Below are 55,739 nucleotides of genomic sequence, written 5' to 3'. Positions count from 1 at the left end.
GGGCCGGGCTTCGGTGTCGGCGTCGGCGTCGCCGCCTTGCTCGCGTTGGGCGTGCTGTTCCGCCGGCGCTGACCGGCCGTTTCATTTCGGTCGGGATTCGATAGGTCGGTATGGACGACGCCGACGGCGGCTTGCGGTCGCTTCTCAGGCAGTTCTTCGCACTCGAAGGCGACGTGCTCGTCCTCTCCGTTGCGATGTTCGCGTTCAGCCTCGGCTTTCAGATGACGAGTCGGTACGTCCCGCGATACATGTCCGTCCTCGGGGCGGGTGCGGTCGCAATCGGCCTGTTCGGAACGTTCGGAAACCTCGTCTCGGCAGTGTACCCGTATCCGGGCGGGGCGCTCTCGGACCGTATCGGTTCGCGCCTCGCTCTGACGCTGTTCGGACTGGCCTCGACGGCCGGCTTTCTCGTGTGGCTGTTCGCCGAATCCTTCGGCACGCTCACCGTTCCGGCAGTCGGGACGACCGTCGACCTCGCCGGCTACCGAATCGTCGTCGGCTGGCTCGACCCCGCTGTCCTCCCGGTCGGCATCTTCCTCGGCCTCGTCTTCGCGCAGGCGTGGAAATCACTCGGCCTGGGCGCGACGTTCGCCATCGTCAAGCAGGCCGTCACTCCCGACCAGTTGGCGACGGGGTTTGCCAGCACCGAGACGTTCCGACGGCTGGCGTTTCTGCTCGGCCCGCTTCTGGCGGCGGGCGTCCTCACCGTCTTCGCCTTCGAGACCGGCTTTCGCGTCATCCTTGCGGTCGCCGCGGCGTTCGGACTGGCCGCGACGCTCCTCCAGTACGTCCTCTATGACGCTTCCGAGGACACGCTGGGGAAGTCCTTCGGCGGCGTCTCGACGGTCATCGAGGACCTCCGGTCGATGCCTGAGGAACTCCGGCCGCTTCTGGTCGGCGACACCCTCGTCCGCTTCGCCAACGGGATGGTGTACGTGTTCTTCGTCATCGTCGTCACGGAGTTCCTCGAAGTCGGCGCCACGGTGCCTCTCGTCGGCCACCTGTCGCCCGACGCCTACTTCGGCGTCCTGTTGGCCGTCGAGATGGCCGTCGCGTTGCTGGTGATGGTGCCCGTCTCGCGGCTCTCCCGGCGGGTCGGTCTCAAGCCCGTCGTCGCATTGGGCTTCGCCGTCTACGCCGTCTTCCCCGTCTTACTCATCTACGCGCCGCCGAACGCCGCGGTCCTCGCGGCGCTGTTCGCGTTCTCGGGGCTCCGATTCGCCGGCCTGCCGGCGCACAAGGCGCTCGTCGTCGGCCCCGCAGAGGCCGGCAGCGGCGGCCGCGTCACGGGAACGTACTACCTCCTCAGAAACGTCGTCGTCGTTCCCTCCGCGGCCATCGGCGGCGCTATCTACGCGTTCTCGCCGGAGGCGGCCTTCGGGACGGCGACCGCAGTCGGTCTCGTCGGCCTCGCCCTCTTTCTCGCCTTCGGCGAGGAGTTCGAGCAAGCGGTGGCCTAAGCGGTGCGGAACTCGCCGTGTTTGACGCCCAATCCGAATGCCAGCAGACCGAAGACGGCCATCGACGGCGCGACCATCATCAGCGTCGTCCGGAGCGGCATCATATCTCCGCCGACGAGGCCGGCGACGCCGACGACGATGACCGCGAGCAGTACGCCGAGGCTGACCGGAAGGCTGAATTCCATACCCGTCGGTACGGGTTTGGAAACAATAATACGCTCGAAGCCGGCGATTAACTCACCGAGAAGCCGCCGTCGACGACGAGTCCGTGACCCGTGACGAAGGAGGCCTCGTCGGACAGCAAGAAGGAGATGGCGTCGGCGACCTCCTCGGGCTCGCCCAGTCGCTTCAGCGGGTACTGCTGGGCGGCCTGCTGTTTGGCCGCCTCGGGGTCATCCTTCGAGTCGAAGTACTGGTTTCCGAGCGGCGTCTCGATGAAGCCCGGACAGACGGCGTTGGCGCGGACGCCCTTCGAACCTGCCTCGGCGGCGACCGCGCGGGTCAGGTTCAGCACCGCGCCCTTCGTCAGCGAGTAGACGGCCTGCTTCGGCAGGCCGAGGAAGGAGGCGAGGGAGCCGACGTTGACGATGGCACCCGACTCCTGTTCCTTGAAGTGCGGCAGGGCGGCCTGACAGCCGTGCCAGACGCCGCGCAGGTTCACGTCCATCACGTAGTCGAACATCGTGTCGGTGACGTCCTCGGTGTACGCCGGCGGGTGGCCGACGCCGGCGTTGTTGACCAGCGCGTCCAGTCCGTACTCCTCGACAGCCGTCTCGACGACGGCCTCGAACGCCTCGGCGTCGGTCACGTCGAGTTCGTGGAAGACGGCCTCACCGCCCGCCTCCTCGACTGCATCGACGGTCTGCTTGCCGCCGTCCTCGTTGATGTCCGTCGCCACGACGAACCCGCCCTCTTCGGCGACCGAAACCGCGGTCGCCCGACCGATTCCCGAACCGGCGCCAGTGATGAACACCGTATCGTTCTCGAAGCGCATACTCGTACGATGGTAGCACTCGACATAAACCCTCGCTAACGGCTGACCGTTCGCCGTCGGCGTACCTTCTTGTCGACGGCGGGTGACTACCGGATATGTCACCCGACCCGCGCGTCATCGCCCACCGGGGGTTCGGCGGGGCGTTTCCGGAGAACACCGTCGGTGCCGCCCTCGCGGCGGCGACACACCCGCGCTGTGATGGCGTCGAAATCGACCTCCACGCCACCGCCGACGGCGACCCCGTCGTCTTCCACGATACCCGCCTCGGACAGCGGAACGACGGGTCGCCGGGACTGACCGACGCCGAGGGCGTCGTCTGGGAGCTGCCCACCGAGACGGTCACGAGCGCCGAAGTCCTCGACAGCGGGTGGACCGTCCCGCCCTTCGAAGACGTACTCGCGGCGCTTCCCGACGGCACTTCCCTGACAGTCGAGTTGAAGAACCCCGGAACGCCGAACGTCCGGCCCGGCGCACACCTCACGCCGACGGAGCTAGATGCCGCCCGAGAACACTGGGTCCCGTTCGTCGAGCGCGTCACCGACTCGATTGCCGAGACGGACACCGACCTCGACGTGCGGTTGGCCTCCTTCTGTGAGGCCGCCGTCGCCGTCGCGTCCGAGTACGACCACGAGACGGCGCCCATCTGTGTCGCCGCCAACGCCGAGACGACCCTGGAGTTCGCCGTCGAACACGGCTGTGATGGGATTCACGCGGGCAGCGATGCCATCGTCGGTGAGTACCGGGGACCGACGCCCGCCTTCGACCTCGTGGCGGCGAGCCACGACGCCGGTCTCGAAATCGCCGGCTGGACCGCGGAGACGTGGCACGACGCCCAGCGGTTCGCCGAGGCGGGCGTCGACGCCATCACGGCCGACTACCCCTCGTTGCTGCTCGCCACCAGCACGGAGACGGCCTGACTACCGGCCGCGGTGTTCGACGGTCAGGGCCTCCGGGAGCGTGCCAGCGCGCTCGTAGGGGTCGACATCGAACGTCCGGAGCGTCGCGACGAGGCGGCCCTCCGAGACGGTCGCCCGCAGGACGACGCCGACCGACGTGACGACGACGTACGGCGGTTCGGCGACCGGCCGTGCTGGCAGTTCGTAGCCGGCGTGTGAGAGACTCTCCGCCCACGCGCCGACGAGCGCCTCAAGTGCGTCGGCCTCCCGCAAAACGGTTCGGAACGGCGGTACGACGCGCTCGCGCTCCGTCGTCGTGCCGCCGTCGAACGACGCCGCGACCGCGTCGGCGCAGTCGAACACCGTCCCGAGTGTCGGACGGTGGGCGTCGAGCAATCGGCGGCGAAGGCGCTCGGTCACCGCGCGGACTCGGCGTCGGCGTCCCACGCCGGCACCGTCGCCGGCGGGTCATCGGCCGGCTCTCGCGTCGAGAGGACCAGCGTCGAGAAGTCGGTCTCGGAGATGTTGCCGTTGTCGAGCGCTCGGAGCCACCCCGCACGGAGCTCCCACTCGCCGTGGAAGCCGCCGTCGGTGTCGAAGGCCCAGAAGTGGCAGTTCCGCGGTTCCCATCCCTCGCCGTGGGCGTCGACCACCTCGACACAGACGTTGCCGATGTCGTTCTGCACGAGGCCATCGGCGGCCGTTTCGTACTCGACGTGGACCGTGTCGTCTTCGCGGGCGCCCCGCTCGACGTAGACGCCGAGACTCATGAGGTTCTCCGCCAATCGGTCGACGATGTCGGGGGCCCCTGGCATACCAGTTCCTTCGTGCCGAGCGAAAAGAAGGTGCCGCCTACACCGGGTCCGGCGGGTCCTCTTGAAACGCGACGACGGCATCGCGGAACGCCTCGGGGACCCGCGTCGGCGCGCCCGACTCGTCGACGGCGACGTGGACGACGCTGCCTTCAGCCAACACCTCGCCGTCGCGGCGACATTCGTAGTCGAACTCGATGCTCGATTCCGTGATGGCGTCGACCCGAATCGCGTTCTGGAGGGTGTCGGCGAACTCCGCTGGCTTGCGGTAATCGAGGTCGACGTGGACGACGTGGACGTCCCAGTCTGCCGCTTCGAGTTCCTCGTAGGGGTACCCAACCGCCGAGAGGTACGCCGTCACCGTCTCGTCCTGGAAGGTGACGTAGTTGCCGTAGAAGACGATGCCCTGTGCGTCGGTCTCCTCGAATCGAACCGTGTTCTCGAACACCTCGTGCATGCGCCGAGAGGGGCGGGGTTCGGGCTTAAACCTGTCCCAGACGGGGACGACTGGCGCCGGCCGTTACTGCGGGACGACCGTGATTCGGTTGCCGCGGTCGATGGCCTCCTCCAGTTCCTCGGCGATGGCCGACCCGCGAGAGACCTGAATCTCGCCGCCCCGGGAGACCGTCGCGGTGAAGAGATACTCGCCGTCGGCACGGACCTCGACGGTTTCGCCCTGGTGGCTGCCGAGCGGGATGACGACGTGGCGGTTGGTCACCTCGGGGGTGACGACTTCGCCGGCGTGACCGGACCCGTCTCCGCCGCCCGTGCTGACGGACTTCCCGCCGGGTTTGTCCTCGAAGGTGCGCACGTCGATGTCGATGCCAAGGCGGTCTTCGATTTGGGAGATGCGACCGCCACCCTTGCCGATGACGTACGAGATGTCGTCGTCTTCGACCCAGACGATAGCCCCGCTCGAGCCGGTTACCTCCACTTCGACGTGGCCGCGGGCGACCGACCGAATCTCGCGTTCGATTTCCTGTTTGGCGACACGCTCGATACCGGATTCGGCCTCACCCTCCCCTGCACCGTCGAGGGGCACGGTGACGACCTGTCGGTTGAACGTGTAAATCTCGTAGGCGGGTTCGCCCGTCTCCCAGTCCTCGATGACGATGACGGGTCGGGCGAGGTCCTCCTCGACGAGGCCGTGGGGGACTTTCACCTCGGTCTTCACGTCGTAGACGGTGTGGACCTGTCCGGCCTCGATGTAGACGACAGTGTCGACGACCTGCGGAATCATCCCCAACTCGACGCGGCCGACGAGTCGCTGGAGGGCGTCGATGGCGCGCGTCGCGTGGACGACGCCTATCATGCCGACGCCGGCGAGTCGCATGTCGGCGAACGTCTCGAAGTCCGACGTTTTCCGCACCTCGTCGTAGATGGTGTAGTCCGGCCGGACCATCAGCAGCGAGTCGGCGGTGTTGGCCATCGACCCGCCCAACTCGGTGTACTGGGTGATTTCGGGGCCGACTTGGAGGTCCCGCGGTTTCTCCATCGTCTTGACGGCGAAGCCGGAGTCGTTGAGGAACTCCGCGACGGCCTGGGCGAACGTCGACTTCCCGGCGCCCGGTGCCCCGGAGATGAGGACGCCACGCTGGCGTTCGGTGAACCGCTCCCGGAGGTCGTCGGCCTTGTCGTAGTCGTCGAGGTCGGTCTTGACGATGGGACGGACCGCCGTCACCTCGATGGCATCGGAGAAGGGCGGTTGGGCCACCGCGATACGCATATCCCGGAACTGGACGATGTCCATTCCCGGATGGGACAACTCGATGAATCCATCCGAGGAGGCACGTGCGGACTCGATGACGTCGGCGGCGTACTCCCGCATCGTCGCCTCGTCCAACACCTCGTCGCCGATTTTCTCGTACACCATCTCGCCGATGGAGCCGCGTTTCGCCATCGGCCGAACGCCGGTCTTCAGGTGGACCGACATGGTCTTTTCGTCGAGGAACTGCTCGATAGCGAGGGTGTCGACGTCCCGCTCGCGCGGTTCGACGTACTCGACGGCCAGCCCCTTCGCCTTCGCGACCTCGCTTTGGACCACGTCGCTCGTCAACAGCGTCGCGTCGTGTTCGGCCGCCAAATCGCGAATGAGCGCGTCGATTTCGCCCTCGCCGGCTTCGCGTTTCTCGACGGCGTCGGGCCGGCGGCCGACGTACTCGACGGTAATCGCCCCCTCGTCGGCGAGGTCCGCGAGTCGCTGGAGCTCTTCGAGTCCCTCCCAGCCGCTGTCGCGGCCGTCGTTGGCCTGAGCCTCCAACTCGCCGACGACAGCCTCCGCGATGTAGACGGTGCCGTCGAAGCCGCCGTCGACGCGCTCCGACACGCGGCCGTCGATGACCGCGCTCGTGTCCGGCAGAATATCCATGTCGGAACTCCGTGACCGAGGCGTATAAACGCGGTGATGGCCGCTGAAACGGACGAAGCACTTACAATCGCCTCCACCAACAGGGGGCGTGGATGGGCATGGACGACGCAACGCAACGCGACCTGAAACGGCGGTGTCGGGAAACGTTCGGGAAGGAACTCCGTCTGGCGTTCTGGTACTCCCTCGGCGCGAGCGTCGACTACGGAATCGTCCGCTTCCGCCGGGACATCCGCCAGCGGTACGCCGACGCCGACGAGGCACGCGTCGTCGCCGCCAACGTCGTCACTGATATGCGGACGAGCGAACCGGAACTGTATCACGACCAACTCGGGAGGTCGGTGCGTTACAGTCGACGGTCCACGTCTTCGAGGAGGCCGTCGTCCTCCACGTCGGCCACGAACACACCGGCATCGTCGTCAGTTACGACGCCGACCAATCCGTCGACCTCGTCGATTTCATCCGATTCTGCAAACAGTGGCTCAGGGAGGCGGCCGAGGATACCACCCACCACTGAGAGATCGGTCTTCACTCCGGAGACTCGCCCCACGACCAGCAATAGCGTTGTGCTCCGAGACAACGCCTCCGGTTCGATGGTTCGATAAATATAAAAAATACAGATATAACAAATATATTTGTATTTGAAATACCTGAGTCCTCTAAGTTTAGATATATGGTATAAAGCAGCTCAATATATTTTCTTTTGCTATTAAAAAACAAAAACAAAAATATTTTAATAGGAAATAAGAGAATTCATCGAATTACTTTCTGGGCCCCGAATATTATGATGTGTGATATGTGTCTTAAACATACGAATTTTATCATATCTGCCGCCCCCGCTCCGGTGTCGATTGCCGGTACCTCAACCTTGGTTACAATCAACATGGTCGGTTGGGTATGCGGTATGTCAGATTTCGGGACCCAGCCGGTGCCGTACGCCGCGGGACGTGGACCGACACGGACGAGATTCGATTCGGCGGCGAGCGCTACACGCCCGACGAAGTAGACGTGTTGGCGCCCTCCGAGCCGTCGAAAATCGTCTGTGTCGGCCTCAACTACGCGGGCCACGCCGAGGAACTCGGGAAGGAACCCCCCGACCGTCCGCGGATGTTCTTCAAACCACCGAACACGGTGTCGAGCCACGGCGCTACGGTCACGCTGCCGGCCGACAAGGACCGAATCGAGTACGAGGCCGAACTCGGCGTCGTCATCGGCGAACAGTGCCGGAACGTCGACGAGAGCGAGGCGATGGACGTCGTCGAGGGGTACACCTGCATGAACGACCTCTCGAATCGCGACGATCAACACATCGAACAGAACTACGTCCGAGGGAAGGGGTTCGACGGCGCCGCCCCCCTCGGTCCGGTCGTCGTTGAGCCCGAAGCAGTCCCCGACGACGCCTTCGTCCGAACGCGGGTCAACGGTGAGCAAAAGCAGGACGGTTCGCTGTCGGAACTCATCTTCTCCGTGCCGGAACTCATCGCCGAGATTACGGCCTACATCACCCTCGAAGCCGGCGACGTGGTGTCGACGGGAACACCGAAGGGCGTCGGGCCGCTCGCCGACGGCGACGAGGTCGAAATAGAAATCGAGGGTATCGGAACGCTACAGCACGCCGTCCGGATTCCGTAGCCTACTCCTCGTTTGGCGTCCAGCCGACGAACTCGCCCTCAAGCGGGATATCGAGCGCATCGAGGAACCGCGCCGTCGCGAGGTAGTGCGTCGCGAGCTGTGTCGCCCCGACGATAGTCGCGTCGTCGACGTGTTCGGCCAGCTGGGCGTGGGTCGCGTCGTCGACATCGCCTTCGGCGACGGCCCGAACGTACCGGATGAGCGCCGCCCGACGGTCGTCGAAGTGGTCGAAGTCCTCCGCCGCAATCGCTTCGATGTCCTCGTCGGGGACGCCGAGGTTCCGGGCGATTGGGACGTGTTGGTTCCACTCGTATTCGGCGTCGAGACCGCGGGCGACCGAGAGGATACACCGTTCGAGGTCGTCGCCGTCGAGGCCGCCGTCCTGCCACAGCGTCGTCCCGTAGCGCATGTACGACTGGAGCACGTCGGGGTTGTTCGCCATCGCACAGAGGAGGTTGATTTCCCCCATCGCGTCCTCGCTGAGGAGGTACTGATAGTCGTCCGGCAACTCCGCCTGTTCGAGCAGTGGCACGCGAGCCATACCGAACCGAGACGCCCACACCTAAAGAAGCCCCCGACGACGGCAGTCTACGCCAATACTTATCACGACTCACCCGAACGACGGCGTATGGTCACTGTCGGCGAGCAGGCACCCCAGTTCACGGTCCCGAAAGCCGGCGGGGCGACGTACGACGATATCGGACCGCTGTCGCTCTCGGAGGCACTCGAAGCGGGCCCCGTCGTGTTGGCGTTCTACCCCGCGGCGTTCACGAGCGGCTGTACCGAGGAGATGTGCACCTTCCGAGACCACTACGATGACTTCGCGGCGCTCGACGCGACGGTGTACGGCGTCAGCGTCGACCTCCCCTTTGCCCAGAACGTCTGGATTCGAGAACACGACCTCGGCTTTCCGATGCTGTCGGATTGGGACCACGAACTCGTCGACAGCTACGACGTGGCTCTCGAGAGCGGCCACGGGATGGAACTCGCCGAGCGGAGCGTGTTCGTCGTCGACGAGTCCGGCACGGTCGTCTACCGGTGGGTCCGCGACGGCGAGAATCCCGACTTCGAGACCCTCGTCGCCGACGTTCGGGCCGCGGTAGAGACCGAAACGTAGCACAGCCTCCAGTAGAACTAAGCCCGAGTGCGGTCCACTTTCGGGGTAATGACGCAACGAGAAGCGTTACCGCTCTCCGATGTCTCGGTCGTCGAGTTGGGGAACATCGTCTCCGCGCCGTTCGCCAGCCTGCTGCTCGCCGATTTGGGCGCCGACGTGGTGAAAGTCGAACGCCCCGGTTCCGGCGACATCATGCGCAACGCGGGCGAAAGCGGCGAAGCCGTCGTCAACGCCTTCAACCGGAACAAACGCTCGATTGCGCTGGATTTACAGAGCGACCGCGGCCGGGCGGCCTACCACGACCTCGCGGAGGCGGCCGACGTGGTCATCGAGAACCTCGGCCCCGGCGTCGCAGACCGCCTCGGCATCGGCTACGACGACCTCAGCGAACTGAATGCTGGCCTCGTCTACCTCTCCATCAAGGGGTTCCAGCCCGGCCCCTACGGCGACCGCCCCGGAATGGACATGGTCGCCGAAGCGATGTCCGGCCTCGCCGCCATGACCGGCCGACCCGGCGACGGCCCCGTCCGCGTCGGCACCTCAATCGCGGACATCGGGTCGGCGCTGTACGGCGTCATCGGCGTCCTCACTGCCCTCCGCGAACGGGAGCGAACCGGCGAGGGCCAGTTCGTCGACGCCACACTGTTCGAGTCCGCCGCCCAGTGGATGGGCTACTGGGCGACGTACGCCGACATGACCGGCCACGACCACCCGCCGCTCGGCTCTTCACACCCCGCCTTCTCGCTGTACGACGTCTTCGAGACCGACGAATCGGACCGCTGGGTCTTCGTCGGCGTCACCACTGACCGCCACTGGCCGGCGTTCTGTGAGGCCGTCGACCGACCGGACCTGCTGGCCGACGAGCGCTTCGAGACGCCCGCCTCCCGACTGGACCACAAATCGGAACTCACCGAGGCGGCCGCCGAGGAACTCGCCGACTGGAACCGCGAGGAACTCGTCGACGCGCTGCTGGAGGCGGGTGTTCCGGCAGCCCCAGTCAATGAGCCTTCCGAGTTACTGGAGGACGACCACCTCAGAGAAACCGGCATGCTCGTCGACTTCGAGGGCGACCACGGCGGCGAGCGAAAGCGTCTCCGGACGGTGAAGACGCCGCTATCCGGCGACCGTATCGAAACCGAACAGCGCCTCGACGCGCCGCGACTCGGCGAACACAGCCGCGAGGTGTTGGCCGACTCCGGCTACGACGACGCCGACATCGATTCGCTCATCGAAGACGGCGTCATCGAACTGCCGGACGAACGCTAACGCGGCACGTAGCTTCAAGTGGGTGTCTCACCCGGTATGGGTATGGACGTCCTCGTCGTCGGTGGCGGAGGGACCATCGGGTCTACCGTCGCCTACACGCTGTCCGTACAGGACCCCGAAACGACCGTCACGCTCGTCGATTCGGACGCTGAGACCGCGGAGGGCCACGCTATCGACGTTCGCCACTCGACGCGTCACGTCGCCCACGGCCTCGGCCGCCCCGACTTCGGCCCCGAGGAACCCGGCACCGTCCGCGCCGCCGCCGCCTCGCCGTCGCTCGCCGAGGCGGCCGACTGCGTCGTCGTCACCGCCAGCGCGCCGCGACCCGAGGGCGGCGATGCCCGCGGTGGCAGACTAACCTTCCTCGAACGAAACCTCGAAATCGCCGACGAAATCGCGGGATGGCTCGGTGAGGCCGCCCCGACGCCCGTCGTCGTCGTTTCGAATCCCGTCGACCGCATCACCCATCGCCTGTACCGTCGGACGGGGTGGCCCCGGCGGCACTTCCTCGGCTACTCGCTGTCGGAGACGGCCCGCATCGCCGACGAAATTGCCCGTCGAACCGACAGCGCGCCGCGAGAGGTGTACTGCCCAATCGTCGGCGAACACGGCGAACACGTCGTTCCCCTGTTCTCGCGGGCGACCGTCGGCGGCGACCCCGTCGAGTTCTCGGAAGCCGAACGCGAAGCTATCGTCGAGTACGTCCGGGACGTGCCCTACGACGTGTTGAAACTGCGGGGCGCGCGGGACTCCTCGCGGTGGGTCACCGCTCGCGGCGTCGCGGCTATCGTCCGCCGACTCGACGATGGCCGCGCCGAGACGCCGGCGTGTCTCTCGACGCCGCTGGACGGCGAGTACGGCTTCGAAGACGTCTCGCTGAGCGTGCCGGTCGAACTCGGCGACGACGGCGTCGGCGAGATACTCGAGTGGGACCTGGCCGACGAGGAGCGGGCGGCCTTCGAGGCGGCGTACCGGGCGGTCAAGACCGACCCTTAGGGCGTCACGACCAGTTTACCGACGAAACTGTCCTCCAAAATCGCGCGGTGCATCTCGGCGGCCTCCTCGAGTTCGTAGCGGTGGTGAATTCGCGGGTCGAGGTCGCCGCGGGCGACGAGCTTCAGCACCGACGACAGCGGCTCGGCAATCCGCGGCGTATCGGGCCGCGAAGCGAGATTTGACATGTTCATCATGTGCAACGCGAGGTTCTTCCCGCGGCCTTCGCGTACCCCCTCGAAAGGGCCGTCCTCGCCGGCGTACTGGACGATGCGGCCGCCGAAGGCCGCGATGTCGATGTCGAAGCCGAGGTACTCGCCGATGCGGTGGTCGAGAACGACGTCTGCCGGCCGGTCCACCGCGTCCCGGAGGTCGGGGTCGTCGTATCTGAGGACGGTGTCGGCGCCGAATGCCGTGGCGGCGCGTTCGGCGTCCTCGGAGCCGACCGTCGTCATCGTGTCGGCGCCGAGCGCCGCCGACAACTGCACTGCGAGGTGGCCGACGCCGCCGGTCCCGCCGTGGACGAAGCAGGTCTCGGCCGGCTCCAGCCCGGCGTGGTCGATGAGCGCTCGCCACGCCGTCACGCCGGCGAGTGCGGCCGCGGCGCCGGCTTCGAAAGATACCTCTTCGGGCAGCGTCGCGACGATGTCGGTCGGAACCGCGACGTACTCCGCGAACGACCCCTGCTGGAAGCGGTCGGTGTGGAGGCCAGTACCGCACACGCGGTCGCCGGCCTCGAAGGCGGTCACGTCGTCGCCGACCGACTCGACGACGCCCGCGAAGTCCGACCCTGTCGTCTTCGGGAGGTGTTTCGGCCCCCACTTCCGCCGTTTGGCGTCGGTCGGGTTGATGCTGGCCGCCCGGACGACGACCAGAACCTCGTCGGCTTTCGGCGTCGGTCGGTCGACGTCTTCGACGCTCAGTACGGACGGGTCGCCCGCTTCGTGGTATCGAACTGCTCGCATGCCTCTCGAACCGGCCGCCGGACGCATAGGTGTTGCTCCCCTCGGCGGGCTACCGGTCCGGGATGCGGAGGCTGAGAAGCGAGACCACCGCCGCGACGACGGCCAACACGAGGAACCCCTCGTCGAAGAACCCGCGGTCGGCGAAGGCACCGAACAGGAGTGGACTCGTCGCGCCCAGCCCCATGTAGACGGTTCGAATCGCGCCCAGTCCCGTCCCGCGGATGTCCCGCGGCAGCGCCGCCGTGATGTACGACAGCGTCACCGTCGCCTGGCCGAGCAGACTGCTCAACACGGCGGTGGCGGCGACGACGGCCCAGAACGACTGAACGAACGACACGGCGACCATGCCGACGGCGGTCAGTCCCATGAGAATCGGGAGAATCCGGTTGAGACCGATTCGGTCGTAGGCGTTGCCCGACAGCGGCTGGACGAGGATGCCGACGGCGAAGAACAGCGCGAACAGCCCCGCGGCGGTCGACGGCGAGAACTCCTTGACCTCGATGAGATACGTCGGATAGAAGCCGGTGAACGCCTGCCAGATGCTGTAGCCGAGGATTTGCAGGAGTCCGACCAACAGAATCGACGGTCGGGAAATCTCCTCGAAGATGTAGCGTACGGCGTCGACGGAGATGCTGTCGATGGCGCTTTCGTCGTCGGCCGCCCGCTCGGGAACGAACAGCCAGAGACTGACGCCCACGAGCGCGAACAGGGGGACGGCGATGCCGAAGCCGAGTTGCCACGCGACGGCGGCGGCGACGACGCCCGCGATGGCCGGCATGACGACGTTGCCGGCCTCGCCGGCCGCCATCGTCACGCCGATGGCCGAGCCGTCCTTGTCGGGGTATATCTCCGACAGCGCGGTGAACCGCGAGACGCCGTACAGCGCCGTCCCGAGGCCGAACAGCGTCGTCGCGCCGAACAGTATCGGCGCCGAGGTGGCCGCCGCGACGAAGGCGATGGTGACCGCCGAGATGACCGTACTGACGACGAGGATGCGCCGCTCGCCGAACTTGTCGGCGAGGATGCCGCCCGGGAGCTGTCCGACGGCGTATGCCATCCACAGCAGGCTCAACAGGAACCCCCGCGGCCGTGAGGCTCAGGCCGTAGGCGTCCCGAAGGTTCGGCAACAACACGGGGTAGGTGAGCCGGACGCCCATCGAGAGGAACCATCCGCCGGCGATGGCGACGAGCGTCCGACTCCGGCCATCGTTCCAGACGGTACGCACTCTCTCGCCGACCGTTGCTGTGTCTACCACGACTGATAACTCCGTCCTATCCGTTTCCGGAGTCGGGTGATTATCCCTCTTGAGGGGGCGTATGTTGCCGGTATCCGCCGCCGGGCCCGAGGGTTTATCGCCCTCCCTGTCGGTTGCTACCGCATGGACGCCGAGCAACGCCTCGAGACGCTCATCGACGAGTTCGGTCTCTCGGTCGACGAGGAGACGAAAGCCGCGACACTTCGCTACGCCGAGGAGTTGGCGTCGTACACCGACCGATGGGACCGGCCGCGGGCGGTCGAACCGCGCGGTCACTGGGCCGACGACGAGTACAACGCCCTCCTCGACGTCTACGACGAGCCGCGGCGCCGACGCGCCGACGGCCCGCTGTCGGGGCTGTCGTTCGTCCTGAAGGACAACATCTCCGCCGAGGGACTACGCATGACCTGCGGCTCGCAATCCTTCGAGACGGTCTCAGCGGGCGACGCGACGGTCGTCAACCGCCTCCTTGACGCCGGCGGCACGCTCCTCGGGAAGGCCAACATGGACGCTTTCGCCTTCGGCCCCGGCGGCCTGTGGAGCGAGCGTGGCCGGGTGCGGAACCCTATCGATACAGAGCGGATTCCGGGCGGCACTTCCAGCGGCTCTGGTGTCGCCGTCGCCGCCGGATTGGCCGACGCCGCCCTCGGCTCGGATACGGGCGGCAGCGTCCGGTCGCCGGCGGCCTGCTGTGGCGTGGTCGGCATCAAACCGACCCACGGACTCGTCTCCCGGTTCGGCTTCGTCGAGAACGTTCCCTCGGCTGATACCATCGGCCCGCTGGCCCGCGACGTGGAAACGGCAGCCCGCGTCCTCGAAGCGATTCGCGGCCCCGACGTTCGGGACCCGACGACCAGCGCCGTCGAACTGCCGCCGCTGGACCGCAATATCGAGGACTTCGATTCGCTCCGAATCGGCGTTCTCGACCTCGCCCCGCACGGCGTCTCCGAGCCCGTCGTTGAGGCTATCGACGACCTCGCGGCCGACCTCGACGCCGAACCCGACGTATCCGTCGGGTCGGTCGACCTCGCAATGGAGGACATCGAGGAGGCGTACTCGGTCATCTCCGGTGCCGAGTTCGCGTGGCTGCTCCGGCAGTCCTTCGCCGACCGTGGCGGCGTGCCGACCCTTCCGGAGATGACCGGCCGCATCGACGGCTCGCTGTTCACCGACCACGTCGCCGAACGCCTGCTCCCGGGGGCGTATCTGGACGCCGCGACCGATGGTCGGGCCTACGCCCTCGCCCAACAGCAGGTCGTCGCGTTCAAGCGTACTCTCGCCGAGCGCTTCGAGCGCTTCGACGTGCTTCTCACGCCGACGCTGCGGACGCTGCCGCCGAAACCCGACCAACTGCGGAACGCCGAAGGCGGCTTCAAGTACACAATCGCCAAGCAGTTCAGCCTCGCGGGGATTCCGGCGGTGTCGGTCCCCTTTGCCGAACGGGATGGCCTGCCGGTGAGCGCCCAACTGCTCGCCCCGCAGTTCGACGACCGGACCGCGATTCGGGCCGCACGACTCGTCGAGACTCTCGGCGAGTGGTCTCACGAACTGTGAGGTCGATACATCTCAGTCGTCGTCGGGTGCCGCCGCGCCCATATCATCGGGCAGGCCGTAACTGAACGGCATCCCCTCGGGCGCCGCTTCGTCGGTCAACCGCGAGGCGTCGAGTTTCCGGTTGTCCCACGTGACGGTGTGGACCGGTTCGACGTCGAACCAAATCCAGCCGTCGCGTTTGGCGTACACCTTTTTGACCACGTCGGGAATCTCGCCGTCGTAGAACCGCTCGACCCACGCGTCTTCCAGTTTCGAGCGTTTCTCGGCGTCGGTGACGACCGTCGCGTAGCCGTGGACGAAGACGCCTCGAAGCGAGGTGTAGCTCTCGCCGACGTCCAGCGTGAGTCCGACCCGGTTGTCGTGGAAGACGTTCTTGCTCTTGCGCTGGCTCGGGTGGGTGAGCACGTAGAAGTGGCCGTCGTCGAGCCGGGCGAACCCCACCGGCGCGACGTGGGGCCAGCCGTTCTCGGAAACCGTCGCGAAATACAGCGTTCGCTGGTCGTCGAGAAACGCCTCCAACTCCTCGTCGTTCATGTTCATCCCTCGCATAGTCGGTGTGGGAAGCGGGCGTACAAAGAGCTACCGAGCGCCGACTACTCGCTGACGAACTCGGCCGCGTTCTCGCCGGCGATTTTCCCGAAGACGGCGGCGTTCGTCAGTCCCGTTCCGCCGGGGTAGTTGTTGTAGAAGAGGCCGCCGGTGGCGTTGCCCGCCGCGAACAGGCCCGGAATGACCGTATCCGTCGTGTCGAGCACCTCGGCTTCCGGCGTGATGCCGACGCCGCCGAAGGCGAAGGTCATCCCGCCGGTGACGGGGTAGCCGGTGTACGGCGGGTCGTCCAAGGGGAGCGCCCAGTTGGATTTCGGCGGGGTCACGTCGGTCGCCTCGTTGCCGTCGAGGCTGTTCGCTTCGTACCGCTCGAAGGCGTCGTCTTCGCAGGCCTCGTTGTAGGCTTCGACGGTCTCGACGGCGCGGTCGACGTCCTCGATGCCGAGGCGGTTGGCCAGCGCCTCGATGGAGTCGGCGGTCATCGACCGCGAGGGACCCATGTGGGCCACGTCGTCGACGACTTTCGAGTCGACGATGATGAACGCCTCGTGGTAGGGCTGTTCGAAGATGCGGCGGCCGAACTTCGCGTAGGTGTGAGCACGGGCATCCTCGCCCTCGTCGACGAACCGTTCGCCGTCGTGGTTGACGATGAGGCCGTACTGGTAGCCGTCGATGCGGGTGATTCCACCCTCCACGTCCGGCGACCCGGCGTCGATGAGCGCCATGTGGGCGTCGCCCCACTCGCCATCGGATTTGGCGCCGACGTCCATCGCGGCCTCGATTGCCTCGCCGGTGTTGTACCGACTGCCGCGGACCTTCATGTTGCCGTAGCCGGGGCCGTAGTATCGGGTCCGCTTCTCCTTGCTGGAGCCGTAATCGCCCGCAGCGAGGACGACGGCGTCGCCCTCGAAGCGGACGCGGGAGCCCTCGAGGAACCCCTCGACGCCCGTGACGGTGCCGTCATCGGAACGAATCAACTCCTGGGCCTCCGCCCGGTAGTACACGTCGGCGCCCTCGTCTTCGAGGATGTCGATAAGTTCCGTCACCATGTCGGCGCCGTGGAGCCAGACGCGTCCGGCGGTGTACCCGGAGTGTGGCGCCTGATACTCCCATTCGAGGCCTTTGTGGGTCAGCCACTCGAAGGTCTCTGCGGCCTCCCGGGTCACCGTCTTCGCGAGGTCCTCGTCGGCGCGGTAGTTGGTGACCTTCATGATGTCCGAGTAGAAGTCCGAGGCCGTGTAATCGGGGACGTTGAACTCGACGTCGAGGTCGATGTCGGCCGTCGGGATGCGGAACGATTCGGTGAACTGGGTGTGGCCGCCGCGGTGCTCTTTCGGCGCCTTCTCCAGTATCGCCACGTCGGTGTCCTCCTCGGCGAGACGGAGGCCGGCGGCGAGACCGGCGATACCACAGCCGACCACGACCACGTCGTACTCTTTGTGCTGCATGGGCTAGTAACTCTACTTCGAAGTCCACGAGACGACATAAGGAGATTACTATCGCGGTCGGTGTCTCCCCTACTCGCCGCGGGACCGTACGTTAAAGTCGTGCGGTTGCCAAGGAACCACACATGATTTCCCACGACGTGGTCGTCGTCGGCGGCGGCGGCGCCGGTCTCCGTGCGGCCATCGCGGCCCACGAGGCCGGCGCGGACGTCGCCATCGTCTCGAAGTTGCATCCGGTTCGCTCCCACACCGGCGCGGCGGAAGGCGGCATCAACGTCTCGCTACACGACGACGACTCCGACGAACTGCACGCCTACGACACGATGAAGGGCTCCGACTATCTCGGCGACGCCCCTGCAATCGAGACGCTGGCCCGCGATACTCCCGAAGAGGTCATCCAACTCGAACACTGGGGGATGACCTTCTCCCGGGACGACGACGGCGGCATCGCCCAGCGATATCTCGCCGGCCACTCCGCGCCGCGGACGACCTACGCCGGCGCCGAGACCGGCCACCACCTCCTGCACACGATGTACGAGCAGGTCGTCAAACGTGGCATCGAGGTGTACGAGGAACGGTACGTCCTGGAGTTGGCCGTCAGCGGCGAGGCCGACCCCGACGACCGGGCGTGTCACGGCGTCGTCGCCTACGACATCAAATCCGGCGAAATCGAGGGCTTTCACGCCCGAAACGGCGTCGTCCTCGCGACGGGCGGCCTCGGGCAGGTGTACAACCACACGACGAACGCCGTCGCCAACACCGGCGACGGCCCGGCGATGGCCTACCGAGCCGGCGTGCCGCTGGAGGACATGGAGTTCATCCAGTTCCACCCGACGACGCTCCCCTCGACGGGCGTGCTTATCTCCGAGGGCGTCCGCGGGGAGGGCGGAATCCTCTACAACAGCGAGGGCGAGCGGTTCATGTTCGAGTACGGCTACGCGAGCAACGCCGGCGAACTCGCCTCCCGCGACGTGGTCTCGCGGGCGGAACTCCTCGAAGTACAGGGCGGTCGCGGCATCGACGACGAGTACGTCTACCTCGACATGCGGCATCTCGGCGAGGAGCGCATCAACGACCGCCTCGAGAACATCGTCCACCTCGCGAAGGATTTCGAGGGCGTCGACCCCGTCGAGGAACCCATGCCGGTCAAGCCGGGCCAGCACTTCGCGATGGGCGGCATCGAAACCGACGAGAACGGCCAGACGTGCATCGACGGCCTCTACGCCGCCGGCGAGTGCGCCTGCGTCTCCGTCCACGGCTCGAACCGACTGGGCGGCAACGCCCTGCCGGAACTCATCGTCTTCGGTGCTCGTGCGGGCCGTCACGCCGCCTCGGGCGAGCGCGAATCCGCGGAGATTCCCACAGGGGCCGACGCCCGAACCGAATCCGGAACCGTCGACGCCGCGGTACCGCTCGGCCAACCGGATGCCGCGGGTGTCGCGACCGACGGCAGCACCGACGCTGCCGAAACGCCCGAAGCGGTCATCGAACGTGCCGTCTCGACCGCCCGCACTCGCGTCGAGGAGTTACTGGAACGCGACGGCACGAACCACGCCGAAATCCGGGCGGACCTCCAGGACGCGATGGAGGAACACGTCAACGTCTTCCGGAACCGCGAGGGGCTCCTCGAGACGCTGGAGACGATTCGGGAGTGCCGCAAGCGTTACCGGAACGTCGCCGTCGCCGACCCCTCACGGACGTTCAACACCGACCTCATCCACACCATCGAGACGCGCAACCTCATCGACGTGGCCGAAACCATCACGCTCGGCGCGCTCGTCCGCGAGGAGTTCCGCGGCGCCCACTGGCGACAGGAACACCAGGCACGCGACGACGACGAGTGGCTCAAACACACGCTCGTCGCGTGGAACGACGGCTCTCCCGAGTTGTACTTCAGCGACGTGCTGTTGGACGGCGACATCCAGACGTACGAACCGAAAGTTCGGAGTTACTGAGAACGGTCTCGTCGTCAGTTCGGCCACTCGACCGCCCGCTGGAGGTCGTGGGGGATGTGACCGCCCTGCTCTTTTGCCGCCTCGAAGTACTCCCACAGCGCCGGCTCGAACGAGGGATGGGCGCAGTTCTCGATGATTTCCTCGGCGCGCTCGACAGGTGAACAGCCCCGGAGGTCGGCGACGCCCTGCTCGGTGACGACGACGTCGAGGTCGTGTTCGGTGTGGTCGACGTGGAACGCCATCGGAACGATGCGTGAGATTTCGCCGCCCTTCAGCGTCGACGGGAGCGCACACACCGACACCAGCGAGTTGCGGTTGAAGTCGCCCGAGCCGCCGACGCCATTGATGGCCTTCGACCCGCGGACGTGCGTCGAGTTAGCGTGGCCGTAGATGTCGACTTCCACGGCGCTGTTGACGCCGACGACGCCGAACTGATTGATGAGGCGGGCGTCGTTCGACACGTCGGTCGGCCGCAACACGATGTCTTCGGCGTAGCCCTCGACGTCCTCGAACAGTCGCTGTTGGCCCTCGTCGGTGAGCGCGAGCGTCGTCGCGCTGGCACACTCCAGTCGGCCCGCATCGAGCATGTCCAGCAGGCCGTCCTGAATCACCTCGCCGAAGTAAATCACGTCCCGGCCGGCGAAATCGAGGTCGATGAGTTCGCCCATCAAGGCGTTCCCGAGGCTGCCGACGCCGAACTGGAGGTACAGTTCCTCCTCGAAGACGGGCGTTCGCTCCATCTCCTCGGCGAGGAACGACCCGAAGTTCCGCGCGATTGCCTTGTCGTCGTCGGTGGGGTCACGGAACGTGTACGTCGAGTCCGAGCGGTCGGTCTCGACGACGGCGATGAGTTTCTCGGGGTCGAACCGAATCCGCGAATCACCGATGCGGCCGTCCGGCTCCGACAGCGGAATCGGCTCGCGGTCCGGCGGCGCGTCGGGGCGGTACACGTCGTGGACTGCCTGCAGTTCCAGCGGTTGGTTGTGGTTGACCTCGACGATGAGTTCGTCGGCCGCATCGACGAAGGCGGGCGTCTGTCCGATGGAGGTGGAGGGAATCAGCCAGTCTTCGCCGACGGCGACGGCCTCGACGATGGCCACGTCGGGGTCGACCAATCCGCCGTACTGCACTTCGTCGCCCAGCGAGGAGACGTTGCGGTCGCTGAAGGCGATTTCGTTGTTGTTGACCTTTTCTCGTGCTTCCGGCGTCGACTGATACGGGTACCGCCGGGCGATGGCATCGGCCTCGACGAGGGCGGTGTCGATTTCCTCGCCGACGCTGCCGCCGCTGACGACTGTGAGTTCGAGGTCGCGTCCGGAGTCGGCCAGCGCCAGCGGCAGGGCTTTCGGGTAGCCCACGCTGCCGAACCCGCTAACGAGGACAACCGCGTCGTCGGCAACGAGGTCGGCCGCGTCGTCGGCCTCGGCCATCGGCAACTCGCCCGCATACCGCTCGGTGATGTGGTCGCTCATTCGAGGTCCTCCGGTTGGGTGCCGATGCCCTCGGGCCAGCCGGTCGGTTGGGCCGCCGTCGGTTGGGCGTGTTCGCGTTTCAACACCATCGGCGTTCGCTCCAGGGACAACACCAACTCGTCGTCCTGGTTGTACGCCCGGAGTTCGGTGGTGACGATGCCGACGTGGTCCCGTGAGGACGACTCGCGTTTCTCGGTCACTTCGCTTTCGACGAAGATGGTGTCGCCGTGGAAGACGGGACCGTGGTGGCGCACCGCGTCGTAGCCGAGGTTGGCGGTGGCGTTCGCGCTCACGTCGATGACGCTCATGCCGACGGCGAGGGCGATGACGAACGTGCCGTTGACGAGGCGCTCGCCGAACTCCGTCTCGGCGGCGTAGGCCTCGTTGAAGTGCATCGGGTTGGTGTTCATCGTCACGTTCGTAAACCACACGTCGTCGGTCTCGGTGACCGTCCGTCCGTAGGGGTGTTTGTAGATGTCGCCGACCGAGAAGTCCTCGTAGTACCGTCCTTCCCAGCCCTGTACCAGTCGTCGTTGTGTCTCTTGTTCAGCCATGGGTTGTGTGTCTCTCCGTCGCCGCGTGTCGGTTCGCGGCCGTCGCGTCCCGCATCGGCGCCGTCGTGTGTTCCGTCACGGTTGTCGGTGTGTGTTTCCGCCGAATCGTAAATAAACGTGCGGGTCAGTACGGCGGGAACCCCGGCCGCGAAACTTCGGGAATCGTCCGCGCGTCGAGGACGAGCGGCACGTCGGGGTCCGACGCGAGGAACTCCTCGACGACGTCGAGGTCCTCCGGCGAGCGGACGACCGCACCCTCGGCGCCGAACCCTTCGGCGACTTTCACGAAGTCGGCGCTGTCGTACGTACTCGCGGTTTCCCGCTCGTAAATCATGTTCTGGCGGTGTCGGATGATGCCGTAACTCCGGTCGTTGAGTATCGCGACGATGACCGGCAGACCAAGTCGGACGCCCGTTTCTATCTCCTGTATCACCTGCAGCAGCGCGCCGTCGCCGGTGTAACAGACGACGGTCTTCTCGGGGGCGGTCGCCTGTGCGCCCAGGGCGGCCGGCAGGGAGTAGCCCATCGTCCCGAAGTTGCCGTTGACGAGCATCGTTCCGTCCTCGCCGATGTCGTGGAAGACGGCGGGGAAGCCGGTGTTGTTGCCCGAATCGACGGTCACGATGGCGTCGTCTGGGACGCGTTTCGAGAGTTCGACGGTGAACTCGCCGGGGTCGATTTCGTCGGGTCGCTGTTCGAAGCCGTCGGCCCACGGGAACGGCGCCCCGGCGATGGTCTCCTCGACCGCTGCCGCGCGGTCGGGGTTCGCCTCGATGCGGTCGGTCAGCGCCTCGACGGCACGGCGAGCGTCGGCGACCATCCCGACGGCCGGGATTTGGTGGGTCGCTATCGACTCCTCATCGATGTCGATTTGAATCACGTCGGCGTCGGCGTACAGCTCACCGTATCGGGTCGTCTTCCCCGAGAGCCGCGCGCCGACGACGACCGCCACGTCGGCGTCCCACAGCAGTTCGTCGTTGGCCGGCGACATGAACGTCCCCGAGATGCCCGACACGAAGGGGTGAGACTCCGACAGAACGCCGCGGCCGAAGTACGTCGTCGCGATTGGCGCGCCGGCTTTCTTGGCGAACTCCGCCAGCGCGTCGCCGGCGTTCGAGCGCATCGCGCCGCCGCCCGCCAACACGACGGGGTGGTCGGCGTCGGCGAGCAGTTCGACGGCCTCTTCGAGGCGGTCTTCGTCGGGTGCGATGCGTTGGCGTGGACGTGGCACCGGCGTGTACTCGGCTTCGGGGGCGGGCGCTTCCTGTACGTCCGTCGGCACCTCGACGATGACGGGACCGCTTCGGGTCCGCGCGCGGTCGAACGCTCGCGAGAGCACCTCGGGAATCGTCTCGGCGGTCTCGATACGCGTCTGATACGTCGAAATCGGCTTCGAGAACGCGGGATGGTCGAGATACTGCAGCGAGGTCTCCCGCCCCTCGATGCCGGTGTCGCCCACGAGGACGACGATGGGAACGTTGTCGCGGTCGGCGGCGGCGATGCCCGTCGCGCCGTTCGTGAGACCGGGGCCGTGGGTGAGCGTACACACCGCGACGCCGTGACGGGTTCGGGCGTGGCCGTCGGCCATCGAGACGGCGGCCTGCTCGTGGCGGGCCTGCTTGAACGTGAGGTCGCTCTCGTTGAGGCTGTCGATGAGGTGGGCGTTGCCCTCGCCGATGATGCCGAACACCGAATCGACGCCCTCCGCCGAAACGGCGTCGAGGACGTAGCTACTGCCGGTGGCTTCCGGGCCGGATTCTACCATACCACCCCCGAAGTGACGTGTCCCCGTTATCGTTTCGGTCGGTTAGCCGAGTTTGAACGGGTCGTCGACGGAGCCGGATTCGTCGACCCAGACGGTCTTCGTCCGGCGGTACTCCTCGATGCCCTCTTTGCCGTTCTCCCGGCCGAGGCCGCTGTCCTTGTAGCCGCCGAAGGGCGCGTTGTACGACAGCGTCCGGTACTCGTTTATCCAGACTGTCCCGGCCTCGACTCGGTTGGCGAAGCGCCGTGCCTGCCGCATGTCCTCGGTCCAGACGCCCGCCGCAAGCCCGAAGTCGGTGTCGTTGGCGAGTTCGATGACCTCCCCCTCATCGGAGAAGGTGATGACGCTGGCGACGGGGCCGAAAATCTCCTCGCGAGCGACGGTCATCTCGTTGTCCACGTCGGTCAGAATCGTCGGCTGGAGGAAGCACTCCCCCGGCAAGTCATCGGGTTGCTCGCCGCCGAAGGCGAGCGTCGCGCCCTCCTCGATGCCGGTCTCGATGTAGGACACGTCGGTCTCCCACTGGTCGCGGAAGGCGACCGGCCCCATCTCGGTGTCGGGGTCCAACGGGTCGCCCAACTCGATGGCTTCGGCCCGACTCGTAAAGCGGTCGACGAACTCGTCGTGGACGTCCTCGTGGACGAACACGCGCGAGCCGGCGAGGCAGGTCTGACCCGTCGCCGCGAAGATGCCCTTGATGACGCCGTTGATGGCGTTGTCGAGGTCCGCACTCGGGAAGACGACGTTGGGGCTCTTGCCGCCCAACTCCAGTGAGGCGGGAATCAGCGCCTCGCCGGCGGCTTTCCCGATGTGTCGGCCGACGCCGGTGGAGCCGGTGAAGGCGAGTTTGTCCACGTCGTCGTGGTTGATGAGCGCCTCGCCGGCCGTCGACCCGCCGCCGGTGACGACGTTGTAGACGCCCGCCGGCAGGCCGGCCTCCTCGTGGAGTATCTCGGCGAACCGCAACGCGCTCACCGGCGTGTAGGAACTCGGCTTGTGGACGAAGGTACACCCTGCCGCCAGCGCCGGCGCCAATTTGAACACGGTCAACAGCAGCGGGGAGTTCCACGGTGTAATCGCGCCGACGACGCCGCGTGGCTCCTCGCGGACGTAGGTGAACATCTCACCGCCTTTGCTCTCGACGGGAATCGTCCGCCCCTCGTGGGTTCGACATTGGCTGGCGTAGTAGCGGAACCACTCGCCGAGGCCGCCCATCTGGGAACTCATCTCCCGAATGAGTTTGCCGTTCTGTCGGGTCTCCAGTTCCGCGAGTTCCTCGGCGTGGTCGTCGAGGGAGTCTGCGATGTCGTGGAGTATCGACGCCCGCTCGCTCGGCAACAACCCGCGCCACTCGTCGGACTCGAAGGCCGCTCGCGCCGAGTCAACCGCCCGGTCTACGTCGGCTTCACCCCCGTCAGGTACCGTCGCCCACACCGACCCGTCGTAGGGAAACGACACCTCGATGCGCTCGTCGCTCTCGGAGGGTGTGTACTCACCGTCGATGAACTGTTCGTACTCCGTGGGTTGGTCTGCCATACCTTCCGTTCTGGTCGAGCAATGATAGGTGTTTTCACCGTCGCTTTGCCGGCCAAGACGGCCAAGCGACGAGGGATACCTATAAGCCGCCGCACGCAGCAGACGAGTACATGGCATCGAGTATCACGGACGTGTACAGCATGTTCGACACCAGCATCGTCTCCGACGCTTTGGACAAACACGACATCGACGGCGTCATCACCGGCCTGCCGCCGGCGGCGCCCGCCCAGACGACGGTCGGCCGCGCCCACACGATGCGCTTCGAGTTGGTCGACGACCCCGGCGAGCGGACGAACTTCCCCTACGCGATGTTGAACGAACTCCGCGAGGACCGCGTGCTCGTCATCGACGGCGTCGGCCCCGATATCTCCTGTTGGGGTGGCAACGCCTCCCGACTGGCCGAGAACGCCGGCGTCGCCGGCATGGTCATCGACGGCGGCTACCGCGACATCCCGGAGATTCGTGAGGGGTCGTTCCCGGTGTTTGCCCGCCAGCCGACGCCGAAATCCGGCCAGCGCCGCCTCACCGTCGAGGCGGTCGGCGAACCGCTGAAAATCGACGGCGTCACGGTCAATCCCGACGACCTCGTCGTCGCCGACGCGACGGGCGTCGTCGTCGTGCCCGCCGAGAAAGCCGCTGAGGTCGCCGAAACCGCCGAGGCGACGCTCCGCGAGGAGCTACTCGTCGAGCGAAAAATCGAAACAGGTGCGACGGTCGCCGACCTCCAGGGCGACGACCACGAGTTCTAGAAGACGCCCTTCTCTTTCAGTTCCTCGTACTCCGCCTCGGAGTAGCCGAGTCGTTCGCACATCACCTTCCGGGTGTCCCGTCCCTTCGTCGGCGATGGTTCGATGTCGGGGAGCTCCGACCCCGAGAACCGAATCGGGATGCCGGGCACCGATATCTCGCCGTAGTCGGGGTGGTCGATTTCGTTTATCATCTGTCGCTCCTTGAGGTGGGGGTCGTCGGCGACCTCGTCGAGTTCCTTGACCGGGCCACAGGGGACGCCCGCGTCGAGCAGGATTTCCTCGATGTCGTCGCGCTTTCGCTCGATGGTCCACTCCTCGACCAGTTCGTCGACTGCGTCGAGGTGGTTCGACCGTTTGACGTTGCTCTCGAAGCGGGGGTCGCCCTTCAAATCCTCCCGGCCGATGACCTCCAAAAGCGAGTGCCAGTGCTGGTCGGTGACGCCGAAGATGGCGATGTAGCCGTCGGATGTTTCGTAGACGTTGTAGGGGCTTTGGGCGAGACCGCTGTGGCGGTTGCCGGTCCGCGGCGGCACGTCGTCGTCGTTGAAGTGCGCCGCCATCGGCGACATCAGCGTCGGGAACACCGAGTCGTGCATGCTCACCTCGACGAACTGGCCCTCGCCGGTCAACTCCCGTTCGTACAGCGCACCGAGGATGCCGGCGAGCAGGTGGATGCCGCCCATGAAGTCGCCGACGGCGATGCCGGCTTTCGTCGGCGGGCCGTCCGGGAAGCCTGTCACGTCCATCACGCCGCTGATGGCCTGAATCGTGAGGTCCATCGCGGGGTACTCGTTGTAGGGGCCCTCCTCGCCGAAGCCGCTGCTGTGGGCGTAGATGAGTTCCGGGTTTATCTCCGAGAGTTCCTCGTAGCCGAGGCCGAGGCGCTCCATCGCTCCGACCGAGAAGTTCTCGACGAGGATATCGGCGTCCTCGATGAGTTCCTCGAAGATTTCCTTTCCCTCCTCGGTCTTGAGGTTGAGTGTCATTCCCTCCTTGTTGGAGTTGAGCATCACGAACTCCGGGGCCTCGCCGTCGTCGACGCGGGCCCGAAGCGGTTCGCCGTGTGGCGGTTCGATTTTCGTGACGTCCGCACCCATATAGGAGAGCAACAGAGAGCAGTAGGGGCCGTTGTATATCTGCCCGAGGTCGACTACGTCGATGCCGTCCAGCAACTGGTCGCTCATACGTTCGAAGGGGGTAGTGAATCTATTAAGCTTTTGCCGTGGCTTTGCTCGTCGAGGGGTCGTCGGAACAGGTATGGGCCGCCGGGTGTACGGTGTGTGTATGGCTACCGTTTCTTCTCCGGACGGATTGCCCGTCGTCGACCCCACGCGCGAGCGCGTCGAGCGCTTCCTCGACGCCGCCGATGTCGCAGGCGAGGACCGCCTCGGCCCGTTTCCGTTGAGCGAGCGGTCGGCGACGATGGAGACGCTCGCGGCGAACGCGGTGATGGCCGGGTGTGAGGCGTCGTACTTCCCGGTGGTGTTGGCCGCCCTCGAAGCGACGCTGGACCCCGAGTTCAACCTCTACGGGACGCTCGCGACGACGGAGCCACACTGGCCGATGGTGGTCGTCAACGGGCCGATAGTGGACGACCTCGACATCAACGGCGGTGCCAACGCCTTCGGTCAGGGGTCGAAACCGAACGCGACCATCGGGCGGGCGCTCACCTTCGTCTACATGAACGTCGCCGGCGCGACACCGGGGCCGACGGACAAGGCGACTCACGGTGGACCGCACAAGTTCGGGCTGTGTGTCGCCGAGAACGAAGCCGAAAACCCGTGGGACCCGCTGCACGTCGACCGCGGCTTCGACGAAGACGACAGCACCGTCACCGTGCTGACGACCGAAGCGCCGCACAACATCAACGACCACGTCGCCGACAGCGCCGCGGGCGTCCTCACGACAGCCGCCGACACCATGTCGGTTCTCGGGGCGAACACGACGTATCTCTCCGAGCGGGCCGAACCGTGTCTCGCGCTGTCGCCGGAACACGCGGCGACCATCGCTCGTGACGGCTACTCCAAGGACGACGTCAAGCGGTTCGTCTACGACCACGCGCGGGTTCCACACGAGGAACTCCGCGACCAGGGAATGTACGACACCCGCGACGGAAGCCGCCCGAGCCACGTCCCGGCATCGGAACTCGACGACGACGCCGGCGTCCCCATCTGTCGCTCGCCGGCCGACCCCATCGTCTTCGTCGCCGGCGGTGCGGGGAGACACTCGCTCTTCCTGTCGTCGTTCGGCGACAGTCGGTCCATAACGCGTCGGATTCGATAGCCCCTGCCCCCCGTGCTAGGCAAATCTTATTGCCCGTGAATGGAGATAGGTAACGGATGACAGACCAAGACGAAGAGATTCTCAACCCCTTCGCCGACGAAGTCGAGGCGAAAGGCACCGTACTGGCCGACCGACTGTCGACCGTCGGCGACGCCCGAATCGGGCTGTTCTCGAACACGAAGAAGAACGCCGACCACTTCCTGCGGGAGGTCGGCGAGCGACTCGAAGCCGACCACGCTGCCGAAGTGTCCGAGGTCGTCTACAAGGACGTAGCGACGAGTGCGGCCGACGAGGCTGTCTACGAGCAACTTCGCGAATACGACGCGGTCCTCATCGCCTACGGCGACTGTGGCTCCTGTTCGTCGTGGACGATGCACGACGCCTTCCAACTCGAGGAGGCCGGCGTCCCGACAGTCGTCTTCTGCACCGAGGAGTTCACGACCCTCTGTCAGTACGAAGCCGAAAACCAGGGCGTTCCCGGCCTCCCAATCGTCGAAATCGAACACCCAATCGCTGACCTCTCCCCGAAAGCGGTCGCGAGCGAGCGCGTCACCGACGACATCCTCACGGCGGTCACCGAGGCGCTGACCAACGACACAGGGGAGCTGCTGGAGTTGTACAAGGGCAAATACACCGACGCGGCATCGAGCGAACTGGCCTGAATGTCCGAGATAGACTCACCCGACGGACTCCCCATCGTCCAGCCCACCCGCGAGCGCGTCGAGGACTTCCTCGAGGTGGTCGACCGCGACCCCTCGGAGACGGTCGGTGAGGTCCCTCCTGCCTACCGGAGCGTCTCGGTGCAGAAGGCGGCCGCGAACGCGGTGATGGCGGGGTGTGAGGCGTCGTACTTCCCGGTGGTATTGGCTGCCCTCGAAGCGACGCTGGAACCGGAGTTCAACCTCTACGGCGCGCTGGCGACGACCCACCCCTGTTGGCCCGCCGTCATCGTCAACGGGCCGATAGTGGACGACCTCGACATCAACGGCGGCGCCAACGCCTACGGCCAGGGGTCGAAACCCAACGCGACCATCGGGCGGGCGCTCACCTTCGTCTACATGAACATCGGCGGCGCCGTCCCCGGACAGGGTGACAAGGCGACTCACGGCGGGCCACACAAGTTCGGCCTATGTGTCGCCGAGAACGAAGCCGAGAGTCCGTGGGACCCGCTGCACGTCGACCGCGGCTTCGACGAAGACGACAGCACCGTCACCGTCGTCGCTTCGGAATCGCCGCACAACATCAACGACCACGTCGCCGACAGCGCCGCGGGCGTCCTCACGACGGCAGCCCACACGATGGCGACGGTCGGGACGAACCTCGCGTACCTCAACGAGCGGGGCGAACCGCATCTCGTGTTGTCGCCGGAGCACGCGGCGACTATCGCCCGCGATGGCTGGTCGAAAGACGACGTCAAGCGGTTCATCCACGACCACGCCCGGATTCCGATGTCGGAACTCCGCGACCAGGGGATGTTCGACGAGGCCGGCGGCGGCTGGCCGACCCACGCTCAGGGACTCCGGGAGTACCAATCGGTCGGCCTCGCGGCCAAACCCGAGAACGTCCTCGTGACCGTCACCGGCGGCGCGGGACGACACTCGCTGTTCCACCCGAGCTTCGGCGACACCGAGTCGGTGACGAAGGCGATTCCCGAACGCTGACCGCGGGTATACTTTTATATCGCTGGCCTCACTCCGTTGGGGTATGTTCACAGTGATACTGGCGACGGATGGTCACGAAGAGCGCGTGATGGCTCAAGCGGAGGCCGTCGCGAACTACCCCTGTGCGAGCGAGGAAATCGAAGTGGTAGTCATCAACGTCGCCAAGGAGGTTCAAAGCGACGAAGGCGGGAAAATCAACATCGGTGACTACGCCGACATGCCCAAGAGCGCGTCGAGTGCGCTCTCGTTTTTCGAATCCGAGGGCATCAGCGCCGAAGCCCAACAACGCAGCGGCGACCCCGCCGAGGAACTCGTCCGGGCGACCCGCGAGTTGGACGCCGACCAAATCGTCCTCGGGGGGCGCCGCCGCAGCCCGGTCGGGAAGGCCGTCTTCGGCAGCGTCGTCCAGGATGTCATCCTCGAAGCCGACTGCCCCGTCACGACGATTAACGGTCCGAAGTAACGCGCGACGAACGGCCGGCGACTCTTTTCGGAACGGTTCGAAAACGGAGAAACGAGACCGCCCAGTTACTGCAGCACTCTCGTGACGTACTGTCGGAGGCCGTCGAAGGTGCCTCGCTGGAAGAACATCCCGACAGCGACGACGATGAGCGCTGCGCGAATGAGCTGGTCGGCGACCGGAATCAGGGGGGCAAACAGGATGCCGGCGCCGACCAATCCGATGCCGATTCTGAACGGCCAACTGAGGTCGCCGTTGAGGTAGTTGATACTCGCGATGGACAGACACACCATCCCGAGGAACAGCACCGGGAACAGCATCGCCGTCTCGGGGAACGACCAGTACATGATGGCGTCGTTGATGACGAACACGTACGGGAGCAAGAACAGCGGCATCCCGAGAATGAGTGATTTCCCGGCGACGCGCCAGAAGTTCCCCTTCGATATTTCGGCGGTGATGATACAGGCGATGGCGACCGGCGGCGTAATCGCCGAGAGGATGGCGAAGTAGAACACGAAGAAGTGCGCCGTCTCCAGGCGGATGCCGAGGTTCACCAGCGCGGGTGCGATGAGCAACACGGCGACGATGTACGCCGCGACGGTCGGCATCCCGAGCCCGAAGAGGATGGCCGCGAACATCGCGAAGAACAACAGCAGGGCCAACTCGCCGCCCGACAGCGAAATCAGGCTCTGGGCGAGCGTTTGGGTGAAGCCGGTGATGTTCAACACGCCGACGAAGATGGCGATGACCGCGACGGCCATCGTAATCGGCGCGGCGTTGCTGATGCCGAGGCGACAGCCCTCGATGGTGTTCTCGACGAAGTTCCGGACGGCGGCCTTCTTGTCGTCGTTGAAGTACAGACTCTGGCCTAACGCCACGGGGAAAATCGACAGCGTCGAGAAGAACCCGGCGTACACCGGGTCGTACTGCAGGACGACCAGCGTGTACACGAGGATGGAAACCGGTATCCAGAGATACATGCCGTTCAGGAACGAGGCGAGGAACGAGGTCTGACTCGCCTCCGCCAGTACCGACACGTCGCTCGGCGCGCTCGCCGTCCCCATCGAGATGTCCTCGATGGTCTTGGCTTCCTCTTCGGGTTCATCCTCGTCACCGCCACTTCCGACGTCTTCGAGGTTGGTCAGCCCGGCGCCTTCCTTCAGCGTAATCATGTGGACCGCGACCGCGATGGTGCCGTAGAACAGCAGCGCTGGCAACAGGCCGATGGTGATGATGTGGAGATAGCTCGTCCCCGTGATTTCGGCCATGACGAACGCCGCCGCCCCCATGATGGGCGGCATGATTTGGCCGCCACTCGAAGCGACCGATTCGATGGCCGCTGACGTTTCTTTGCTGATGCCCTGGTTCTTCATCAGCGGAATCGTAAAGGCGCCCGTCGTCGCGGCGTTTGCGGCCGCGCTCCCGTTGACCGACCCCATGGCGACGCTCGTGACGACGGCCGTCTGGGTGATGCCGGATTTGACGTAACTCCCGACCTTCGCGCCGATTCTGACGAAGTAGTCCATCGCGCCGTAGGCTTCGAGGAACGCCGCGAACACGATGAAAATCACGATGTACGTCGCGGCGACCTGCACGAGCGTGTCGTAGACGCCCGCGAACTCGACGGTCTGTGAGGTGACGAGCCGGCGGAAGTCGATGCCCCCGTGGCGGAGAATCGACGGGAAGTACGGCCCTGCGAGCGCATAGATGATACCGACGACCCCGACGGCCGGCAGGATGTTCCCGAACGCACGGCGGGATTGGTCGATGATGAGGAGCAAAAGCAGGATGCCGAGGTAGAAGTCGACGTCGGAGTATACCCCGATGGAGAAAATCGCCAGCCGCTCGTAATTCATCCACAGGTAGATGGCGATTCCGGCGGAGCCGACGAGTTCGGCCGGCAAGACGAGATAGTTGTCGAGTACTTTCAGCCAGCCGTCCTCGCGACTTACCTGCGGGTCGAACGATATCGCAGTGATGGCGACCATCATGAATCCGAGGTGGACCACCAGATGTAACTGCATCTCGATGCCGTAGGTTCGGGCGAACCACAGGTGATAGACGACTCCGGCTATCCCGAGAAGAACTAAAAATATGTACTTGCCTGTCAGCAACGGTTCATCTGTGTTTAGCCAGGCTGGTCGGGAAGTTTCCATGGCGTGTGTTAATGAGTAACTGGAACGGGTGATATATTTGTCGGGAAATCTCAGACTGAGGACACAAATACCGTTGTCGGGCGATTTTTTCGGGCTCCAGTCCGGATGCGGTTATTTACGCTTCGGGTGGATGGGCTCAGAAGGCGAGACCACGCCGTGTGCCGTTCCGTGGTACCGTGCCGCGAAGACTTATCACGACACCCCGGGTACAACCGCTGTATGCAATTGGACCTAGACGGCAATGCAGCGTTAGTCATCGCATCGAGCAGCGGTCTCGGGAAGGCGTCGGCGGCCTCCCTTGCGGAGTCCGGCGTCGACGTGGTCATCAACGGCCGCGACGAGGAGCGCCTCGAGTCGGCCGTCGAGGAGTTGCGCGAGACGGCGACCGGACGGGTCGTCGGCTGTGCGGGCGATATGACCGACGCCGACGACATCGCTCGGATGGTCGAGACCACCGTCGAGGAGTTCGGTCGACTCGACCATCTCGTCACCAGCGCGGGCGGGCCGACGCGGTACGCCTTCGCCGAAACCGAGGACGACGACTGGTACTACGCCTACGACATGCTCGTGATGAGCGTCGTCCGGGCGGTTCGAGAGGCGATGCCGCATCTCATCGAAGCGGAGGGCACAATCGTCAACATCACCTCGATGGTCACGAAGGAGGCGTCTGGCGCCAACGTCCTGTCGAGTTCGGTCCGGATGTGCGTCCAAGGGCTGGCGAAGGTGCTTTCGGAGGAACTGGCGCCCGAGGTCCGAGTGAACTCCGTCCTGCCGGGGCTGTACTACACGCCTCGACGACACGATGCGGGTGAAGCTGGCGTCGACCTCTCGGAGGTACCGCTCGACCGGATGGGCGAGGCCCGAGAGCTGGGCGACGTAGTGGCGTTCCTCTCCTCCGGATACTCCAGTTACCTCACAGGGGCAGCCATCCCCATCGACGGGGGCGCGCTCGACTCGACGCTGTAAGAAACGCCCGACAACTCGCCGGGCTACCCCAGTCTTTATATAATACTGTCTCTATGTATCGATGAGCATGGTAGATAGCAACAAGTTCGACCGTCGGTCAGTCATTAAAACAGTCGGTGCCGGAGCAACCGCGGGGATGCTCGGCCTCGCCGGCTGTTCGGGCAACGGTGGCGGAAACGGGAACGGCAACGGGAACGGCAACGGAAACGGCAACGGCAACGGAAATGGCAACGGTGACGGAAACGGTGGCGGCAGCGAGTCGGTGTCGTGGACCATCGGTACCAGCGGCGAGGAGACGGCAACCCACGCCTCCGGTGTCGCGTTCTCTTCGGTGATGAACGACAACTCCGACCGCATCCAGATGAGCGCCCAGACGACGGGCGGCACCACGGCGAACAACCGCCTCATCGACCAAGGGCAAATCGACATCGCCCAGTCGACGCACAACCTGCTGTGGCGTGCCAACCGTGACGCCGGCCCGTACGCAGACCCGCCAATCGAGAAGACCATCTGTCAGACGTTCTCCTACATGACGCTGGACATCTTCCTCGTCAAGCGACAGGAGGCCTCCGACCTCGAAGGCGTCACTCGTGTCGAGAACCTCCCGGAGGGGACGAGCATCTCCTTCGGTCCGCGCGGGACCAGTGCGTGGGACGCGGCCAACGACGGTCTGAGCATCCTCGGCATCGAGAACTCCCAGGACTACTTCAACGTCAGCACGATGGGACTCGGCGACCAGGCCGACGCGATGAACGACGGCCGAATCGACGTGTGTACGTGTTACACCGCGAATCAGGAGACGCTCATCGGCTGGATTCAGCAACTCGACGCCCAAGTCGACGTCGACGTCCTCGAGTGGGGCATCTCCGAGGACCAAGCGGCCAGTGCCGACGTGCCCGTCTCCGTCGCCGAGGTGCCGGGCGACACGTGGAACCAGGAAATCACCCACGACCCCTACACGGCCCTGCCGCTGGGGTACACGACGGCGATTCCCGCGGAAATCTCCAACGACCTCGTCTACGAGTACACGAAGGTCCTCATGGAGAACGTCCAACCCGTCCGCGACGCCAGCGCGGTTCTCTCGCGACACGGTCCCGACTTCGCGACGGAGTGGCTCCAGCCGTCCGGCGTCCCCGTCCACCCCGGCGCCGAACAGTACTACAAAGAAAACGACATGTGGGACGAGAGTCTCACCACCCTCGACGAGTTCGAAGGCTGAGTCCCGGACCGTTCGACGCGTAGCGACTCGTTTTTTGACAGCTACTCCCGCAGCGACCGGTGAGTTATTGTAGCCGTCCGTGTATCTGTGTGTATGGCTGACACAGACGTAGCAGTCGTCACCGGTGGGAGCGGCGGTATCGGACGCGCAACTGTCGAAGAACTCGCCGAGGACCACGACGTAGTCGTCCACTATTTCAGCGACGAGGCCGGTGCCGAGGCGGCCGTCGAGGCGGCCACCGACGCCGGCAGCGAGGCAATCGCGGTTCAGGCCGACGTGAGCGACCGCGAGTCGGTCGCCGCCCTCTTCGAGGAGGCGCGCTCGGCGTTCGGCGGCGTCGACACCCTCGTCAACAACGCGGCCGCGCCGCCGGAGCGAGGGTTCGAGGAACGCACTGCCGAGAGCATCGACCGGATGGTCAGGGTGAACGTCAACGGCGTCATGTACTGTGCGCAGGAGGTCGTCGGCGAGATGGCCGACCGTGGCTACGGCCGCATCGTCAACGTCGCCTCGACGGCCGGTCTCCACGGCAGTCCCTCCGACCCCGTCTACGGCGCGACGAAGGCAGCCGTCGCCGGCTTCACGCGCTCGCTGGCGAAGGGTTACACCGAAGACGGCATTCTGACGAACGCGGTGGCGCCGTCCGTGACCGACACGCCCCTGCTCTCGAAACAGCGCCGGGAGGAGGCCGCCGAACTGTTCCCTCAGAACCGCATCGCCGACCCCTCGGAGGTCGCCGACGCGATTCGGTTCCTCGTCTCGAACTCCTACGATTCGGGGAAAGTCATCGAAGTCGCGGGCGGTCGGTACCTCTAGCGGTGCGAAAGGTTGATTCTCCTGCCGGGCGACCGGTAGCACATGACTGGTCATAGCACGAGCACCGTCCAGCAGTTCGAGTTGTTCATCGACGGCGAATCCGCCCCGGCCGCATCCGGCGAGACGATACCGATAGTCGACTCCGCGACCGAGGCGGCCTTCGCCGAAGTCGCCGCCGGCGGCGCAGACGACATCGACCGCGCGGTCGCCGCCGCCGAGGCGTCGACGACCGAGTGGCTCGGAATGTCGCCGCCGGAGCGCGGGCGCGTCCTCAATCGGGCGGCAGCGCTGATTCGGGAGAACAAGGATTCCCTCGCGGAGTTGCTGACGCGGGAGAACGGCAAACCCATCTCGCAGGCTCGCACCGAAATCGAGGTGGGGGCACGCTACTTCGAGTACTACGCCGGCGCGACCGACAAGATTCAGGGCGAGACGATTCCGCTCGGCCGGGAGTACGTCGACTTCACCATCCGAGAGCCGCTCGGCGTCACCGGCCACATCGTGCCGTGGAACTTCCCGGTGTCGCTGTTCGCCCGGAGCGTCGCGCCGTCGTTGGCCGCCGGCAACGCCGTCGTCGTGAAATCCGCCGAACAGACGCCGCTGACCTCCGTCGAACTCGGGAAACTGCTCGACGAGGCGGGCGTCCCCGACGGCACCATCAACGTCGTTCCCGGCTACGGCGCCGACGCCGGCGCCGCACTGACGACCCACGCCGGAGTCAACGCCATCGCCTTCACGGGGTCGGTTCCGACCGGCAAGGAGGTCGCTGCGACCGCCGCGCGCCAACTGAAACACGTCCACATCGAGGCCGGTGGAAAGAACCCGAACGTCGTCTTCCCCGACGCCGACCTCGAAGACGCCATTGAGGGGACGCTGATTTCGATTTTCACTCGGAACGCTGGACAGGTGTGCTCGGCGGGCGACCGCCTGCTCGTCCACGAGGACATCCACGAGGAGTTCCTCGACCGACTCGTCGAGGCCGTCGAGGACCTGACGATGGGCCCCGGACTGGAGGACCCCGACGTGGGTGCGTTGGTCTCCAAAGAGCAGTACGAGAAGGTCCGCAGCTACGTCGACGTCGGCAAACAGGAGTTGGGCGAACCGGTCGTCGACGGCGTGCCCGACGACGCCGAGGAGTCGACCGGCTACTTCGTCGGCCCGACGATTTTCGACGACGCGAACAACGACCTCCGCATCGCGCGCGAGGAGATCTTCGGGCCGGTGCTCGCAGTGATTCCGTTCGCGACGGAGGAGGAAGCACTCGAAATCGCCAACGACAGCGACTACGGGCTGTCGGCCGGCATCTTCACGAACGACCTCGAACGCGCCCACCGCTTCGCCCGTGATGTCGTCGCCGGGCAGGTGTACGTCAACGAGTGGTTCGCCGGCGGCGTCGAGACGCCCTTTGGCGGCCACCGCGACAGCGGCTTCGGCCGCGAAAAGGGGCTGGAGGCCCTCGACCAGTTCACCACGACGAAGAACGTCTGTCTCAGTATCGGCGAGTAACGCGGCTTATCGGTTCTCGTACTCCGGTTCTCTGTCTTCGAGGAAGGCGTTCGCTCCCTCTTTCTGGTCGTCGGTGCCGAACAGGAATGCGCCGGCGAGTCGCTCGTACTCCAGACCCGCGTCGATGTCGAGGCTCCGCCGGATGGACTCCTTGGCGAGTCGCTGGGCGACCGGCGCCTTCGAGGCGAGGTCCTCGGCCATCGCGCGGACTTCGTCGTCGAACTCCTCGTCGGTGTAGACGTGATTCGCGAGGCCGATTTCCTTCGCGTAGTCGGCGTCGATGACGCGGCCGGTGAGGATGAGTTCGCTGGCGATGCCGGCCCCGACGACCTGGACGAGTCGCTGGGTACCGCCGCCGGCGGGGATGACGCCGATGCCGACCTCCGGGAGGCCGAACTTCGCGTCCTCGGTCGCCAGTCGGATGTCGCAAGCCAGCGCGATTTCGGTACCGCCGCCGAGGGCGTAGCCGTCGACCGCCGCGATGGTCGGCTTGTGGAGGTCCGCGACGTAGTTGTACAGCCCCTGGGCGTACTTCTCGCCGTACTCCATGCCGTCCATGTGGTCGAACTCGGCGAAGGAGTCGATGTCACCGCCGGCGATGAACGAGCCGTCGCCGGCGCCCCGAAGCACGATTGCACGCACCTCGTCGTCTTCGCCGACCTCTTCGAAGGCCTCGTACAGCGCCTTCCGGGTCGGGATGTCCATCGCGTTGCGCTTCTCCGGTCGGTTGACGGTCACGGTCGCGATGCTGTCGTCTCGGTCGATGAGCACTCTGTCTGCCATCGTTCGGTAATTGCGGTACGGCCATATAATTCTTCGTTAGCACTCCCCACGCGAAGGGGAATTTATTTGGCCTCACGCTGGCCTTCTCTCAGTACTCGATGAAACCCCGTTGGCAGACGCTGTGGATAATGTTCGCCATCCAGGTCGTCGGCAGCCTCACCTTCCTCACGCTCACCGTCCTGACGCCGTTCGTCAAGAGCGATTTCGGCGTCACGACGACCGAAATCGGTCTCCTCGTGACGCTGCTGTACGCCGGCTACTTCTCGTCGGTCACCACCGGTGGCATCGTCACCGACTACGCCGGTGAACGGTTCGCCCTCGGTGTGGGGCTGGCGCTCATCGGCTCGATTTCACTGCTGTTGAGCGTCCTCCCGACGTTCTGGACAGTGGCTGGGGGTGCATACGTCGTCGGATTGGGGTACGGAACCGTCCCCTCGGGGACCAACAAGGGCATCTTCGATTGGTTCCCGACCGACCAGCGCACCATCGGCATCAGCATCAAACAGACTGGCGTGATGCTCGGTGGCGCCGCGGGTGCAGCGTTCCTGCCCGCAATCGCGTCGGTGTTCGGGTGGCGAACCGCCGTCCGGGTCGTCGCGGTGACGACGATACTGATGCTCGGAGCCATCTATCTGTACTCGCCGAAGACGGAACCGTCCGGGCGACGTGTGCCGTCGGCAACGCGCGTTCTCGACCAGCATCGACGGATACTCCGGCTCGCGGCGACCCGGGACGTCTTCCCGTTCTTGGTCAGCGGCGTGCTGTTCGGTGCGACGCAGTTCACGCTGATGGCCTACATCGTGCTGTATCTCACCGAGAGCCTGCTTCTCGCGCCGGCTATCGCGGGACTGGTGTACACGGGGATGCAACTGATGGGGATGGGGTCGCGAATCGGCTTCGGATTCCTGACTGACTCCTATTTCGTGGGGAGCAAACACCTCGTCCTCGCCGGTATCGGCATCGTCGGCTTCGTGTTTTATGTCCCGCTGTTGGTTCTCTCACCGGAGACGGAGTTCTCGCTGGCTCTGGTCGTGTTGCTCTGTGTCGGTGCCGTCTCGCTGGGGTACAACGGCGTGTATCTCACGATGGCCAGTGAGGTCATGGACGGCGACGAAGCGGGAACGGGAACGGCCATCGGCGTCGCGGCCATCATGATTGGCGCGGTCGTCTCACCGCCCATCGTCGGCGTGGCAATCGACGCGACGGGCGGGTACGGCCTCCCGCTGGCGACGCTCGGGCCCGTGACGCTGTTGGCAGGTATCGCGGCGTTCTTCGGCGTCGAGGGCGGGGACGAAGCGGCCTAAAATAGGGGGCGAGCGGTCAGTTCAGCGGGAGCGGGTCGGGGTCTTCGTACCCCTTCAGCAGGTTCCGGGCGATGGTTTTCAGTTGGACCTCGGAGGGACCTTCGCCAATGCGGCGCACCCGGGACTCCCGGAGCCACCGTTCCAGCGGGAGGTCGCCGTCGACGCCGGCGCCGCCGTGTATCTGGACCATCCGGTCCAGCACCGTCCACAGCGTCTCCGTCGTCTGGTACTTCGTGATTGAGGCCGCATGGCGGATGTCCTCGCCGTCGTCGAAGCGCTGGGCGGCGTGGTACACCGAGTACTTCGCGGCCTGGTAATCGACGGCGGACTTCGCGATTTTCCACTGGATGGCCTGCTTGTCGGCGAGTTTCTCCTCGCCGACGACGCGGTCGTTGGCCCAGTCGATACCCATCCGGATGGACTGGTCGATGGGTCCCAGCGAGTTCGCGGCGTACAGCACGCGCGATTCGCCGAGACACTGCTTTGCGATGCCGAGGCCGCCGCCGACCTCGCCGAGGACGTTCTCGTCGGGCACGCGCACGTCGTTGAGTCGCACCTCGAAGGGGTACTCCGGTCGGATGACCGGCATCGACCGCATCGAGACGCCGTCGCTGTCGGAGGGGACGAGGAACGACGTGATGCCGTGGTCGTTGATGTCGTCGTCTTTCGGCTCGGTGCGGGCAAAGAGGATGATGAAATCGGAGTCACCCGCCCACGAGATGTAGTGTTTCGTGCCGTTGATGACCCACTCGTCGCCGTCCTTCTCGGCGCGCGTCTCCATGCCGCGGGGGTCGGACCCGGCCGCGGGTTCGGTGAGGCCGAAACAGCTCTGCTTCTCGCCGTCGATACACGGCTGGAAGAACTCCTCGATTTGGTACTCGTCGGCGTTTTCGAGGTATGCGGCCGGTTCGCCGACGGTCAGTCCCGGACCGAGTTCGATGACGCCGAGGCCGGCCTGATACAGCCCCATCCGGTGTTTCGACAGCTCTTCGAGGACGACACACCGCTCGACGAGGCTGAGGCCACCGCCACCGTACTCCTCGGGGACGCCCATCGCCCAGAAGCCGGATTCCTTGGCCTTCTCCCGGAGGCGCTTCCGGTCCTCCTCGGGAATCTTGATGGGGTGGGGGCGAACGTTGTCCGTGAGTTCGGGATTCTCGGGGTCGAGGTCGTGGTATCGCTCGATTTCGTCCGGCAGGTCGTTGAGGATCGGTCGGAACTCCTCGTCGACGAACCGCCGAACCTCCCGGCGAAGCATCTTCGTTGCGTTAGAGAATTCTAGCTCCATGCGTCTGCTACCGGGAGAGTGTAAGCGGAAATCCGATGTAAGTGTTTGGGTACCAACGCCCAGCGGGACGGGACTCCGATTCGGGGTGGGTTGCTCCGGACTTTCGGCTACTGGTAAACGATGTCGAGTTCGATTTCGTTGCAGACGCCGAGGATGTTCTCGGGCAACTCCTTGGTGAACTGTTCGCCGTGCATCCGGTGGGCCGGCCCGGAGACGCTTATTGCGCCGACGACGGTGCCGTCCGGTTCCCGTACGGGAGCCGCCGCCGCACGCAGTCCCTCGATGTGTTCCTCATAGTTGAACGCGTAGCCGCGCTCTCTGACCTCCGCTAACTCCTCGAAAAGGGCGTCCTCGTCGGTGATAGTGTTCGCTGCCAGCTCCGGGAGACCCTTCTCGTCGATGATTCGCTCGACTTCTTCGCGGTCGGTGAACGCCAGAATGGACTTCCCGGCGGCCGTGGCGTGGAGCATGTGTCGGCGGCGTCCGAGCCTGCTGCCGGTGCTGACGGCGTGTTCGCCTTCGGCGATGCGGACGTAGACGCAGTCACCGTGTTCACTGATGACGAACTGGACGCGCTCGCCGGTGCTGTTGGCGAGGGCCTCGATGCGGGGTTCGACCATCCCGTACACCTCGTTGCGGTATTTGACGTGCTCGCCGAGGTCGAGAAACCGGAAGCCGAGCTGGTACGTTTCGTCCTCTTTGACGATGTAGCCGGCGTTTTCGAGGGTTTCGAGGTGGCTGTGGACGGTGCTCTTCGGCCAGTCGAGCTCGTTCGCCAGCTGGGTCACCCGGGCGCCCTCGAAGTCCTTCAGCAACTCGAGGATGCGAAGCGTCTTCCTGACCGCCCCGACCTCGTTTCCGCGTGTGCGGTGTTTTGCCATGTCTTCCCCTTTCATCCCGAAGCAAATAAAGTTCATCATCGGTGAACGACTAACGTGATATTTGCCTGTACTGTCCGCACCCGTACGTCCCGAATCGGCCCCCTCGAATAACAACACTATGTTTGTTATGCCCACCACAATAACAAACATAATACTGTTATCGAAATACGTACGGACCGTCGGTTCCGTGAGCCTCGAACGGACGATGCCCGTTCAGCGATACCGAACGCGTGTGTTGGACGTTCACATCTTCTCGAAGTTATCCTGACCGGAACGCTTATTCGGCCATGTGTGTCACTCTACCTCATGAGGAAGCTCGATAAAGCGATAGTAACGTGTGCAGTGACGGGTGCCATCCACGTGCCGACCATGTCGCCGCACCTGCCGATAACGCCCGACGAAATCGTCGAGGAGGCGGTCGGGGCTGCCGAGGCGGGCGCCAGCATCGTCCACCTCCACGTCCGAGACCCCGAAAACGGCGAACCGACCTCGGACCTCGAGTTGTTCCGTGATGTGGCCGAACGCGTCAAGGACCGCTGTGACGCCGTCGTCCAGCCGACGACCGGCGGCGCGCCGACGATGACCGTCGAGGAGCGAACCGCCGTCGTCCCCGAACTGGAACCCGAGATGGCCTCCTGTAACATGGGGTCGATAAACTTCGGGCTCTACCCCATCCTCGACGCCTTCGAGGAGTTCAAATACGAGTGGGAGACGGAGTATCTCGAGGGGACTCGCGACCTCATCTTCCCGAACTCCTTCGAGTCCCTCGAAACGATTCTGCCGATGTTCGAGTCACACGGCACGAAGCCGGAACTGGAGTGTTACGACGTTGGCCACCTCTACAATGCCAAGCACTTCGTCGACCGCGGCATCCTCGAGACGCCCATCCACATCCAGTTCGTGATGGGGATTCACGGCGGCATCAGCGCCGACCACGACCACCTGCTGCACCTGGTCGACACCGCCGAGAAACTGTTCGGCGACGAGTTCTCGTTTTCGGTCATCGGTGCCGGCCGCATGCAGATGGCCCTCGGCACCACGGCGGTCAGCATGGGCGGACACGCCCGCGTCGGCCTCGAAGACAGCCTCTACATCCGGAAGGGCGAACTCGCCGAGAGCAACGCCCAGCAGGTCGAGAAGATGGTCGATTTGACCAAAGAGGTGACCGGCCGCGAAATCGCCTCCCCCGACGAAGTCCGGTCGTTCCTCGATTTGAAGGGACAGGAGAACGTCGCGTTCTGACCCCTACAGTTAAGCACACACCGAATCTATCCACGCTTCAGCATGTCCGACAACAAGTTCACCGTCGATGGCTCGAGTGCCATCGTCACCGGTGCGTCCAGCGGTATTGGCCGACGAATCGCCGAGGGCTTCGCCGCCCAGGGCGTCGACACGACCATCTGTTCCCGCGAGCAGGACAACGTCGACCCCGTCGCCGAAGAAATCAACGACGGCGACGCGCCGGGGCGGGTTCTCCCAATCGAGTGTGACGTACGGGACCGCGACTCCGTCGAGGCGATGGTCGAGACCACCGTCGAGGAGTTCGGCGGTCTCGATGTCCTCGTAAACAACGCCGGCGCCGTCTTCAAATGTGATTTCAACGACCTCAGCGAGAACGGCTGGAAGACCATCGTCGACATCAACCTCCACGGCGTGTTCAACTGCACCCACGCCGCCCGCGAGGCGCTCCAGGACGGCGGCGGGTCGGTCGTCAACATCTCCAGCGTCCGGAGCCAGGAGGCCGCCCCTCACGAAACCCACTACGGTGCCGCGAAAGCCGGCGTCAACAACCTCACGAAATCGCTGGCCAGCGAGTGGGCCTCGGATGGCGTCCGCGTCAACTGCGTCGCGCCGGGCTTTATCGCCACGCCCGGTGCGGTCACCGCCGGCGACACCGACCCCGCCGACATCGACCGCTCGGAAGTGGACCGAAAGACCGGAACGACGGCCGAAATCGCCGACGTCGTCGAGTTCCTCGCCAGTCCGGCGGCGTCGTTCATCGACGGGGAAATCCTGACCGTCCGGGGCGTTCCACCGCACTCCGAGGACCCGAAGTAAGCCATGACGAACGCACCCGAGACGGCCTCCGAGCGAGTCGTCGCCGAGACCGGCCTGCTGTCGTGGCTCGGCGTCTTCATCGAGTCCGAAGCGGAGGGCCGCGCCGTACTCGGCCTGCCCCACCGCGCGGAACTCACGAACCCCAACGGCGATACGCTCCACGGTGGCGTTCTCGCGACGCTTTTGGACAACGCTGCTGGCACCGCACTCCGAACGGTGCTCGAGGACCCCGACACGGCGCTCTACGCCACGACCGAAATGAACCTCTCGTATCTCCGGCCGGCGACCGGCGACCTGCGGGCGGAAGCCCGCGTCCGGCGTCACGGGCGCTCGCTCGTCGTCATCGAGTGCGATATCGACTCCGAGCGCGACCCCGGCGAGTGGACCACCGTCGCCGTCGGCCGCGCCTCCTACTACGTCGACGAAAGCGGGACGTGAATCAGTCGAGGTAGCTCTTCTCTAAGGCCCGAACGAGGTTCGTCGCGAGTTCGTTCACCGGTACGTCGACGCCCTCCTCGTGGGCGATGTCGACGATAGCGCCGTTCACGTCGTCGATTTCGGTCTTCCGTTCGGCCCGAACGTCCTGCAGCATACTGGAGTAGTGTGAGTGTGACTCCTCGCAAGTGGTGACGACCTCTTCCATCGGGTCGTCCATCGGGATGTCGATGCCGCGGCACTCGGCGACGGCTTCGGCCTCGGCGACGATTTGCTCCATCAATTCCCGCGTCTCCGGCGTCGCGACGAGTTCGCCGTTCGAGAGGTGTGTCAGCGCCGCCAGCGGCTTGATGGGGAGGCTCATCAGCTGTTTGGCCCAGATGTACGCTCGCGGGTCGTCGACCAACTCGACGGGGAAGCCGGCGTCCTCGAGGGCGGACTCGATTCGGCGTGCACCAGCGTCGTTCGTCCCACCGAACGTCGAAGGACCGCCCGATGTCACGCGAACGTATCCCGGCTCCTCGGCGACGGCGCCCTGATACGTCACGCCTGCGAAGGCGCGGTCTTCCCCGACGACGTCGAGCAGTCTGTCGTAGTGTCTGAGACCGTTCTGCAGCGACAGCAGGTCGGTCTCGGGACCGATACAGGCGGCGTGTTCGGCCAGCGCCGCCTCGGTCTGGTGGGATTTGACAAAGACGATTGCGAAGTCAACGGGGCCGACCTCGCTGGCGTCGGTCGTCGCCCTGACGGCGATGTCGGTCGTCTCGCCGTCCTCGCTCTCGATTGTCAAGCCCTCTTCGTTCAACCGGTCGACGTACGACTGCCGGTAGTGCAGGAGGTGGACGTCGTGGCCGCTCTCGGTGAGGCGGCCGCCGAACAGACAACCGAGGGCGCCGGCGCCGATGACCGCGATGTTCACGGACATCGCCCCCAGCGGACGGCTGTACGTTGGTTCATACGCGTTCGTCGCGTCCTGTGCATAAATAAGTTGAGCGCCGCGGGCCCGTCGTGAAACGGAACTGACCTGTCCCAGAGGGCTTAATACTCGTGGCAAGAATACACACACCCCGAGGACAACAGATGGACACTCAGCACCCCGTCGCCGGCGCGTGGGACACACACGTCCACGCGGGACCGGACGTAACCGACAGAAAGCACGACATCGTGGAACTCGCTCGGCGCGCCGCCGATGCCGGCATGGGTGGATTGGTTCTCAAGAACCACCACGCCCCGACGACGATGGCGGCGGCGCTCGTCGAGCGGGCCTGCGATTCCGACATCCGTCTCGCGTCGACGGTCGTTTTGAACCGCTCGGTCGGCGGCATCAACATCGACGCCGTCATCGCCGCCGCCCGGATGGGTGCCAGTCGCGTCGAACTCCCGACGATGACCGCCAAACGGAACATGCTCGAACAGGGCGAACCGAAAACCATCGACCTGCTGAACGGGAACGACGAACTGAAAGACGGCGTCTGGTCGGTGATTTCGGAGACGGTAAACGACGGGATGGTCGTCGGGACGGGTCACATCGGCGTCGAGGAGGTCGAGGCCGTCGTCGACGCCGTCACGGAGGTCGACGGCGAGGTCATCGTGACGCACCCGGAGTTCCACGCCGCCCGCGACGGCGTCGGTCTCACTCCCGAACACCAGGCTCGACTGGCCCGCGATGGGGTGTACTTCGAACGCTGCTCCATCGTCTCCGACGAGACCGTCCGGGAGTTGTTCCTTCCGGAGGCTCCGGAGGCGGCCCACGACGCCTTCGCCGACGGCGCGATGTTCGACGAAATCGTCGCCGGCATCGAGGCGACGGGTCCCGAACACAACCTGCTTTCGACGGACTACGGCCAACCGGGTCGGATGTCGCCACCGGACGCGCTGGCGGCGTTCCACGCCGACCTCGAAGCCGCCGGCATCCCGCGTGCCGACATCGAGCAGATGGCGCGGGACAACCCAGAAACCATCTTCGGAGGTGCCTGACCGTGGACGTCAGCCTGATGGGGCTGACGCAACACCCCGGCGACCGCGACCCCGAGACGTGTCTCACCGAGTTGCTCGAACAGGCTCGAATCGCCGAATCGAGCGGCTTCGAGGGATTGTTCGTCGGCGAACACCACTTCACCGACGACATCTACTTCGACAACTTCCAGACGCTCGCCCGTCTCGCCGCGGAGTTCGACGGCGACGTCCGCGTCGGGACGAGCGTCTGTCTGTTGCCGCTGCACAACCCCGCGCTGGTCGCCGAGCGCGTCGCCACGCTCGACGTGATTTCGGGCGGAAACGTCGTTTTCGGTGCCGCCGCCGGCTACCGCGACGCCGAGTTCGACACCGTCGGCGTCGACAAGGCCGAACGCGCCGGCCGCGTCACTGAAGGCGTCGAAATCCTCCGGGCGCTGTGGAGTGAGGACGACGTCTCCTACGACGGCGACCACTACGCCTTCGAGGACGTGACGCTCCGCCCGCGTCCGGTACAGGAATCCGGGCCGCCGATATGGCTCGGCGGGTCGGCACCCTCGGCCGTCCGGCGGGCCGCCGCTCTCGGCGACGCGTGGCTCATCGACCCCGTCTCGCCCGTCTCGAAACTGAAGAAGGCCGTCGGGCTCTACGAGCGCGAACTCACCGAGGAGCCGTCCTGCCGGCCGATTCGACGCGACGTGTACGTCGCCGAGACGACCGAGAAAGCCATCGACACCGCCGCGCCGTACATCCTCGACAAGTTCGACTCGCTGTCGGAGTGGGGCATCATCGACGACGACGGCGAGGATTTGAGCAGACGGGAGCGCTTCGAGCGAGTCAGCGAAGGTCGGTATCTCATCGGCACGCCCGATGAGGTGGTCGCCGACCTCGAATCGCTTAACGAGACCCTCGGCGTCGACCACCTCGTCGCCCGCGTCCAGTGGCCCGGAATGGACCACGAACGCGCCGTCGACGCCATCGACCTGCTCGGAGAGGAGGTAATCCCACGCGTCGCCGACCTGTGATTCGGGACAAGGTATAAGGAGTCCTCCGACGAGTTCGATACATGGAACCCGCTCGCTCAGTGCTGTTCATTCCCGGGAATCGTGAGGGCTGGGTCGAAAGCGCCCACGAGAACGACGCCGACGTCATCATCCTCGATTTGGAGGATTCGGTCCCACCCGAAGAGAAGGAGGCCGCCCGCGACATCGTCGCCGAACACCTCCCGAAACTCCACGCCGAGGGCCAGCGCGTCCACGTCCGCGTCAACGCCCACCCCAACGCAAGCGAGGGCTTCGCCGAACACGATTTCGAGGCCATCGCCTGTGAGGAACTGGAGGCGATAACCGTCCCGAAGGTCCGGGAACCGAACGACATCGAACGGCTCGATACGGTGTTGACTCACATCGAGCGCCGGGAGGGCCTGGAGGTCGGCGGCATCGAGTTGACCGTCAGCGTCGAAACCGCCCAAGCGATGCGGCAGGTGTACGAACTCTGTGAGGCTGCCGACCGGGTCGGCACCATCGGCTGTGGCGCCGTGAAAGGCACCGACACGAACCGCGCGCTCGGCTTCGAGTGGACCGGTCCCGGACGGGAGGGACTGGAGACGCTGCACCTCCGCGAACAGGCGCTGATGGACGCTCGCGCCGCAGAAATCGAGTTCCCGCTCGCCGGCACCTACGTCGACGTGGGTGACATCGAGGGACTCCGGAAGGACATGCAGTTCTCCCGGGAGATGGGCTACACCGGCTATCTCGTCATCCACCCCTCCCACGTCGAACACGCCAACGAAATCTTCCTACCCGATGCCGACACCGTCGAGTACTGGGTGGGTGCGATGGAGGCGCTACTGGAGGCCGAAAACGAGGGCAAAAGCGCCGTCCGGTATGAAGGTGACATGATAGACATCGCCAACATCGAGACCGCTCGCCGCTACATCGAGTACGCCGAAGCGTTCGCCGACGACCTCGACGTCGACTTCGGCGATGTCGACTTCTCGGAGTTACGACCGGAGTAAAACGACGACGAAACAACGTACCATGACAGAACGATTCAACGACCCAACGACCGCCCACGACCAGAAACGCCGAGCACTCAGTCCGTACCTCAAGTTCGTCCGGAACCTCGACCCCGAGACGAGCCTCGAGACCCGCATCGAACACATCGCCTACGACGTCTTCGAGGACGGCATCGACTGGCTCGTCGACGCCCTGGGAGCCGCCGACGTCTCCGCCGGCGTCTCCGTGCCGGCGATACACCTCGAAGACGAGGCCGTCCGCGACGGCGTCGGCCGACTCCTCGAGTCGGGCGCCGAAGTTGTCGTCCACGGCTATCGGCACACCTCCTACATGGAGACGCCCTACGAGACGGTCGACGAGGAACTGACGGCCATCCTCGACCGTTTCGAGGCGGACCTCGACGCTCGACCGACGGGCTTTCACATCCCGTTCATGCGATGCAGTTCGGGAACCGTTCGAGCGGCCGAAGAACACGGCATCGAGTGGATAGTCGGCGCCGAACCGTCCGGCGTCGATACCTCGATTACGTTCCTCCAACCCGAATCGCCCTACGACCTCCAGTTGTTCGAGCGAGGCCACGACGGACCGGCAGTCACCGACCGGATGGCGGCGGCCGCCGAGGACGGGTCGCTGTTGCTGTCTCACCCGAACATCCACGCCGTCCACGGCGCACGCGAGTCGTTCGCGTCGTTCCTCGAGGCGGAGTCGTTCGCCACACCGAGCGCCGTCGCGGCCGGCGAGGCTGACCGACCGGGACTGCTCCTCGATTTGTTCCCGCCGTTTCAGGTACGATGACGGTGCGAATCGCCTTCGTCGTCTACGACGGCCTCACGGCGCTCGACTTCGTCGGTGCCTACGACCCCATCACGCGGGTCGGGACGATGGGCTTTCGGGAGGACGTCGAGTGGGAGGTCTGTGGCCTCTCGCCGACGGTGACGGCGACGGGTGGGCTCACCTTCGAAACGACGGTGACCGACGAACCGCTCGACGGCTACGACGCAGTCGTCGTCCCCGGCGGTATCGGTACGACGCTTCCCGACGACGACCACCCGGTCGTGTCGTGGCTCCGAACTGCTGAGGACTGTCGGTACAAGATTTCGGTGTGTACGGGGTCGTTACTGCTGGCTGCCGCCGGCCTCCTCGATGGTCGTCGGGCGACGACCCATCCGAGCGCCTACGAGGCGCTCGCCGAACGCGCTGCGGTAACCGAACGGCGCGTCGTCCGCGACGGCGACGTGATAACTGGTGGCGGCGTGAGTTCGGCGGTCGACGTGGGACTGTACTTCGCGGAACTGCTCACCGACGCCGGCACGCGTGACCGCATCGCAGAGCAGATGGACTACCCACACTACCGCGACGACACCGGCGTCTCGTAGGCGTGACTACGCCCCCTCGAGGAACCGCTGGGAGACGTATCGCTGGAGGTACATGCCGACAGCGCCGGTCACGAGTAACACCGCGCTGACGAGATACGCCGTCGAAACCGACCCCAGCCCTCGCTCGACGAGCCGCTCCGGGAAGACGAAGCCGTAGAGGCCGGCCATGAGCAGGAAGCCGGCAACGAAGCCGGCGAGGATGACCGCCATCCGGGCACCGCGACGGAGCGTTTCGGAACTGACCATACGACGCTACTGGTCGCCGACCCGGTTAATTATACCGCTCGAACGGTTCCGTAACTATCCCCGTTCTCAACATATTTATGTGTTCGTGCGGGATGGGTCGGTAGTGATGCAGGAGTTCCCAGTCCGAGACATCGACACGCGAGTGAGCAGCCGTATCGTCAAATCCGCCGTCACGCCCCGCCCTATCGGGTGGGTTTCGACGACGAGCGACGACGGCGTCGACAACCTCGCGCCGTTCAGCTGCTACAACTACATCAGTTCCGACTACCCGACCGTGATGTTCAGTTCGAAGGTCAAAGACGGCGGCAAGCCGAAGGACACCGCCCGAAACGTCGCTTCGAGTGGTGAGTTCGTCGTCAACGTCGTCACCGAGGACCTCGCCGAGCGCATGGACCGTACATCGGCGGAGTTGCCGCCGGAGGAAAGCGAGTTCGACTTCGCGGAACTCGACCGCGCGGAGTCGACCCACGTCACGCCCCCACGGGTCGCCGACGCGCTCATCAGCATGGAGTGTACGGCCATCGAGTCGCTCGACATCCATGACCGCGGCGTGTTCTTCGGCGAAGTCGAGACGTTCCACATCGCCGACGAGGTACTCGAAGACGGCAAGGTCGAGATGGACCACCTCGACACCGTCGGCCGCCTCGGCGGCCCCTACTACACCAGCGTCAACCGGATGGAGATGACCCGGGAGTTCTGACGCCTATCGCCCCTCAAAAGACGGGTCGCGGGATTCGAGGAACGCCGCCATGGCTTCAGTCTGGTCGTACGTGTCGAAACAGGCGGCGATGGTTTCGAGGCTGGCGTCGACGCCCGATTCGACGCCGTTGGAGCGCAGTCCACGAAACACCCGCGTCTGCATCTGGACGACGAGCGGGCTCTTCTCGGCGAGTCGCCCGACGAGGGCGTCGATTTCCGCCTCGTACTCCTCGGGCGCGACGGCGTCGTTGACCAGTCCGATGTCTTCGGCTTCGGTCCCCGATATCACCTCGCCGGTGTAGACGAGTTCCTTCGCCTTCTGGAGGCCGACGAGTCGAACGAGGAGACCGCCCTGAACCCCGGTGACGAGACCGATGTCGATTTCCGGCAGTCCGAGACTCGCCTCCTCGGTCGCCAGCCGGAAGTCACAGGACATCGCCAACTCCAGTCCGGCGCCGAGGGCGTACTCGCCACAGCAACACACCGTGACGGCATCGAGGTTCCGTACGGCGTCCATCATCCCGTGGAGGTCCGTCATGACTCCTCGGGCCTCGGTCGTCGAGAGGTCCTTCACCTCGTCGAGCGGGATGCCGGCGGTCAGTCCACCGTCGCCGCCGTCGTCCGAGCCCCGAATCACCAGCACCGACACGTCCGAGGGAACGTCCTCGACCGTCTCCCGAATCGCCGCTATGGTGTCGGTTCCGAAGAGGTTCAGTTCGCCGCTGTCGATGCGGAGCGTTGCCGCGTGGTCGTAGTCGTCTCTGCGAGTCAGCGTGACTGCCATACCGCACGAACGACGCCTCGGAAAATGAAGCTTCGGGCGGTCACTCGGGGTCGAAATTCGGCGAGAACGGCACCAGCGAGTGGTGGTCATTGACCATCACGAGGTCGTCGTCCTGATTGCGCAACTCCTCGTTGATGGTGATAAGCCCTCGCCGTCGCCCCGCCTCGCGGTCCTTCTCTCGGATTCGCTTGTCGACGACTTCGACCTCCAGGTGGAGCGTGTCGCCCGGGTAGGCGGGGTTGACGAAGCGCATCCCGTCGCGGCCGTAGGCCACCGGCGTCTCGTAGTCCCAGCCCGGCACGTCGCCCCACAGCGCACTGGAGATGACGATGAGGACCGTGTTCTGGACGAGTAAGTCGTCGAACTCCGTCGTCTCGACGTGTTCGCGGTCGACGTGCATCCGTTCGCCGGCACCGTAGCCGACCGCTCTGAAAATGTCCGTCTCGGTCACCGTCCGGCCGCCGTTCGAACGGCCCGAATCACCGATTTCGAAGTCGTCGAAGTATCGCTTCAGTTCCATCGAAGAGTACTCGATGGTTCGGATAATAAACCCAGCGCCGACTCAGACGAGCGCGTCGGCCAGTTTCTGGATGGGGTGGTCCGGCGACGCCTCGTCGAGTTGGGTCCGACAGGAGGTACCGGGCGCGACGACCGATTCGCCGTCACTCGATTCGAGCTGGTCACGGAGGAGGTCCGCGATGGCCTGACTCATCGAGTAGTGTTCGGCCTCGTAGCCGAACGAGCCGGCCATCCCACAGCAGGTCGAATCGACGGGGTCGACGGCGTACCCGGCGCGCCGAAGCACGCCGACGGCGTGGTGGTCCTTCTTCGTCGCCTTCTGGTGGCAGTGGCCGTGATACGACAGCGATTCCCTGGCCGTCTCGAAATCGAGGGCCTCGTCCAACCGGAACCGGTCGAGGTACTCACAGACGCCGTAGGTGTTGGCCGCGAGTCGTTCGACGCCCTCGCCCGACAGCAAATCGAGGTAATCCGACTGGAACATGACGGCGTCGGAGGGTTCGACCACGACCACGTCCCATCCGTCTTCGACCATCGGTGCAAGCGTTTCGACGTTCGCTCGGGCGTCCTCGCGTGCCTTCTCGACGAACCCCTTCGACAGCGGCGGCCGACCGCTCCCCGGCAGGCCGTCGGGGACGGCGACGTGGATTCCCGCGGCTTCCAGCACCTCGACTGCGGCCTTCCCCACGGCGGGGTCGTTGTAGTTCGTGTAGGTGTCGGGGAAGACGACGACGTGGCGGTCGGCGTCGGCCTCGGAGACGGCGGGGCCGCGGGCCTCGAACCACTCGACGAGAGACTCACTTGCGAACGAGGGAACGTCTCGCTCGCTCGCTATTCCGAGGGTCTTCTCGGCGAGGAATCCTGCCCCGGGCAGGGAGGCGGCGGCGTTGGCCAGCGGCGCGAAGCGACTCCCGAGTGCCGACAACTGGTCGATGTTCGCAAACAGGCGGTCACGGAGGCTCGTGCCGTCACGCTGGTGTTTCTCGTGGAGGACTTCGGTGCGGAGTTTCGCCATGTCGACCTCGCTGGGGCAATCGCGGGCACACCCCTTACAGCCGACACAGAGGTCGAGCACCTCCTCGGTGAACTCATCGGAGAACAGTTCTTCTTCGGGAAGGCCGCCGCTCATCGCCTGCCGGAGCATGTTCGCCCGGCCGCGAGTCGACTGTATCTCCTCGTGAGCGGCCCGGTAGGTCGGACACATCACGCCGCCGGTGGTCGATTGCTCGCCGCGACAGCCGCCACAGCCGTGACACAACTCGACCATCCCCTGAAAGCCGTTGTCGTTGTCCCAGTTCAACTCGGGACTGAAGCCGGATTCGAACCCGTAGTCGGGGTCGAACCGGAGGTTCTCGGTCAGGTCGTGGTCGCCGCAGACGTTGCCCGGGTTGAGCGTCCAGTTGGGGTCGTAGGCGGTCTTGAGGTCACGGAACGCTGCCCAGAGGTCGTCGCCGTACAGTTTCCGGTTCCACTGGGTTCGGGCGCGGCCGTCGCCGTGTTCCCCCGAGACGCTCCCGCCGTACTTGACGACCAAATCGGTCACCCGCTCGGCAATGGCCTCGAAGGCTTCCAGTCCCTCGACACTCTTGGTGTTCACGAGCGGCCGGATGTGCAACACGCCGGGGCCGGCGTGGGCGTAGTAACTGGCGTAGGTGTCGTAGTCGTCGAGAATCTCCTGTACGTCGGCGACGTACTCCGGGAGGTTTCGCGCCGGGACGGCGGTGTCCTCGATGTAGGCGATGTGTTTCTCGTCGGTGGTCCTGCCCAGCAGAATCGGCAGGCCGGACTTCCGCATCTTCCAGAACTTCGCCCGGGTGTCGGCGTCGTGGGCCTCCATCGCCGCGGCGGCGCGGTGGTCGGCGTTCGTCCGGACCCGTTCGTCGGTCGGGTCGGCCTCGCTGTCGGCGGCTGGGACTCGGTCGGCGAGCAGGTCCGCGACCAGTCGTCGCCCCTCGGCGTCGTCGTCGGCGTAGAACTCCACGAGCAACACCGAGTCGGTGCCCTCCGGGAGCATCCCGACCACGTCGGCGAACTCGGCTGTGTCCCGGGCCAGTCCGAGCAACACGTCGTCCATCACCTCGACGGCGGCGGGGTCGTGTTCGAGGATGGGTTCGACATCGGCCAGCGCATCGAGGAGGTCGTCGTAGGTGAGCAGAGCGACTGCCTTCGTGTTCGGAATCGGCTCCAAGGAGACGGTCGCCTCGGTGACGATGGCAAGGGTACCCTCGCTGCCGGCGAGCAGGCGTGCGAGGTTGACCGTCGCGTCGTCGGTGATTTCGCCGTCGTCGCCGCGGGCCTCCTCGACGAGTCGGTCGAAGTTGTACCCCGAGACGTTGCGCTTCAGTTCCGGATAGCGGCGGTCGACGTCCTCGGCGTGGTCGTCGAGGACGGCGAGGACGCCGGCGTGGATTCGCGGCAGGAGGTCGTCGCTGTCGGCGTCGGCGGAGTCGCGCAGTTCGCCGACGGTCACGTCGCCGAAGCGGGTCACGGTCCCGTCGGCCAACACCGCTTCGACCGACTCGACGTAGGCGTCGGTCTTGCCGTAGACGAGCGAGTGGGCGCCAGTCGAGTTGTTGCCGATGGCACCGCCGAGGACGGATTTGTCGCCCCACGCTGGGTCAGGTGCGAACTTCAGGCCCTCGGGTTCCAGCGCCTCGTTGAGCTTTCCGAGGGTGATGCCCGGTTGCGCCGTCACGCGTCGGCCGTCCGAATCGACATCGAGCAGCGCGTCCATGTGTTTGCTACAGTCGAGGATGACCGCTTCGTTGACGCTCTGGCCGGCGAGGCTGGTGCCGCCGCCGCGTGGGAGCACCGCGATGTCGTTTCGGTCGCAGTAGGCGACGACCGCCGCCACGTCGTCGGTCGAGGTGGGGTAGACGACGCCGACCGGCCGCACCTCGTAGGCGCTGGCGTCGGTGGCGTACAGCGTCCGGGTGTAGTCGTCGAGGCGGACCTCGCCGTCGACGAGCGACGATAGCGTCGCCGCCAATTCCGGGCGCTCGACGCCGTCGGACCGATAATCGTAGGTCGAACTCCGAGTCGAGGGGTCCGAATTCGTGTGCTGAGAAGACATTATGTGAGTTCCGATTGTCGTCTCCGTTGCTCGACCCCGCCGGGGTGGGTCCGACCCGTTCGCGTCCTGTCTATCGTTTCCTGCGGTGTCGAGCGCATCGCTATCGGGTTCGCCCTCGAAGCAATTATAGGTTTACCCCGGCCGGAGCGCTCGGTGGCCGACTACCGTGGACGCCGCGGGAAAGATTTATAATGAAATACGGGCCATTTCATCGTGTAACACGATACCAAGCCCTCCGGGTCGACCCGGTGGAATCGGCTGTCCCGCCGACGGAGGGTTCGTAGTCACATGCCGCGGGGCCGAACCGACGACGGACGAGGAGACCACAGCACGACACACTCGACAGTCCCTCATGATTGACCGCACGACCACTCCGAAAGCGCCGTTCGAGGCGATGCAGCGATGGCTCCGCACCGAACGCCGACAGACCGCCGCCGAACTGTCCGCGTTCGACGCGTTCATCGACCGACTCCAGGACGTTCCGACGGGTCGCGTGGCGTCGCCGTCGGGGCCATCGGCGTTGACCGAACGGTCCTCGGGGGGTGGGCTCGCGTCCGTCCGGGAGGCGTACCGCTCGACGGTGATGGACGTGCCACACTACGACGAGGAGTACGACAACAACTTCACCGAGGACGTGACCGAGGAGTTCGGGTCGACAATCGCGACGATACTCGAACGCGGCGGCCCCCTCGACGTACAGACGAAGCGAACGCTCCTCGCGCTCGCGGCCGACTCGCGGTCTCGTCGGGTGACCCTCCTCGACATCATCGACGCCGAGTGTGAATCAATCGAGGCGGCCGCCGAGCGCCTCCGGCCCGTCGCCGAGGAACTGGACACCATGGCGGACGTGGAGTTCCGGGCCGAATCGTTCGGCTCGCTCGACGCGTACCGCGCCCGGCTCGATACGCTAGTCGACCGGTGCGACGCCGCCGCCGACTGCCGACAGAGGGCCCTCCGTGAACACCGAACGACGGCCGCGCTGTCGGAGGGGATTGCCGCCGTTCCGCTATACCTGTATCAGGGGTTCGATTCGACGTTCCCGATTCTCTCCTTTATCGCTGCTCTCGGCGACCGAATCGAGGCGATTCGGTCGGACATCAGCCACGCGGCGAGCCATTACGAGGCCGACCGGGACTCCTATTTCACGGGCGACACCGACACCCGCGGACGAACCGAATCCTAACTCGATGCCATACCTTACTGAAAATTTATATGTATAAGAATATGGTACTTGTCGATAGATTTGGTTTTCCCTATCATCACAAGCCGAAATAAGTGGGCCATTTGGGGCATAAAGACGTAATTAACGATGTATTGATTTTATCTATCTAATAAATCCATCTTTGATAGGAAAAATAGTATAAATAACGAAATTCTACTCAAATATGGTGTAAAATATGTATTTTGGCGGGCATTTTGGGATATTGACAAAAAATTTGTTAGTTTTGATATTCATATATTTTCTATTACTATTGCTATAAAATAACAGAAATATTATAGTTCGATTGAATCTCCCCGAAACTCAAGCCCCCACCGCCCGTCGGTGGGGTATGGACGCCACGGAACTGACCCGGCGTCTCGTCGAGACGCCGAGTCACGAAGACGAATCCGTGCTCGGTGATGTCCTCGCGGCGTGGCTTCGTGACCGCACCGACGCGGCGGTCGAACGCGACGGTTCCGGCAACGTCATCGCCAGACGCAACGCCGGTTCGGGGCCGTCGCTCGCGCTCGTCGGCCACCACGACGTGGTGCCGCCGGACGAGAGCCAACTCACCGACGGCGAGTACGTCGTCGGGGAACGCGACGGCCGCCTCTACGGCCGCGGGAGCGCCGATATGAAGGGGAGTCTCGCGGCCGCGATGGTCGCCTTCGCCGAGGCCGACCCCGCGGGCGAACTCGTCTTCGCCTCCTTCGTCGGGG

Annotated in this window: 55 protein-coding genes and 1 pseudogene; 30 read left to right on the top strand and 26 right to left on the bottom strand. The window is 65.2% G+C overall.

The annotated features are described in order from the left end of the window. A partial coding sequence (locus tag GJ631_RS19475) for a PGF-CTERM sorting domain-containing protein (RefSeq protein WP_156709123.1) occupies positions 1-72 on the top strand: 72 nt, incomplete at its 5' end. A 38-nt stretch (positions 73-110) separates the two neighbouring features. Then, positions 111-1,460: an MFS transporter gene (locus tag GJ631_RS10545; protein ID WP_156709117.1), complete on the top strand. Its 1,350-nt coding sequence runs from the start codon at positions 111-113 to the stop codon at positions 1,458-1,460. Here the strand turns inward: GJ631_RS10545 and GJ631_RS10540 are convergent. Next, positions 1,457-1,645 (bottom strand): hypothetical protein, encoded by a 189-nt coding sequence (locus GJ631_RS10540; RefSeq protein ID WP_156709116.1) that lies wholly within the window; start codon positions 1,643-1,645, stop codon positions 1,457-1,459. The two genes, GJ631_RS10545 and GJ631_RS10540, sit on opposite strands and share 4 nt — an antisense overlap. A gap of 47 nt (positions 1,646-1,692) precedes the next feature. Next, complete coding sequence (locus GJ631_RS10535) at positions 1,693-2,454, bottom strand: SDR family NAD(P)-dependent oxidoreductase (RefSeq protein ID WP_156709115.1); 762 nt, start codon at positions 2,452-2,454, stop codon at positions 1,693-1,695. A gap of 95 nt (positions 2,455-2,549) precedes the next feature. Between GJ631_RS10535 and GJ631_RS10530 the strand changes: the two genes are divergently transcribed. Further along, the gene (locus GJ631_RS10530) at positions 2,550-3,371 is read left to right on the top strand and encodes a glycerophosphodiester phosphodiesterase (RefSeq protein ID WP_156709114.1); all 822 of its coding nucleotides are present in this window, start codon (positions 2,550-2,552) and stop codon (positions 3,369-3,371) included. Here GJ631_RS10530 and GJ631_RS10525 read toward each other — a convergent pair whose 3' ends face one another. The 5 genes from GJ631_RS10525 to GJ631_RS10505 all read right to left on the bottom strand — a co-directional run bounded on the left by GJ631_RS10525 (position 3,372) and on the right by GJ631_RS10505 (position 7,059). After that, positions 3,372-3,770, bottom strand: a complete 399-nt coding sequence (locus GJ631_RS10525) for a hypothetical protein (protein ID WP_370518639.1) — start codon at positions 3,768-3,770, stop codon at positions 3,372-3,374. Next, positions 3,767-4,165, bottom strand: coding sequence for a hypothetical protein (locus GJ631_RS10520; protein WP_156709113.1), 399 nt, complete (start codon positions 4,163-4,165; stop codon positions 3,767-3,769). Before GJ631_RS10520 ends, GJ631_RS10525 begins: the two co-directional genes overlap by 4 nt. 37 nt (positions 4,166-4,202) lie before the next feature. Next, entirely contained in the window at positions 4,203-4,619 is a 417-nt protein-coding gene (locus GJ631_RS10515) for a thioesterase family protein (RefSeq protein WP_156709112.1), read from the bottom strand. 63 nt (positions 4,620-4,682) lie between these two features. Then, complete coding sequence (locus GJ631_RS10510) at positions 4,683-6,530, bottom strand: PINc/VapC family ATPase (protein WP_156709111.1); 1,848 nt, start codon at positions 6,528-6,530, stop codon at positions 4,683-4,685. Between the two features lie 343 nt (positions 6,531-6,873). Further along, the gene (locus GJ631_RS10505) at positions 6,874-7,059 is read right to left on the bottom strand and encodes a hypothetical protein (RefSeq protein ID WP_156709110.1); all 186 of its coding nucleotides are present in this window, start codon (positions 7,057-7,059) and stop codon (positions 6,874-6,876) included. Between the two features lie 365 nt (positions 7,060-7,424). Here GJ631_RS10505 and GJ631_RS10500 point away from each other — a divergent pair, with 365 nt between their 5' ends. Further along, positions 7,425-8,159 carry a fumarylacetoacetate hydrolase family protein gene (locus GJ631_RS10500; protein ID WP_156709109.1) on the top strand — a complete coding sequence of 245 codons (735 nt, stop codon included), beginning with the start codon at positions 7,425-7,427 and terminating at the stop codon, positions 8,157-8,159. A 1-nt stretch (position 8,160) separates the two neighbouring features. Here GJ631_RS10500 and GJ631_RS10495 read toward each other — a convergent pair whose 3' ends face one another. Beyond that, positions 8,161-8,700, bottom strand: a complete 540-nt coding sequence (locus tag GJ631_RS10495; RefSeq protein ID WP_156709108.1) for a carboxymuconolactone decarboxylase family protein — start codon at positions 8,698-8,700, stop codon at positions 8,161-8,163. Between the two features lie 87 nt (positions 8,701-8,787). On the opposite strand from GJ631_RS10495, the gene GJ631_RS10490 reads away from it, so the two are divergent. From GJ631_RS10490 to GJ631_RS10480, 3 genes are read left to right on the top strand one after another with little or no spacing between them, the layout of a single operon-like run. Further along, positions 8,788-9,276, top strand: coding sequence for a redoxin domain-containing protein (locus tag GJ631_RS10490; RefSeq protein ID WP_156709107.1), 489 nt, complete (start codon positions 8,788-8,790; stop codon positions 9,274-9,276). A 48-nt stretch (positions 9,277-9,324) separates the two neighbouring features. Next, positions 9,325-10,542, top strand: coding sequence for a CaiB/BaiF CoA-transferase family protein (locus GJ631_RS10485; RefSeq protein ID WP_156709106.1), 1,218 nt, complete (start codon positions 9,325-9,327; stop codon positions 10,540-10,542). A gap of 42 nt (positions 10,543-10,584) precedes the next feature. Then, positions 10,585-11,538, top strand: a complete 954-nt coding sequence (locus GJ631_RS10480) for a malate dehydrogenase (RefSeq protein WP_156709105.1) — start codon at positions 10,585-10,587, stop codon at positions 11,536-11,538. Here GJ631_RS10480 and GJ631_RS10475 read toward each other — a convergent pair. Both GJ631_RS10475 and GJ631_RS10470 read right to left on the bottom strand, forming a co-directional pair. Then, a complete protein-coding gene (locus tag GJ631_RS10475; RefSeq protein ID WP_156709104.1) occupies positions 11,535-12,500 on the bottom strand; it encodes an NADPH:quinone reductase in 966 nt (321 codons plus the stop codon). The genes GJ631_RS10480 and GJ631_RS10475 overlap by 4 nt on opposite strands. Before the next feature lie 49 nt (positions 12,501-12,549). Then, a pseudogene (locus GJ631_RS10470) lies at positions 12,550-13,657 on the bottom strand (nitrate/nitrite transporter). A gap of 222 nt (positions 13,658-13,879) precedes the next feature. On the opposite strand from GJ631_RS10470, the gene GJ631_RS10465 reads away from it, so the two are divergent. Then, positions 13,880-15,310: an amidase gene (locus GJ631_RS10465; RefSeq protein ID WP_156709103.1), complete on the top strand. Its 1,431-nt coding sequence runs from the start codon at positions 13,880-13,882 to the stop codon at positions 15,308-15,310. A gap of 12 nt (positions 15,311-15,322) precedes the next feature. Here the strand turns inward: GJ631_RS10465 and GJ631_RS10460 are convergent, their stop codons facing one another. Next, entirely contained in the window at positions 15,323-15,844 is a 522-nt protein-coding gene (locus GJ631_RS10460; RefSeq protein ID WP_231753951.1) for a pyridoxamine 5'-phosphate oxidase family protein, read from the bottom strand. A gap of 59 nt (positions 15,845-15,903) precedes the next feature. Further along, positions 15,904-17,307: an FAD-dependent tricarballylate dehydrogenase TcuA gene (gene tcuA / locus GJ631_RS10455; protein ID WP_156709102.1), complete on the bottom strand. Its 1,404-nt coding sequence runs from the start codon at positions 17,305-17,307 to the stop codon at positions 15,904-15,906. A 122-nt stretch (positions 17,308-17,429) separates the two neighbouring features. Between tcuA and GJ631_RS10450 the strand changes: the two genes are divergently transcribed. Next, positions 17,430-19,259 carry an FAD-binding protein gene (locus GJ631_RS10450; RefSeq protein WP_156709101.1) on the top strand — a complete coding sequence of 610 codons (1,830 nt, stop codon included), beginning with the start codon at positions 17,430-17,432 and terminating at the stop codon, positions 19,257-19,259. A gap of 14 nt (positions 19,260-19,273) precedes the next feature. On the opposite strand, the gene GJ631_RS10445 is transcribed toward GJ631_RS10450, so the two are convergent. From GJ631_RS10445 to GJ631_RS10430, 4 genes are all read right to left on the bottom strand, one after another. Further along, complete coding sequence (locus GJ631_RS10445) at positions 19,274-20,731, bottom strand: acetyl-CoA hydrolase/transferase C-terminal domain-containing protein (RefSeq protein ID WP_156709100.1); 1,458 nt, start codon at positions 20,729-20,731, stop codon at positions 19,274-19,276. Continuing rightward, entirely contained in the window at positions 20,728-21,285 is a 558-nt protein-coding gene (locus tag GJ631_RS10440; protein WP_156709099.1) for a MaoC family dehydratase, read from the bottom strand. Before GJ631_RS10440 ends, GJ631_RS10445 begins: the two co-directional genes overlap by 4 nt. A gap of 124 nt (positions 21,286-21,409) precedes the next feature. Beyond that, the gene (locus GJ631_RS10435; RefSeq protein WP_156709098.1) at positions 21,410-23,050 is read right to left on the bottom strand and encodes a thiamine pyrophosphate-binding protein; all 1,641 of its coding nucleotides are present in this window, start codon (positions 23,048-23,050) and stop codon (positions 21,410-21,412) included. A gap of 42 nt (positions 23,051-23,092) precedes the next feature. Continuing rightward, entirely contained in the window at positions 23,093-24,586 is a 1,494-nt protein-coding gene (locus tag GJ631_RS10430; protein WP_156709097.1) for an aldehyde dehydrogenase, read from the bottom strand. 110 nt (positions 24,587-24,696) lie between these two features. Between GJ631_RS10430 and GJ631_RS10425 the strand changes: the two genes are divergently transcribed. Continuing rightward, on the top strand, positions 24,697-25,335 hold the full coding sequence (locus tag GJ631_RS10425) for an RraA family protein (RefSeq protein WP_156709096.1): 639 nt from the start codon (positions 24,697-24,699) through the stop codon (positions 25,333-25,335). Here GJ631_RS10425 and GJ631_RS10420 read toward each other — a convergent pair. Further along, entirely contained in the window at positions 25,332-26,519 is a 1,188-nt protein-coding gene (locus GJ631_RS10420; RefSeq protein ID WP_156709095.1) for a CaiB/BaiF CoA-transferase family protein, read from the bottom strand. The genes GJ631_RS10425 and GJ631_RS10420 overlap by 4 nt on opposite strands. Before the next feature lie 100 nt (positions 26,520-26,619). Here GJ631_RS10420 and GJ631_RS10415 point away from each other — a divergent pair, with 100 nt between their 5' ends. Genes GJ631_RS10415 through GJ631_RS10400 form a run of 4 tightly spaced genes read left to right on the top strand, consistent with a single transcriptional unit; the run spans position 26,620 to position 29,742 of the window. Next, positions 26,620-27,618: a hypothetical protein gene (locus tag GJ631_RS10415; protein ID WP_231753950.1), complete on the top strand. Its 999-nt coding sequence runs from the start codon at positions 26,620-26,622 to the stop codon at positions 27,616-27,618. Between the two features lie 56 nt (positions 27,619-27,674). Beyond that, positions 27,675-28,280, top strand: coding sequence for a UGSC family (seleno)protein (locus GJ631_RS10410; RefSeq protein ID WP_156709094.1), 606 nt, complete (start codon positions 27,675-27,677; stop codon positions 28,278-28,280). Further along, positions 28,281-29,279 (top strand): hypothetical protein, encoded by a 999-nt coding sequence (locus GJ631_RS10405; protein ID WP_156709093.1) that lies wholly within the window; start codon positions 28,281-28,283, stop codon positions 29,277-29,279. A gap of 43 nt (positions 29,280-29,322) precedes the next feature. After that, on the top strand, positions 29,323-29,742 hold the full coding sequence (locus GJ631_RS10400; RefSeq protein WP_156709092.1) for a universal stress protein: 420 nt from the start codon (positions 29,323-29,325) through the stop codon (positions 29,740-29,742). Between the two features lie 65 nt (positions 29,743-29,807). Here the strand turns inward: GJ631_RS10400 and GJ631_RS10395 are convergent, their stop codons facing one another. Beyond that, positions 29,808-31,895, bottom strand: coding sequence for a TRAP transporter fused permease subunit (locus GJ631_RS10395; RefSeq protein WP_156709091.1), 2,088 nt, complete (start codon positions 31,893-31,895; stop codon positions 29,808-29,810). Positions 31,896-32,114: 219 nt separating this feature from the next. On the opposite strand from GJ631_RS10395, the gene GJ631_RS10390 reads away from it, so the two are divergent. From GJ631_RS10390 to GJ631_RS10375, 4 genes are all read left to right on the top strand, one after another. Beyond that, complete coding sequence (locus GJ631_RS10390) at positions 32,115-32,861, top strand: SDR family oxidoreductase (protein WP_156709090.1); 747 nt, start codon at positions 32,115-32,117, stop codon at positions 32,859-32,861. A gap of 61 nt (positions 32,862-32,922) precedes the next feature. Next, positions 32,923-34,080 carry a TAXI family TRAP transporter solute-binding subunit gene (locus GJ631_RS10385; RefSeq protein WP_231753949.1) on the top strand — a complete coding sequence of 386 codons (1,158 nt, stop codon included), beginning with the start codon at positions 32,923-32,925 and terminating at the stop codon, positions 34,078-34,080. Positions 34,081-34,173: 93 nt separating this feature from the next. Next, positions 34,174-34,896, top strand: coding sequence for an SDR family NAD(P)-dependent oxidoreductase (locus tag GJ631_RS10380; RefSeq protein ID WP_156709088.1), 723 nt, complete (start codon positions 34,174-34,176; stop codon positions 34,894-34,896). A 42-nt stretch (positions 34,897-34,938) separates the two neighbouring features. Then, entirely contained in the window at positions 34,939-36,402 is a 1,464-nt protein-coding gene (locus GJ631_RS10375; RefSeq protein ID WP_156709087.1) for an aldehyde dehydrogenase, read from the top strand. Positions 36,403-36,408: 6 nt separating this feature from the next. Here the strand turns inward: GJ631_RS10375 and GJ631_RS10370 are convergent, their stop codons facing one another. Continuing rightward, complete coding sequence (locus GJ631_RS10370) at positions 36,409-37,185, bottom strand: enoyl-CoA hydratase/isomerase family protein (RefSeq protein ID WP_156709086.1); 777 nt, start codon at positions 37,183-37,185, stop codon at positions 36,409-36,411. A gap of 98 nt (positions 37,186-37,283) precedes the next feature. Between GJ631_RS10370 and GJ631_RS10365 the strand changes: the two genes are divergently transcribed. After that, complete coding sequence (locus tag GJ631_RS10365; RefSeq protein ID WP_156709085.1) at positions 37,284-38,489, top strand: MFS transporter; 1,206 nt, start codon at positions 37,284-37,286, stop codon at positions 38,487-38,489. A gap of 16 nt (positions 38,490-38,505) precedes the next feature. On the opposite strand, the gene GJ631_RS10360 is transcribed toward GJ631_RS10365, so the two are convergent. Then, on the bottom strand, positions 38,506-39,777 hold the full coding sequence (locus tag GJ631_RS10360) for an acyl-CoA dehydrogenase family protein (protein ID WP_231753948.1): 1,272 nt from the start codon (positions 39,775-39,777) through the stop codon (positions 38,506-38,508). Between the two features lie 107 nt (positions 39,778-39,884). Next, the gene (locus tag GJ631_RS10355) at positions 39,885-40,658 is read right to left on the bottom strand and encodes an IclR family transcriptional regulator (protein ID WP_231753947.1); all 774 of its coding nucleotides are present in this window, start codon (positions 40,656-40,658) and stop codon (positions 39,885-39,887) included. Positions 40,659-40,964: 306 nt separating this feature from the next. Between GJ631_RS10355 and GJ631_RS10350 the strand changes: the two genes are divergently transcribed. From GJ631_RS10350 to GJ631_RS10340, 3 genes are read left to right on the top strand one after another with little or no spacing between them, the layout of a single operon-like run. Beyond that, positions 40,965-41,900 carry a 3-keto-5-aminohexanoate cleavage protein gene (locus GJ631_RS10350; RefSeq protein WP_156709083.1) on the top strand — a complete coding sequence of 312 codons (936 nt, stop codon included), beginning with the start codon at positions 40,965-40,967 and terminating at the stop codon, positions 41,898-41,900. A gap of 42 nt (positions 41,901-41,942) precedes the next feature. Next, on the top strand, positions 41,943-42,716 hold the full coding sequence (locus GJ631_RS10345; protein WP_156709082.1) for an SDR family oxidoreductase: 774 nt from the start codon (positions 41,943-41,945) through the stop codon (positions 42,714-42,716). 3 nt (positions 42,717-42,719) lie between these two features. Next, on the top strand, positions 42,720-43,154 hold the full coding sequence (locus tag GJ631_RS10340; protein ID WP_156709081.1) for a PaaI family thioesterase: 435 nt from the start codon (positions 42,720-42,722) through the stop codon (positions 43,152-43,154). Between the two features lies 1 nt (position 43,155). Here GJ631_RS10340 and GJ631_RS10335 read toward each other — a convergent pair whose 3' ends face one another. Beyond that, positions 43,156-44,076, bottom strand: coding sequence for a ketopantoate reductase family protein (locus GJ631_RS10335; RefSeq protein WP_156709080.1), 921 nt, complete (start codon positions 44,074-44,076; stop codon positions 43,156-43,158). Between the two features lie 155 nt (positions 44,077-44,231). Between GJ631_RS10335 and GJ631_RS10330 the strand changes: the two genes are divergently transcribed. From GJ631_RS10330 to GJ631_RS10310, 5 genes are read left to right on the top strand one after another with little or no spacing between them, the layout of a single operon-like run. Further along, the gene (locus GJ631_RS10330) at positions 44,232-45,128 is read left to right on the top strand and encodes a DUF6282 family protein (protein WP_156709079.1); all 897 of its coding nucleotides are present in this window, start codon (positions 44,232-44,234) and stop codon (positions 45,126-45,128) included. A 2-nt stretch (positions 45,129-45,130) separates the two neighbouring features. Then, positions 45,131-46,129 carry an LLM class flavin-dependent oxidoreductase gene (locus GJ631_RS10325; protein WP_370518638.1) on the top strand — a complete coding sequence of 333 codons (999 nt, stop codon included), beginning with the start codon at positions 45,131-45,133 and terminating at the stop codon, positions 46,127-46,129. Positions 46,130-46,170: 41 nt separating this feature from the next. Beyond that, the gene (locus GJ631_RS10320; RefSeq protein ID WP_156709078.1) at positions 46,171-47,121 is read left to right on the top strand and encodes a CoA ester lyase; all 951 of its coding nucleotides are present in this window, start codon (positions 46,171-46,173) and stop codon (positions 47,119-47,121) included. Positions 47,122-47,143: 22 nt separating this feature from the next. Further along, positions 47,144-47,917, top strand: a complete 774-nt coding sequence (locus GJ631_RS10315; protein WP_156709077.1) for a polysaccharide deacetylase family protein — start codon at positions 47,144-47,146, stop codon at positions 47,915-47,917. After that, positions 47,914-48,498, top strand: a complete 585-nt coding sequence (locus GJ631_RS10310) for a DJ-1/PfpI family protein (RefSeq protein WP_156709076.1) — start codon at positions 47,914-47,916, stop codon at positions 48,496-48,498. Before GJ631_RS10315 ends, GJ631_RS10310 begins: the two co-directional genes overlap by 4 nt. 6 nt (positions 48,499-48,504) lie before the next feature. Here GJ631_RS10310 and GJ631_RS10305 read toward each other — a convergent pair whose 3' ends face one another. Continuing rightward, entirely contained in the window at positions 48,505-48,744 is a 240-nt protein-coding gene (locus tag GJ631_RS10305; protein WP_156709075.1) for a hypothetical protein, read from the bottom strand. 106 nt (positions 48,745-48,850) lie between these two features. Here GJ631_RS10305 and GJ631_RS10300 point away from each other — a divergent pair, with 106 nt between their 5' ends. Next, positions 48,851-49,444: a flavin reductase family protein gene (locus GJ631_RS10300; RefSeq protein WP_156709074.1), complete on the top strand. Its 594-nt coding sequence runs from the start codon at positions 48,851-48,853 to the stop codon at positions 49,442-49,444. Positions 49,445-49,447: 3 nt separating this feature from the next. On the opposite strand, the gene GJ631_RS10295 is transcribed toward GJ631_RS10300, so the two are convergent. The 3 genes from GJ631_RS10295 to GJ631_RS10285 are packed head-to-tail and all read right to left on the bottom strand — an operon-like array spanning position 49,448 to position 53,819. Continuing rightward, on the bottom strand, positions 49,448-50,227 hold the full coding sequence (locus tag GJ631_RS10295) for an enoyl-CoA hydratase/isomerase family protein (RefSeq protein ID WP_156709073.1): 780 nt from the start codon (positions 50,225-50,227) through the stop codon (positions 49,448-49,450). 40 nt (positions 50,228-50,267) lie between these two features. After that, on the bottom strand, positions 50,268-50,747 hold the full coding sequence (locus tag GJ631_RS10290; protein ID WP_156709072.1) for a MaoC/PaaZ C-terminal domain-containing protein: 480 nt from the start codon (positions 50,745-50,747) through the stop codon (positions 50,268-50,270). A 42-nt stretch (positions 50,748-50,789) separates the two neighbouring features. Next, entirely contained in the window at positions 50,790-53,819 is a 3,030-nt protein-coding gene (locus tag GJ631_RS10285; protein WP_156709071.1) for an FAD-binding and (Fe-S)-binding domain-containing protein, read from the bottom strand. Between the two features lie 352 nt (positions 53,820-54,171). On the opposite strand from GJ631_RS10285, the gene GJ631_RS10280 reads away from it, so the two are divergent. Beyond that, entirely contained in the window at positions 54,172-55,002 is an 831-nt protein-coding gene (locus GJ631_RS10280) for a hypothetical protein (protein ID WP_156709070.1), read from the top strand. A gap of 367 nt (positions 55,003-55,369) precedes the next feature. Then, positions 55,370-55,739 (top strand): M20/M25/M40 family metallo-hydrolase (locus GJ631_RS10275; protein WP_156709069.1); only part of this gene is annotated, 370 nt, incomplete at its 3' end.

Origin of the sequence: Natronomonas sp. CBA1123, from assembly GCF_009741925.1 — an archaeon.
In the GTDB taxonomy this organism is placed as follows: domain Archaea; phylum Halobacteriota; class Halobacteria; order Halobacteriales; family Haloarculaceae; genus Natronomonas.
Note: the sequence above shows the minus strand (reverse complement) of the source record. Positions and strands in the feature narration are given on the sequence as shown.

Excerpts from the sequence above, each read along its gene's own strand:
- GJ631_RS10385 (WP_231753949.1), top strand. The coding sequence starts at position 32,923 with ATGAGCATGGTAGATAGCAACAAGTTCGACCGTCGGTCAGTCATTAAA.
- GJ631_RS10315 (WP_156709077.1), top strand. The coding sequence starts at position 47,144 with ATGACAGAACGATTCAACGACCCAACGACCGCCCACGACCAGAAACGC.
- GJ631_RS10320 (WP_156709078.1), top strand. The coding sequence starts at position 46,171 with ATGGAACCCGCTCGCTCAGTGCTGTTCATTCCCGGGAATCGTGAGGGC.
- GJ631_RS10370 (WP_156709086.1), bottom strand. The coding sequence starts at position 37,185 with ATGGCAGACAGAGTGCTCATCGACCGAGACGACAGCATCGCGACCGTG.
- GJ631_RS10480 (WP_156709105.1), top strand. The coding sequence starts at position 10,585 with ATGGACGTCCTCGTCGTCGGTGGCGGAGGGACCATCGGGTCTACCGTC.
- GJ631_RS10495 (WP_156709108.1), bottom strand. The coding sequence starts at position 8,700 with ATGGCTCGCGTGCCACTGCTCGAACAGGCGGAGTTGCCGGACGACTAT.
- GJ631_RS10330 (WP_156709079.1), top strand. The coding sequence starts at position 44,232 with ATGGACACTCAGCACCCCGTCGCCGGCGCGTGGGACACACACGTCCAC.
- GJ631_RS10500 (WP_156709109.1), top strand. The coding sequence starts at position 7,425 with ATGCGGTATGTCAGATTTCGGGACCCAGCCGGTGCCGTACGCCGCGGG.
- GJ631_RS10305 (WP_156709075.1), bottom strand. The coding sequence starts at position 48,744 with ATGGTCAGTTCCGAAACGCTCCGTCGCGGTGCCCGGATGGCGGTCATC.
- GJ631_RS10285 (WP_156709071.1), bottom strand. The coding sequence starts at position 53,819 with ATGTCTTCTCAGCACACGAATTCGGACCCCTCGACTCGGAGTTCGACC.
- GJ631_RS10520 (WP_156709113.1), bottom strand. The coding sequence starts at position 4,165 with ATGCCAGGGGCCCCCGACATCGTCGACCGATTGGCGGAGAACCTCATG.
- GJ631_RS10290 (WP_156709072.1), bottom strand. The coding sequence starts at position 50,747 with ATGGAACTGAAGCGATACTTCGACGACTTCGAAATCGGTGATTCGGGC.
- GJ631_RS10360 (WP_231753948.1), bottom strand. The coding sequence starts at position 39,777 with ATGGAGCTAGAATTCTCTAACGCAACGAAGATGCTTCGCCGGGAGGTT.
- tcuA (WP_156709102.1), bottom strand. The coding sequence starts at position 17,307 with ATGCAGCACAAAGAGTACGACGTGGTCGTGGTCGGCTGTGGTATCGCC.
- GJ631_RS10450 (WP_156709101.1), top strand. The coding sequence starts at position 17,430 with ATGATTTCCCACGACGTGGTCGTCGTCGGCGGCGGCGGCGCCGGTCTC.
- GJ631_RS10515 (WP_156709112.1), bottom strand. The coding sequence starts at position 4,619 with ATGCACGAGGTGTTCGAGAACACGGTTCGATTCGAGGAGACCGACGCA.
- GJ631_RS10530 (WP_156709114.1), top strand. The coding sequence starts at position 2,550 with ATGTCACCCGACCCGCGCGTCATCGCCCACCGGGGGTTCGGCGGGGCG.
- GJ631_RS10420 (WP_156709095.1), bottom strand. The coding sequence starts at position 26,519 with ATGAGCGACCAGTTGCTGGACGGCATCGACGTAGTCGACCTCGGGCAG.
- GJ631_RS10485 (WP_156709106.1), top strand. The coding sequence starts at position 9,325 with ATGACGCAACGAGAAGCGTTACCGCTCTCCGATGTCTCGGTCGTCGAG.
- GJ631_RS10405 (WP_156709093.1), top strand. The coding sequence starts at position 28,281 with ATGTCCGAGATAGACTCACCCGACGGACTCCCCATCGTCCAGCCCACC.
- GJ631_RS10540 (WP_156709116.1), bottom strand. The coding sequence starts at position 1,645 with ATGGAATTCAGCCTTCCGGTCAGCCTCGGCGTACTGCTCGCGGTCATC.
- GJ631_RS10410 (WP_156709094.1), top strand. The coding sequence starts at position 27,675 with ATGACAGACCAAGACGAAGAGATTCTCAACCCCTTCGCCGACGAAGTC.
- GJ631_RS10310 (WP_156709076.1), top strand. The coding sequence starts at position 47,914 with ATGACGGTGCGAATCGCCTTCGTCGTCTACGACGGCCTCACGGCGCTC.
- GJ631_RS10425 (WP_156709096.1), top strand. The coding sequence starts at position 24,697 with ATGGCATCGAGTATCACGGACGTGTACAGCATGTTCGACACCAGCATC.
- GJ631_RS10365 (WP_156709085.1), top strand. The coding sequence starts at position 37,284 with ATGAAACCCCGTTGGCAGACGCTGTGGATAATGTTCGCCATCCAGGTC.
- GJ631_RS10390 (WP_156709090.1), top strand. The coding sequence starts at position 32,115 with ATGCAATTGGACCTAGACGGCAATGCAGCGTTAGTCATCGCATCGAGC.
- GJ631_RS10380 (WP_156709088.1), top strand. The coding sequence starts at position 34,174 with ATGGCTGACACAGACGTAGCAGTCGTCACCGGTGGGAGCGGCGGTATC.
- GJ631_RS10460 (WP_231753951.1), bottom strand. The coding sequence starts at position 15,844 with ATGAACGACGAGGAGTTGGAGGCGTTTCTCGACGACCAGCGAACGCTG.
- GJ631_RS10350 (WP_156709083.1), top strand. The coding sequence starts at position 40,965 with ATGAGGAAGCTCGATAAAGCGATAGTAACGTGTGCAGTGACGGGTGCC.
- GJ631_RS10465 (WP_156709103.1), top strand. The coding sequence starts at position 13,880 with ATGGACGCCGAGCAACGCCTCGAGACGCTCATCGACGAGTTCGGTCTC.
- GJ631_RS10440 (WP_156709099.1), bottom strand. The coding sequence starts at position 21,285 with ATGGCTGAACAAGAGACACAACGACGACTGGTACAGGGCTGGGAAGGA.
- GJ631_RS10295 (WP_156709073.1), bottom strand. The coding sequence starts at position 50,227 with ATGGCAGTCACGCTGACTCGCAGAGACGACTACGACCACGCGGCAACG.
- GJ631_RS10545 (WP_156709117.1), top strand. The coding sequence starts at position 111 with ATGGACGACGCCGACGGCGGCTTGCGGTCGCTTCTCAGGCAGTTCTTC.
- GJ631_RS10375 (WP_156709087.1), top strand. The coding sequence starts at position 34,939 with ATGACTGGTCATAGCACGAGCACCGTCCAGCAGTTCGAGTTGTTCATC.
- GJ631_RS10510 (WP_156709111.1), bottom strand. The coding sequence starts at position 6,530 with ATGGATATTCTGCCGGACACGAGCGCGGTCATCGACGGCCGCGTGTCG.
- GJ631_RS10415 (WP_231753950.1), top strand. The coding sequence starts at position 26,620 with ATGGCTACCGTTTCTTCTCCGGACGGATTGCCCGTCGTCGACCCCACG.
- GJ631_RS10435 (WP_156709098.1), bottom strand. The coding sequence starts at position 23,050 with ATGGTAGAATCCGGCCCGGAAGCCACCGGCAGTAGCTACGTCCTCGAC.
- GJ631_RS10430 (WP_156709097.1), bottom strand. The coding sequence starts at position 24,586 with ATGGCAGACCAACCCACGGAGTACGAACAGTTCATCGACGGTGAGTAC.
- GJ631_RS10445 (WP_156709100.1), bottom strand. The coding sequence starts at position 20,731 with ATGAGCGACCACATCACCGAGCGGTATGCGGGCGAGTTGCCGATGGCC.
- GJ631_RS10535 (WP_156709115.1), bottom strand. The coding sequence starts at position 2,454 with ATGCGCTTCGAGAACGATACGGTGTTCATCACTGGCGCCGGTTCGGGA.
- GJ631_RS10335 (WP_156709080.1), bottom strand. The coding sequence starts at position 44,076 with ATGTCCGTGAACATCGCGGTCATCGGCGCCGGCGCCCTCGGTTGTCTG.
- GJ631_RS10475 (WP_156709104.1), bottom strand. The coding sequence starts at position 12,500 with ATGCGAGCAGTTCGATACCACGAAGCGGGCGACCCGTCCGTACTGAGC.
- GJ631_RS10300 (WP_156709074.1), top strand. The coding sequence starts at position 48,851 with ATGCAGGAGTTCCCAGTCCGAGACATCGACACGCGAGTGAGCAGCCGT.
- GJ631_RS10340 (WP_156709081.1), top strand. The coding sequence starts at position 42,720 with ATGACGAACGCACCCGAGACGGCCTCCGAGCGAGTCGTCGCCGAGACC.
- GJ631_RS10400 (WP_156709092.1), top strand. The coding sequence starts at position 29,323 with ATGTTCACAGTGATACTGGCGACGGATGGTCACGAAGAGCGCGTGATG.
- GJ631_RS10355 (WP_231753947.1), bottom strand. The coding sequence starts at position 40,658 with ATGGCAAAACACCGCACACGCGGAAACGAGGTCGGGGCGGTCAGGAAG.
- GJ631_RS10395 (WP_156709091.1), bottom strand. The coding sequence starts at position 31,895 with ATGGAAACTTCCCGACCAGCCTGGCTAAACACAGATGAACCGTTGCTG.
- GJ631_RS10490 (WP_156709107.1), top strand. The coding sequence starts at position 8,788 with ATGGTCACTGTCGGCGAGCAGGCACCCCAGTTCACGGTCCCGAAAGCC.
- GJ631_RS10345 (WP_156709082.1), top strand. The coding sequence starts at position 41,943 with ATGTCCGACAACAAGTTCACCGTCGATGGCTCGAGTGCCATCGTCACC.
- GJ631_RS10280 (WP_156709070.1), top strand. The coding sequence starts at position 54,172 with ATGATTGACCGCACGACCACTCCGAAAGCGCCGTTCGAGGCGATGCAG.